The sequence below is a fragment of the SAR324 cluster bacterium genome (genome assembly GCA_015232315.1).
Taxonomy (GTDB): Bacteria; SAR324; SAR324; order SAR324; family NAC60-12; genus JADFZZ01.
This window is the reverse complement of sequence record JADFZZ010000015.1, coordinates 57,672-101,964: the sequence shown is the minus strand read 5'-3', so window position 1 is coordinate 101,964 and position 44,293 is coordinate 57,672. Positions and strand designations below refer to the sequence as shown.

The 44,293-nt window shown below is 44.5% G+C and carries 34 protein-coding genes and 1 other RNA gene; 9 read left to right on the top strand and 26 right to left on the bottom strand.

The window, feature by feature from the left end:
* The first annotated feature begins 330 nt into the window (after positions 1-330).
* Together HQM11_11835 and HQM11_11830 are read left to right on the top strand one after the other, a co-directional pair.
* Positions 331-756 carry a hypothetical protein gene (locus tag HQM11_11835; GenBank protein ID MBF0351715.1) on the top strand — a complete coding sequence of 142 codons (426 nt, stop codon included), beginning with the start codon at positions 331-333 and terminating at the stop codon, positions 754-756.
* Positions 757-983: 227 nt separating this feature from the next.
* Entirely contained in the window at positions 984-1,346 is a 363-nt protein-coding gene (locus HQM11_11830) for a hypothetical protein (GenBank protein MBF0351714.1), read from the top strand.
* On the opposite strand, the gene HQM11_11825 is transcribed toward HQM11_11830, so the two are convergent.
* Positions 1,306-1,482: a hypothetical protein gene (locus tag HQM11_11825; GenBank protein ID MBF0351713.1), complete on the bottom strand. Its 177-nt coding sequence runs from the start codon at positions 1,480-1,482 to the stop codon at positions 1,306-1,308. The two genes, HQM11_11830 and HQM11_11825, sit on opposite strands and share 41 nt — an antisense overlap.
* 202 nt (positions 1,483-1,684) lie before the next feature.
* Between HQM11_11825 and HQM11_11820 the strand changes: the two genes are divergently transcribed.
* The gene (locus tag HQM11_11820) at positions 1,685-2,995 is read left to right on the top strand and encodes an NHL repeat-containing protein (GenBank protein MBF0351712.1); all 1,311 of its coding nucleotides are present in this window, start codon (positions 1,685-1,687) and stop codon (positions 2,993-2,995) included.
* Between the two features lie 58 nt (positions 2,996-3,053).
* On the opposite strand, the gene HQM11_11815 is transcribed toward HQM11_11820, so the two are convergent.
* Genes HQM11_11815 through coaD form a run of 3 tightly spaced genes read right to left on the bottom strand, consistent with a single transcriptional unit; the run spans position 3,054 to position 5,109 of the window.
* On the bottom strand, positions 3,054-3,809 hold the full coding sequence (locus tag HQM11_11815; protein ID MBF0351711.1) for a fused MFS/spermidine synthase: 756 nt from the start codon (positions 3,807-3,809) through the stop codon (positions 3,054-3,056).
* Entirely contained in the window at positions 3,806-4,582 is a 777-nt protein-coding gene (locus HQM11_11810; protein MBF0351710.1) for a DNA translocase FtsK 4TM domain-containing protein, read from the bottom strand. Before HQM11_11810 ends, HQM11_11815 begins: the two co-directional genes overlap by 4 nt.
* A 14-nt stretch (positions 4,583-4,596) precedes the next feature.
* Positions 4,597-5,109, bottom strand: coding sequence for a pantetheine-phosphate adenylyltransferase (gene coaD, locus HQM11_11805; protein ID MBF0351709.1), 513 nt, complete (start codon positions 5,107-5,109; stop codon positions 4,597-4,599).
* 8 nt (positions 5,110-5,117) lie between these two features.
* Between coaD and HQM11_11800 the strand changes: the two genes are divergently transcribed.
* Positions 5,118-5,279: a hypothetical protein gene (locus tag HQM11_11800; protein MBF0351708.1), complete on the top strand. Its 162-nt coding sequence runs from the start codon at positions 5,118-5,120 to the stop codon at positions 5,277-5,279.
* A gap of 751 nt (positions 5,280-6,030) precedes the next feature.
* Here the strand turns inward: HQM11_11800 and HQM11_11795 are convergent.
* The 9 genes from HQM11_11795 to HQM11_11755 form a co-directional block, all read right to left on the bottom strand.
* Positions 6,031-8,931 (bottom strand): DEAD/DEAH box helicase family protein, encoded by a 2,901-nt coding sequence (locus HQM11_11795; protein ID MBF0351707.1) that lies wholly within the window; start codon positions 8,929-8,931, stop codon positions 6,031-6,033.
* A gap of 3 nt (positions 8,932-8,934) precedes the next feature.
* Positions 8,935-9,336, bottom strand: coding sequence for a type II toxin-antitoxin system VapC family toxin (locus HQM11_11790; protein MBF0351706.1), 402 nt, complete (start codon positions 9,334-9,336; stop codon positions 8,935-8,937).
* The gene (locus HQM11_11785) at positions 9,333-9,620 is read right to left on the bottom strand and encodes a hypothetical protein (GenBank protein MBF0351705.1); all 288 of its coding nucleotides are present in this window, start codon (positions 9,618-9,620) and stop codon (positions 9,333-9,335) included. The genes HQM11_11790 and HQM11_11785 overlap by 4 nt, the downstream gene beginning before the upstream one ends.
* A 12-nt stretch (positions 9,621-9,632) precedes the next feature.
* The gene (locus HQM11_11780; protein MBF0351704.1) at positions 9,633-11,600 is read right to left on the bottom strand and encodes a site-specific DNA-methyltransferase; all 1,968 of its coding nucleotides are present in this window, start codon (positions 11,598-11,600) and stop codon (positions 9,633-9,635) included.
* Between the two features lie 60 nt (positions 11,601-11,660).
* Positions 11,661-12,704 (bottom strand): DUF1016 family protein, encoded by a 1,044-nt coding sequence (locus tag HQM11_11775; protein ID MBF0351703.1) that lies wholly within the window; start codon positions 12,702-12,704, stop codon positions 11,661-11,663.
* A 20-nt stretch (positions 12,705-12,724) separates the two neighbouring features.
* On the bottom strand, positions 12,725-15,664 hold the full coding sequence (locus tag HQM11_11770; protein MBF0351702.1) for a DEAD/DEAH box helicase: 2,940 nt from the start codon (positions 15,662-15,664) through the stop codon (positions 12,725-12,727).
* Positions 15,665-15,929: 265 nt separating this feature from the next.
* Positions 15,930-16,299, bottom strand: a transfer-messenger RNA (tmRNA) gene (ssrA, locus tag HQM11_11765).
* 171 nt (positions 16,300-16,470) lie between these two features.
* Positions 16,471-17,958 (bottom strand): hypothetical protein, encoded by a 1,488-nt coding sequence (locus tag HQM11_11760; GenBank protein ID MBF0351701.1) that lies wholly within the window; start codon positions 17,956-17,958, stop codon positions 16,471-16,473.
* The gene (locus HQM11_11755) at positions 17,936-18,994 is read right to left on the bottom strand and encodes a LytR C-terminal domain-containing protein (GenBank protein MBF0351700.1); all 1,059 of its coding nucleotides are present in this window, start codon (positions 18,992-18,994) and stop codon (positions 17,936-17,938) included. Before HQM11_11755 ends, HQM11_11760 begins: the two co-directional genes overlap by 23 nt.
* A gap of 223 nt (positions 18,995-19,217) precedes the next feature.
* Here HQM11_11755 and HQM11_11750 point away from each other — a divergent pair, with 223 nt between their 5' ends.
* On the top strand, positions 19,218-19,874 hold the full coding sequence (locus tag HQM11_11750) for a dTMP kinase (protein MBF0351699.1): 657 nt from the start codon (positions 19,218-19,220) through the stop codon (positions 19,872-19,874).
* A 7-nt stretch (positions 19,875-19,881) separates the two neighbouring features.
* Complete coding sequence (locus tag HQM11_11745; GenBank protein MBF0351698.1) at positions 19,882-23,019, top strand: hypothetical protein; 3,138 nt, start codon at positions 19,882-19,884, stop codon at positions 23,017-23,019.
* Positions 23,020-23,108: 89 nt separating this feature from the next.
* Here HQM11_11745 and HQM11_11740 read toward each other — a convergent pair whose 3' ends face one another.
* The 10 genes from HQM11_11740 to HQM11_11695 all read right to left on the bottom strand — a co-directional run bounded on the left by HQM11_11740 (position 23,109) and on the right by HQM11_11695 (position 39,053).
* A complete protein-coding gene (locus tag HQM11_11740) occupies positions 23,109-23,474 on the bottom strand; it encodes a response regulator (protein MBF0351697.1) in 366 nt (121 codons plus the stop codon).
* 436 nt (positions 23,475-23,910) lie between these two features.
* Positions 23,911-25,350 (bottom strand): serine/threonine-protein phosphatase, encoded by a 1,440-nt coding sequence (locus HQM11_11735; protein ID MBF0351696.1) that lies wholly within the window; start codon positions 25,348-25,350, stop codon positions 23,911-23,913.
* 16 nt (positions 25,351-25,366) lie between these two features.
* Positions 25,367-28,171 carry an Hpt domain-containing protein gene (locus HQM11_11730; protein ID MBF0351695.1) on the bottom strand — a complete coding sequence of 935 codons (2,805 nt, stop codon included), beginning with the start codon at positions 28,169-28,171 and terminating at the stop codon, positions 25,367-25,369.
* 174 nt (positions 28,172-28,345) lie between these two features.
* Positions 28,346-29,854, bottom strand: coding sequence for a hypothetical protein (locus HQM11_11725; GenBank protein ID MBF0351694.1), 1,509 nt, complete (start codon positions 29,852-29,854; stop codon positions 28,346-28,348).
* Positions 29,847-32,594 (bottom strand): hypothetical protein, encoded by a 2,748-nt coding sequence (locus tag HQM11_11720; protein MBF0351693.1) that lies wholly within the window; start codon positions 32,592-32,594, stop codon positions 29,847-29,849. The genes HQM11_11725 and HQM11_11720 overlap by 8 nt, the downstream gene beginning before the upstream one ends.
* Positions 32,578-33,306 (bottom strand): FecR domain-containing protein, encoded by a 729-nt coding sequence (locus tag HQM11_11715; protein ID MBF0351692.1) that lies wholly within the window; start codon positions 33,304-33,306, stop codon positions 32,578-32,580. The genes HQM11_11720 and HQM11_11715 overlap by 17 nt, the downstream gene beginning before the upstream one ends.
* 22 nt (positions 33,307-33,328) lie before the next feature.
* Positions 33,329-34,969, bottom strand: coding sequence for a hypothetical protein (locus tag HQM11_11710; GenBank protein ID MBF0351691.1), 1,641 nt, complete (start codon positions 34,967-34,969; stop codon positions 33,329-33,331).
* Between the two features lie 255 nt (positions 34,970-35,224).
* Positions 35,225-36,949 (bottom strand): phospho-sugar mutase, encoded by a 1,725-nt coding sequence (locus HQM11_11705; protein MBF0351690.1) that lies wholly within the window; start codon positions 36,947-36,949, stop codon positions 35,225-35,227.
* A gap of 108 nt (positions 36,950-37,057) precedes the next feature.
* Positions 37,058-37,999 carry an RluA family pseudouridine synthase gene (locus HQM11_11700; protein MBF0351689.1) on the bottom strand — a complete coding sequence of 314 codons (942 nt, stop codon included), beginning with the start codon at positions 37,997-37,999 and terminating at the stop codon, positions 37,058-37,060.
* Positions 38,000-38,003: 4 nt separating this feature from the next.
* A complete protein-coding gene (locus HQM11_11695; protein MBF0351688.1) occupies positions 38,004-39,053 on the bottom strand; it encodes a DUF4340 domain-containing protein in 1,050 nt (349 codons plus the stop codon).
* Between the two features lie 169 nt (positions 39,054-39,222).
* Here HQM11_11695 and HQM11_11690 point away from each other — a divergent pair, with 169 nt between their 5' ends.
* Positions 39,223-39,669: a DUF4262 domain-containing protein gene (locus tag HQM11_11690; protein MBF0351687.1), complete on the top strand. Its 447-nt coding sequence runs from the start codon at positions 39,223-39,225 to the stop codon at positions 39,667-39,669.
* A 14-nt stretch (positions 39,670-39,683) separates the two neighbouring features.
* Here the strand turns inward: HQM11_11690 and HQM11_11685 are convergent, their stop codons facing one another.
* Positions 39,684-40,586, bottom strand: a complete 903-nt coding sequence (locus HQM11_11685) for a UTP--glucose-1-phosphate uridylyltransferase (GenBank protein ID MBF0351686.1) — start codon at positions 40,584-40,586, stop codon at positions 39,684-39,686.
* A gap of 55 nt (positions 40,587-40,641) precedes the next feature.
* Positions 40,642-41,262 carry a protein-L-isoaspartate(D-aspartate) O-methyltransferase gene (locus tag HQM11_11680; protein MBF0351685.1) on the bottom strand — a complete coding sequence of 207 codons (621 nt, stop codon included), beginning with the start codon at positions 41,260-41,262 and terminating at the stop codon, positions 40,642-40,644.
* A 150-nt stretch (positions 41,263-41,412) separates the two neighbouring features.
* Between HQM11_11680 and HQM11_11675 the strand changes: the two genes are divergently transcribed.
* Both HQM11_11675 and HQM11_11670 read left to right on the top strand, forming a co-directional pair.
* Positions 41,413-41,754, top strand: coding sequence for a DUF971 domain-containing protein (locus HQM11_11675; protein MBF0351684.1), 342 nt, complete (start codon positions 41,413-41,415; stop codon positions 41,752-41,754).
* Between the two features lie 12 nt (positions 41,755-41,766).
* Complete coding sequence (locus HQM11_11670) at positions 41,767-43,107, top strand: HD domain-containing protein (protein ID MBF0351683.1); 1,341 nt, start codon at positions 41,767-41,769, stop codon at positions 43,105-43,107.
* On the opposite strand, the gene HQM11_11665 is transcribed toward HQM11_11670, so the two are convergent.
* Positions 43,108-44,118: a DUF4460 domain-containing protein gene (locus tag HQM11_11665; GenBank protein MBF0351682.1), complete on the bottom strand. Its 1,011-nt coding sequence runs from the start codon at positions 44,116-44,118 to the stop codon at positions 43,108-43,110.
* Positions 44,119-44,293 lie beyond the last annotated feature (175 nt).

The window sequence follows — 44,293 nt, the reverse complement described above, 5'->3', positions numbered from 1 at the left end:
TCTAAGGCAGGGAGTGTGGCCTTGGCTTCGGTGACGGCCTTAAAAAAGAATCAGGAATATCCAACCTGGTTTAAGCATCATGTCCTTGAGTTTAAACTGGTTGCGTAAAATACACCTGCACAGGTGGGAAAATTTCGGTGAAAATCATTGGTTTTTTATCTATTTTCCAAGGACAGAAACTTGTTCTTTTGCTAAAAAAGCAGTCTCGTATAACGCATGTTGCCAACCACCATTTGTGCAGTGTAGCGTATTAACAATATTGAAATTTTTGAAAAAAGAATATTTATTTATTATCAGCTAATAAACCAAAAACTAAATCAGGGAGTCAACATGGGAAAAGTTATTGTCAGGAATGTGATTTTAAAAAATCATAAAGATGAACACAAAGCAGAAGATGGCATAATCTCTCAGGATCAGGTTCGCCAGATTACCCTGGATATGATCGCTGATACAGGTGCTCTGGCAGTAGGCTTGCCTAAATCCATGATTGAAAAATTAGGTCTGCCCTTTTTAAAAAAAGCATCTTCCAAATTGGCGGATGGCACATCAAGAGAAGTGGAAGTTTTTGAAGATTTAAGAGTTGTAATTGACGATCGTGTAGCCATCACCCAATGCATAGCAAAACCAGAAGATGCACCGTATTTATTAGGTCAACTGGTTTTTGAACAAATGGATTATGTGGTTGATTGCCGAAATCAAAAACTAATTCCGAATCCAGATGCCCCTGACGGCATGATGCTGTATGAAGATTTCTGAATAGTTGCTCACCATGAGCCAGTTCGGGACAGTCCATTTAGAGTTTTGTGAAACCCATGCATAACATTCAAAAACCGCCAATTAAACGTTCAGTAAAAGATTCTCTCGGAATGAGAGAATAAATTCTTGTTGTTTTATGGAGTTCAATTAGGATTTATTCATAAGATGAAAGGATGGAATGATGGGTAACACAATGAAATTAAAAGTAATCTCTGAGGGGAGAGGATATGAACAGACATAGTTCAATGCGCATCAGTTTTTTGATTATTTCCATATCCGCTCTGTTTCTTGCTGGATGTTCTGACAATACCGAGGCTGATGCTGTGCTGGTTGTGAAACCAGACACACAGATCCTGCAAGGTGAAGAAATTACCCTTGATGCGTCTGACTCCGTTTATGATGAAATCACATGGAGTGTGGATGGCAAACCAATAACCGATTGTAAGGGGAAAGACATCTGTAATGGGGTGCTAACTGATCCCGGAAAATTCACCGTTAAAATTGAGGTCAAGATCAATGCGTCTGGTGAAACATGGTTGGGAGGAACTCCTAATCAAAAGATAATGCGTCTAAAGAAATTACTGTCATAGCAAGCACAAGCAGTGCAGGAACCAGCTCAGAAAGCACTGCCACCAGTGGTTCCACTACCACCAGTTCAGAAAGCAGCACCGCCACCAGCAGTTCCAGCAGTAGCACCACCAGTAGTTCCACCACCACCGATACCACGGCACCAACAATAGCAGAAGTTACTGCCGTCTCAACACCCACATCTACCAAAACACCCAGCTATACGTTCAGCAGTACTGAAGCAGGGACCATTTCTTATGGTGGCAGTTGCAGTAGCTCTACAAAAACAGCCGTTAGCGGCAACAACGCCATTTCTTTTTCAACTTTAAGTGATGGAACTTACAGCAACTGTACCATTAAAGTGACGGACAGCTCGTCCAATGTCAGTAATACGTTAACGGTCACTTCCTTTACCATTGACAGTACGGCACCTACGGTCAGTTCGGTTGCCGCTGTTTCCAGTAATGGATCCTACATCACATCAGGAATTACTATTTCCATCAATGTTGTATTTTCAGAAACATTAACAGTTTCTACCATAGGGGGCACACCCACTTTGACGCTGAATATGGGAGCCACAAATAAAAATGCCAGTTATGTTTCAGGCAGTGGCTCAACGACGCTGGTGTTCTCCTATACCCTCCAACAGGGAGATACTTCTTCTGATCTGGACTATACAACGACCTCCGCGTTAGCAACGAATGGGGGGACTATTTCTGATTCTGCCGGCAACTCGGCCACATTAACACTGGCATCTCCTGGAGCCACCGGGTCTCTTGGATCAAACAGTGCTCTTGTCATCGCTTTGCCTTATATCTATATCGTTGATACCAGTAATCACCGTCTGGTCAGAATAGACGATATGAGCGGAACAGGATGGACCAGTTTGGGCAGTTTTGGAAGCGGTACACATCAATTCAATCAACCCACAATGATGTTTGTGGATACATCCAGAAATATTTACATCGGTGATAAATTGAATCATCGCCTTGTGAAAATGAATGATATGGCCGGAACTGGCTGGACAACATTCGGTTCTTCAGGAAGCGGCACAAATCAATTCAATCAACCCTGGGGTATATTTGTAAGAAGTAACGGTCAAATTTTTGTAGGAGATTTGAACAACAATCGAATCGTTCGAATGGATGATATATCAGGAACCAACTGGACCTCCTATGGAACCCTTGGAACCGGTACAGGACAATTCGATCTGCCTATTGGAGTGCATATCAACGCATCCGGATATTTTTATGTAACACAATATAATACTGGTCGTATTTCCTTTTCCCAGGATTTCAGCAGCACAGGATGGACCACTTTGGGAACTGCCGGTGCGGGCACCAATCAGTTTACACAAACCTATGGCATCACACAGGACTCTTCAGGCAGGATCTACATTGTTGACAGCGGCAACCATCGTATTGTTCGAATTGACGATATGTCAGGTACAAACTGGACCACATATGGTACTGGGCCGGGAACGGGAACAGGGCAATTTAATCATCCCAATGGTATTAGCATTGATACTGCCGGCAGGATATATGTGTCTGAATATGATAATCACCGCATTGTCCGATTTGATGACATGAGTGGAACGAATTGGATCACTTATGGATCATCAGGAAGTGGAACCGGTCAATTTACTAATGCACAGGATATTTTTGTGCGTTGAATTTCCGGAATAAAAGTTCACTTGTCTCTATGAAGACAGGAAATGTATGTTTATAAAATTATGAGGTCTGCTTCACAATCACCATGGATTCCAGCAAGTGTTTCAGATCGAGAGGCATGCGGTTCTGCAGAATGAGCGCATGCCGGCTCAATCGTTGAAGATTGAGGACCGCTGGTTTGCGAGCGCCAAATAGAATGACATTCCCGATGGGGGTTTGTGGTGCTTGCAGAACATGGTCGAACATCCTGTTCCATAATGCGGCCTGTTCCTCAAACATGCCATCACCAGACCACACATTGGACACCAGCCAGCCATTTTCTTTCACATGAAGACTGAGATTTTCCAGAAAATCCTGTTGCCGCAGATGATCCGGAGCGCCATCTTCCACATACGCATCCAGAAAAACCAGATCATATTGGCCTGATGTATTCTTGATCCATTCAGAACCTTCCGCAATGTACACACGCATTCGGGTATCCTGTGGTAATCCAAAAAAACGGCGTGAAATATCGGCCACCTCCGCATTGCATTCCACCACATCCTGAGTAGTCTGGGGAAAATGGCGGTGTATGAATTTGGGCAAGGTACCGGCGCCCAAGCCTATATGCAGGATACGGCGGGCATCCGGACGCAGGAGCATGCCGAGCATCATGTTGCAAATGTATCTGATGATCAATCGGGAAGGGTTGGTGATGGAAATAGCGCTCTGGATGATACTGTTGCCAAAACGCAATTTGCGGCGGCCATTCCGTTCAACCACCTGAATGGTCAAGCCATCCGCTGTGGTCTGATACAGAAGGGTTTCTCCCATCATGAAAGTCGTGCTCCATGGTGGACAGATTCATACGTCATGGTAGTAGAGGATGCCTCATAAGCAGGGGGGGCCTCCAGGTCTTCTTCACAGGGAATTGAAAGGGAATCGAGTGAATCCGCGTAAGTATCAGATTTCCGACGGAAAGGCAGATGGTATGTGTTCAACTTGATTCGGGTCAGTTTTAGCTGTTTTAAAATTAACAGAAAAATCATCACTGACAACATGTAGCCACGCTGGATCAAGATTCCCGTCGCAATGAAGGGCATGGCCTGATAGATCTTGAGGCTGGAAAACAGCAGGGCCAGCAGGGCCATAACAGAGCCTTCCATCAGACCTGTGGTTTGGGTAAGCCAGGATGCCGCCATCATTCCCAGATATCCGGAATGGAACAGAAACATGGTGGCATCGCGGGTAGAGAACAATGGCCAAAACAGGGATTCGAGAGTTGCCTGAATCACGGAAAGCATGAACACCACCACAAAGGCATGGTAAAGTCTGGTTCCCATAGACGCTTTGAGGGCCGCAAACGGCAGTTGGGAAATGAACCATGGAATCAGCAGGGCAGAGATTCCAAGCAGTTCAACCAGGGAACCTCCGATCAAGGCTCCTCCAATCCCCAGCCAGTTCTGTATGCCGCCTGAAGGATAAACCTGATTGAATACGGTGGGGTCATAAAAATCAACAGTAACCATCGACAACACCAGCAAAATACCAATAACTTGCGCAATGGTGTAGCTGATCACAGGAAAAGGTCGGGGTTGAGCATGTACCATGTCCGGAACCTCGGTTACGTTTTTGAATGATGAATGATTTCAGACACTCGTTGTGCGACTGCCGGATGAACATAGGGCGTGATGTCTTCCCCCAGAAATGCCAGTTCACGGACCAGTGAAGAACTGACCACTGTCAGGCCGGGTGCTCCAAACAAACAAAAAGTTTCCATTTTTTCGTCAATGCCCTTATTCCCTACGGCCTGCTGGAATTCCTGCTGAAAATCGCTGTAATTGCGCAATCCCTTGATGAGCACATGCACCTGTTTCTGTTGAGCATACCGCACGGTGGAACCTGTGTAGGAATCCGGTATCACATTGGTCAGTTGGAAATGATCAATATAAACCTGCATCATGGACATCCGTTCTTCCACTGAAAATAGATATTTTTTATCAGGATTGAAGGCGACAGACCAGTAAACCTTATCAAAAATTTTTGCGGCCCGGGATACAATATCCGCATGACCCCATGTCGGCGGGTTGGCACTCAGCGGATAAATGGCCGCATATGGACTGGTTTCAGGGACCATGTTTTGTTATGGCAATTAAAGATAAAATCAAGAACGCGGTGAAAATGTGCTTATTAAATATGGAAATCAGCATAGCATCCGCAAGCTGGAAATTTTTTAATGAAAGCTATCGTTATGAAACACGCGAAATGGCAATAGTTTCCGGCTGGTTGAACATCAATTCAGGATGAGAAAAAATCATAGTTTCACCCGTTCAAAGTATACCAACAAATGACGCATAATGATGTATAGCAAATGGAAACTATCTTGGTAACAGGGAAAATGTCAATCATTCCTGTCAATCGAGATAGGTCTCACCATGATGGGTCAATTCGGTGTTGGCTAACTTGGTGTTCGACCAATACCGTGGTGTTGTCTGTAATCAAAGAGTGAACACAAAGAGGTTTTACAGGTCTGGAGTAGGGAAAAATAAAGTGTGGTAACGTGTGCAAATGGTGGAGGTGGCGGGAGTCGAACCCGCTACCCCACCTTTTTTCATGAGTTACCGAGAGCTAATTATTGTTACTAATATTTTGATATTGTTGGTATAAATTAAAAATTGGTATTTACCGTAATTTCATCGAATATACCCCAGATTGTACCCATTTTGCTTACCAAAATGCTTACCAAGTTTCGCACTAATTTTCTATCATAATCTATTTTATCCCGAGGAAAAATCGTAAAGAAGTCTATGCAAACTGGTGGAGTTAGATCAAATTAGGTACTTTTATCTCTCGCAGGCCATTGATTTTCCTGGAACTTGAGTTCAAAACTTGGCTTTATAAGCTACTGATATTATTATTCACAAACCAGCTTACAGAGACCACCGTCCTGCCAGTAATGACCAGACTGAATGTTTGTTTTTTGATATAAATGCCAATAATTGCCCTGCATATCATTTGTCCATTCAGAATAATTTTCGTGAATTTGTATAACAACAAATTACAGACCCCCCGCACTCACCACCACCTGAAAATCAACCGCCAAACTTTCAAAGTGTTTTTTGCCACAGCGGATTTTATCGGCTTCCAAGTTGCGGAGTTTTTCAAAATCCTTGGTGCCTTTGGTTTCACGGACAAGATAAACGGTTTCGTCAAAATGCTTCACTATGGCCCAATCGGGATTGTATTCCCCAATCGGTGTTTCTATCTTGAACCAGGCAGGGAGTTTTACAAATAGCTTAATGTCTGTCCGTCTGTCCATTTCTTCGGCAAACTTGCGTTCTACTTCGCTATCATAGACGACTGCGTCATAAACGGATTTATGAACATCCAGACGGTTGTTCAGATAACTCAGGATCTCCCGGTCTTTAAAAAGTTGCATACTCCATTCGATCATCCCATCCGTGAGTTTTTCATATTTGATTCCGTCAATCATCAGTTTATGCAGTTCACGTTTGATGATATTTCCGACCGCATCCATGAATTTTTGGGGATTCACCGCAAATTCAGCCAAGCGACCGCTGTCCGTCAAAATGGAAACCAAAGTACGTCTGGTCAATTCGGTTTCTTTTTGGAGATAGGCCAGAATATCCGGCAATCCTCCGGTATATTCAATTTTGATGTCGTGGCCCTTAATATTGACAGTGGTAACACCTTTATTTTCTATATTCAGCAAATCTTCCCGATAAGAAACTTTCACAGATTCAATGTGTTCCATCCGCTTAATAGCTTTCACCGTATTGGTGATCAATTCCTGGGTGGAATATTCCACCGCATAGGTCGTGCGGTGTTTAATGCGATCCCACAGTTTTTCAAATTCCGGATCAAGAAATACCTGTTTATTGATTTGTAATTTTTGGGGTTCTTCATCCTTCTTGATATGACGTTCCAACTGAAAGGATTGCAGAACAGTCACAATTTCCGCTTCCAGTGGTTGAAACTCCGCCGATAATCCCAGACTGAAATCAGGCTTTTTAGGATTGAATGAAGATTGGATTTTCCCTTTTTCATCCATGAATCCTTTGGCAACTAATTCCGTCCATATTTTTTCTGAATTCTTCTGTCCCAGTGGAATTTCCTGATCATCTACAATTTTAGTCAGTTTGGAAAAACCGATTTTCGGTACTTTGCCAAAGGTAACTCCGCAATCTTCCTCGTATTCGGTTTGGAGCTTTGCGGCAAACTCATCATAACTTTCGTTTGCCACAACCGTGAGCTTATTGATGTTTTCATCAAACACCCGTTCTCCTTCCTGATTCACCGGTAATCGTAATCCTCGTCCAATTTCCTGACGCTTTTTCATGACAGAGCGGGTTTCATTCAAGGTGCAGATTTGAAACACGTTCGGATTGTCCCAACCTTCACGCAAAGCCGAATGGGAAAAAATGAATTTCAATGGTTCATCCAGTGAAAGCAATTGTTCCTTGTTCCGCATGATTTTCGCGTAGGTGTCATCATCCGCCTGGGTTGATCCTGTCGTATCCTTGAGAATTCCCTTTTTATCTTGAGAAAAATAACCGTCATGAATTTTTTCAACGGGGTATCCTTTCAAACCATTGTATTTCGGAAGTTTAATAAGTGCCTCGTAGTGCTGTTCAAAAATTTTGGCGAATTTTCCTTTTTGGGGGTTCCCGTCACTGTCATATTCACGATAATTCACGACTCGGTCTATGAAGAACAGGCTCAGAACCTTGATCCCTTTTTCCTTGAGTTGAAGTTCTTTCTCCAAATGTTTGTTGATGGTGTTATGAATTTGAATTTCGGTTAAATCTTCCTGAATACCTCCGCGTTCCTGTCCCAAATTCAGTCTTCCCCATGTAAACTCAATGTATTCATTTCCCGGTTCCGCACTGATTTCCAGTATTTCAAAACCGTTCCGATAAGCTTCTCGTTCATTGGATCGGATAAACAGGTCATCATTCTGTTTGACCCAGATCGTATCTTCCTTGATCCCGTTTTTTGTTTTTGAATGAATCCGAATTCTTGCCTTAATTCCTTTTTTGTTATCAACCTCAAGCAATTTGATATAGGCGTCATTTTGACCGTTGTCGCCCCTTGCCGAGGCTACAATAACCTGCTTTACCAAACGGTATTTATAAGCCTTGATCGGATCGAGCTTGTAGACAAGATTGTAAAGATTCCTGTGAGTGGCTGAATAACGGAAAATGGCAAGAGGGTTCAGCGTTTTAATGGCGTCCTGAGCTTTGGGTGTGTTGTCCACACTTTGCGGTTCGTCAACGATTACAAAGGGATGGGTTGCCTGTACAAATTCAATCGGTTGATGACCGGAAAGTTTATCGCTTTCCTTATGAATCACGGAAATGTCCTTCTTGTTGAAAGAATCTATGTTGATCACCATGATTTGTAACTGGTTGCTGGTAGCGAAATGCCGCAACCGATTTGCTTTTTTGCTGTCATAGACAAACGATTCAAACTCGATGTTGTTGTAAAGCGCCTTGAAATGTTCTTTGGTGATTTCAATATTTTTGAGAGTGCCTTCCCGAATGGCGACACTCGGAACCACGATAATGAATTTCTTGAAGCCGTACTTTTGACTCAGTTCAAAGATGGTGCGGAGGTACACATAGGTTTTTCCAGTTCCTGTTTCCATCTCCACGGAGAAATTCATGCCGTATTCTTCCAGTTTCTCTTGAGGGGTGACATCCAGTTCATTGCTTTCCTGAATTTTATGGAGATTTTTCCAGAGAGCTTCTTCGGAAAGTAAAAGCTGGTTGCCGTAACCTAACTCTTCCTGAATAGTTCCGCCATGATACTGCTGATCTTTGGTATCAATTGAAATGGTATATCCATCTGGGTTGAGAGGCTGTCCATCAAATAAATCAACGAGACTTTGCACTGCTGCCAGTTGGTGGGGCTGTGTTGAATCAAATTTGAGTTTCATGATTTACCGAATAAATTGAATGGAACATAAATTCAGAGGAACAATGGGGTCAAATTCGTGGTGGTCTGATGTCAGGAGGGTCGAGCCTGTTTTCTGAGCCAATACGACAGCGAAGCAATCAGCCAGAGAAATCCTCTTGATTTCGGCTTTCAATCTGCCAACTTGTTGCCAAAAGGTGATATCCATGTCATCTTGGAGAAAAATACCCAATAAAGCTAATCGTTCTACTATCGTTGTCGCTACACTCTCCCCTGATTTTTTCCAGATATCGTAATAAACTTCACACGCATTGATGGCATGCAGATAACACTTTCCTGTTTCTAAACAGGTATCCACAACATCCGCTCCCGGTTCATCATCCAAAAAAGCAATCAGTGCGCAGGCATCTAAAACATAAGGCATCATCCCTCCAAATCGATTTCTTCTTGTTTGCGACGCGCGAATTCATCACTGCTGGAGATCAAACCTCTATATTTCCCTCGAACAGATTGAATCCGTTGTTGTTTTTCCTCTTCACTCAAGGAAGCAAACGGACGATCATCCGAAGTGGTGGTGGACTCTGTTTTCGCTAAAATGTTTTCCTGAGTCAACACAATCACTCGAAAGGTTGCGGGGATTTGGGTTTTATACTCTTCAGGGATTTCAATCATTCCGTTTTTAATATGGGATTCAAACTCAATGGCATACATAGACACCTCCTGTTATACGGTTCTGAAGTTAAGAACACCTTTGCTTTTCATGATTTGAACAGCGTTGGTTTTGAGTTGGTCATTGTGTTGGAAACCTTCATCCAGACACACCACTCGTGAGGGTTTTCGTTCCGCAATGGCTCGGATCACTTCCAGGGTGAGTTGCTTTTCCAGACAAATCAACAGTTCTCCTTCCGCAATGGAGAACACTGTTTTGCTCTCAATATTCAGTTTTTCAATGGCAGTGGTCAGTTCAAAACCGGATTTGAGCAAAATTTCGTAAAGAATGGCTTCTTGAGAGGATTTTTGATCAATGTGATCAATATGAAGTTCCAATTGTTGCTGAATCGACTCAGGAGCTTTTTCAACATTGGCGTTCCAGATATTGAAATTGGATTTGGATAGTTTGAAAACCTTGAAACCTAAATCTTGAAAGGGCTGATCTTGTTCCAGCAAATCACCTTGTGGGGAATTCTGCTCTTCCTTGATTTTTTTGATCACTCGGCGAATCCGTTCTTTGCCTATGTCCGCTATGGTTTTATATCCTGCTTTGTAGGCTTCTGAGTTTTCATCACACAGTTCTGGTAACTGAACCATGATGAATTTACGATTACCTCCATCACTTTTGTTGAGGTCGAGAACAGCATGGGCGGTGGTGCAGGAGCCGGAGAAGAAATCGAGGATGATTCCACAATTATCTTTAAGAACTGCTTTTATAATTAAACCTAACAAGTTAGCATCCTTTGGATTAGTAAAATAATTTCCCCCTAAGAGTTTAATTAATAATTTAGAAGCCACCCTCCCGTCTTTGTATTTAATGCTTGATAAACTTTGGGATTCAGTATTTTTTAAATAAGTTTTGTTATTAGGAATCGTAGATTCATCTTTCCCAAAATGCACTAGATTATCTGCAATTCTTTGTTTCATAGTTTCTTCAGGAAATCGCCAACCACTTGAGGGTTCTTTGCAAACCTTTCCAGCAACAGGGTGTATCACATCATATCTATACTGACCAAAGTTTGGACCTGAAATGTTATCGGGGAAATATACCCCGTTTTCATCCATCCAAGAATAATGTTTACTTGAAAAAATAGGATTTGATTCTGGGAATTGTTTATACCACGCAACAGCTTCTTCATGAATTTTATCCCATTTATTACCATGTTTTTTCCTAAATCCATCAAATGCCTTATAAATTTCATTAAGTCCTTCTTTTTTTTCACTCCATTCTCCATTATTTTCACTCTTGTTTCTAACATAACAAAGAATATATTCATGTTGAATTGATATGTATGCTTGATCGTTTTTACTGCTATTTTTCCAAACGATCTCGCCAGAAAAATTCTCTTCCCCAAAAATTTCATCCATCACTGCTCGTAAGTTTTTCGCTTCATTTTCATCAATACTCACAAAAATAACCCCATCTTCCCGCAACAAATTCTTTGCCAAAAACAGACGGGGATACATCATGTTCATCCACTTGCTGTGAAAGCGTCCATCGGTATCGGTATTGGTGCTGAATTTCCGTCCTGCTTCATCCACCTGTCCTGTATAGGAGAGATAAGTTTCCAGTGATTCCGAGTAGTTATCAGGATAAATGAAGTCGTTGCCGGTGTTGTATGGGGGATCAATGTAGATCATCTTCACTTTGCCCAGATAGCTTTTTTGCAGGAGTTTCAAAACTTCGAGGTTGTCCCCTTCAATGAACAGGTTTTGGGTGGTGTCAAAATCCACACTTTCTTCCGGGCAGGGAACCAGTGTGCCGATACTGGGTTGTTGGATCGTCTTGAAACAGTCCGCCTTTCCCGGCCAGTTCATCCCGTAGCGTTCCTTGCCCACGTCAATTTGTTCTCCCAATGTCAACCGGAGTTTATTCCAGTCGATTTTATTGCCTTCCGTAAACACTTCAGGAAAAAGCTCTTTCAATTTATTTTGTTGTTCCTCTGGAATATTCATGGAGGTCAACGGGAGTTTGTCAATATCAGCCATAATATTTGTTCTGTCAAAGGTTAAGGAACGCTCAAACAGAGAGCCTTCGGATCAAGTTTTTAAAAAATTCATTTCTTGTTCAATGTCTTCCACACTGGGAAGCAGTTGACTCCATTCCTGGGGGAGTTCTCGAGTCAGGCGATATTCGGCGACGCCCATGGGTTGATTGACCTGCCCCAAGGCGTATTCCACAGTTGTTCGTTTTTTTTCCTTGCAAAGAATAATGCCAATACTGGGATTTTCGTCTTCCAGACGAACCGTGTCATTGAGCAGATTGAGATAAAAATTCATTTTACCCGCATATTCCGGACGAAATTTGCCGGTTTTCAGTTCCACTGCAACCAAACAGCGCAATTTCCGGTGATACAGCAGAATATCCACAAAATATTCTTCCCCCTCCAGTTCCAGCCTATATTGCCTTCCCACAAAAGCGAAGACATTGCCGAAGGTCATCAGTGTTTTTTCGATATGGGCGATCAGGGCGGTCTCGATTTCCTGTTCTTTGTGTTCCTCACTGAGTCCTAAAAAGGAAAAGTTGTATTCGTCCCGCACCAGCAATTGCGCGTCTTTTTGCAGTTTGGAAGGGAGTTTTTTTTCAAAATTGGTTTGTTTGAGGAGAAATTTCTCGAAGGTTTGACTTTCCAGATGATTTTTCAGGGTTCGGGAACTCCATCGCTGTTCGATGGTTTGTTTCGTATAAAATTCCCGACGCAGGGCGTTGCGACGTTCATCCTCGTCCTGACAACGTTCGAGAATAGCCAGATTGTGCGTCCAACTTATTTCTGCAATCAGTGATTGCAATTTTGGAAGATCCCGGTAAGTGAGATAAAACGCTCTGATATTATACAAATTTCTGAGAGAAAACCCTCTCATGCCAGCAAATTCTTTTTGCAGATCTTTCGCCAGTGTTTCCACCACCGAGTCTCCCCAAGTGTGTTGTTCCTGAGTCTCCACGATCATCTTTCCCATATCCCAATACAAGGACACCAGTTCTTTATTGACCGCCCGCAAAGCTTCCAGTTGTGCGTTTCTGACCCGTTCCTTGATCTGATGGAAAAAATCCCTGTATTCGGTGTCATTAATGATATTCAGCATAATGGGTTTGAGATGAAAGGTTAAATAATGCGCCACTTGATACAAAAAATTGTTTGGTCAGTCAGTTCCTGTTTGAGACGTTGCTCAATTCTGTCAATCAACTCGTCCTTGCTTTTTTCAATCTCTTTCGCGGCATTGTCATATTCCCGCCATGCCTGATCCCGTTCAGATTCCAGTTTTTTGCGTTCTTTTTCCACTTTCAGTTTTTCAGGCAGATTGGGGGCGAGACGGGATTCTTTTTTAAGAAGCTTGAGTCGATCATCCATGTCTTTCAGAACCAATTTCAAGGAATTTCGACGGTCTTCTCCCCATTTATCCAGTTTATCGAGTTCCTGTTCAAAAAAACCGTTATTCCTGTTACCGATGGTATCCAGAATTTCATTTTGTCTGCGTGTCAGACGGTCAAGGAGGGATTCATGCAGTTGGAATGGAATCGTTTGATTGCTGGGTTGTTCCTGAGCTTTAAGCGCAAACATTCTTCTGCATTGATCTGGATCAAGCATTTCCCCATGATCCGTGATGCCGGCAAAATAGACATAATCTTCCGATTCAAAGGCTGAAACAGTCAGGTTTTTCACCATCATCCACCCTGCTTTGCCAACGAGTTGAGCCAAAATGGAGATAATCACACCATGCTGGGTGTAATCAAATACCAGTTCAGCCTGAGAAAGTTCTTTTGATTTAACCGCACTGAGAATTTTTTGTGCCAGTGGATGACTGGGGCGATAAATATGAGCATCCTCAATATTTTTCCCGATTTTGTAGGGTCCAAGAACGGTAGGGTCCGCAAAAGGGTTTTTCTTCAGGTGGAACAAGTATTCATTCTCAGAAAAATCAGCATGATTTCCTAAAAAATGTTGAGTGATGTCCCAAAGCCAACGTTCATAGGTATCAAGATATTGCTGGCTTTCTCGCAGATTTGTTTTCAGTTTTTCATGCACTTCAGCGTCAAAATTTTCGAGAAGTTTTTGTTTGGCTTCACCTAAATTTTCCTGAATGGTCTCGTCCATTTCACGCTGGAGTTCATCAAAAGCCGAGTTGATTTCATCTTCTGAACGGCATTTCTGATAAATGGCCGCAATACGTTTTTCAAAATCAACCCCTGATTCGATACTTCCCAACACCTCATCACTTGCGCCAAACACGCCTTTGAATAAACTGAATTTTTCATCAAGGAGATCATAAACCCGTTGATCAGCGGCATTTTTTCTGTTTATAAAATTAATCACCACCACATCGTATTTTTGACCGTAACGATGGCAACGCCCTATTCGCTGCTCAATCCGTTGAGGATTCCAGGGAAGATCATAGTTGATCATCAGCGAGCAGAATTGCAGATTGATTCCTTCAGCGCCTGCTTCCGTGGCAATCATGATTTCCGCTTCATTCTTAAAATATTCCACCAGGGACGCTCTCAAATCCGCTGTTTTGGAACCTGACACTTTATCCGTGTCCTTGTTTTTTTTCAGCCACTCCGCATAAATTTGTTTTGATTTCGGATCATTGTTGGAGCCATTGAAAAAAATCACCTTGTCCCTGTATCCATTCATGGACAAGAGATTCATCAAATAATCCTGAGTGATACGGGATTCGGTGAAAATGATCGCTTTTTTTCTGGCGCCCAGTTTCTCTGTCATTTGAAACCCTTTTTCCAGAGCAACCAGCAACGCTTCTCCTTTGGAATTCTTCCATATTTTTTTCGCGAGATCACGAAACCGTTCAAGGTCCGTTTTTTCCTGTTTTATGGCGTTGATATCTTCAGCAGAAAAATATGATTCCGCAACAGAATCTTCGTCAAACTCTTCTTCGTCATCGACCCATTCATCGGATAATTCCTCGTATCCTTCGTAATCCTCGGTGACGTCCTGTATTGCGGTAATATCCTGATTTCGCTGATGTCTGGCTGTTTCCAGTAATTTTTCGAGTTTATAGGCCAGCCGATTGAGCGTGTTGGCGATGGCAAAAGAGGAAGATGCCAGCAGTTTCCTCAACACCAGCGTCATGAGTTGTCGTTGACTGGAGGGGAGCGCATAGAGCTTATCCCGCTGAAGATATTCTGTCATGGCGTCATACAGGGTGATTTCATCGTCACTCGGAATATAATCCTGTGTCAGCGGGATGCGCTTGGTGTATTTGATATATTCAAGCACCTGTCTTCTGAGCGTTCGTGTACACACCGGCTTGAGACGATTTCTCAGATCTTCAAACATTTCCTGTCTGGGTTCCACTCCGCCAGACCGGTTTTTAGTGATTTTTTGTTCAGCGTTGACCCGTGCGTAATTGGTTTTAAAGCTGTTCAGATCCCCAAACACATGATCATCAATGATGCTGACCAACCCATAAAGCTCCAACAAGGAATTTTGAAGGGGAGTCGCTGTCAGTAGAATCTTGGGGACATCATTCAAGGCATGTTTGATCTCACGGGCGATTTTATTGTTGGTCTTATAAACATTTCTTAGCCGGTGAGCCTCGTCAATCACGACCAGTTCCCATGATATTTTCTTGATATAAGGCGATTTGTTGCGGGCAAAATGGTAGGAACAAATAATGATGACATCCTCCTGATCAAACGGATTCAGGTTGCCTTCCCTAATAATCTGATTGAATGACCTGGTTTCAAGAATGGTTGAGGAAAGAAAAAATTTCTCCTGAAGTTCGGAACTCCATTGCTTGCGAAGGTTGGAAGGAACAATGAGGAGAATCTTTCTTTTTCGTTCCGCCCATTTTTGAGCCAGGACCAAACCGGCTTCAATGGTTTTCCCTAACCCCACCTCATCCGCTAAAATAGCCCCTTTGGACAATGGCGAGCGGAAGGCAAAAAGTGCGGCTTCAATTTGATGGGGGTTGAGGTCCACCTGCGCATTAGACAAGGTTCCTGACAGTTTTTCCAGATTATCCGAAGAACATCTCTTGGTGAGTTCATAAGCAAAATACTTTGCATGATAACGGGTAATTTCCATTTTAATGATTACTCAAGGGGAGACGTTTTTTGAATACCAACAAATGACGCATAATGATGTATAGCAAATGGAAACTATCTTGGTAACAGGGAAAATGTCAATCATTCCTGTCAATCGAGATAGGTCTCACCATGATGGGTCAATTCGGTGTTGGCTAACTTGGTGTTCGACCAATACCGTGGTGTTGTCTGTAATCAAAGAGTGAACACAAAGAGGTTTTACAGGTCTGGAGTAGGGAAAAATAAAGTGTGGTAACGTGTGCAAATGGTGGAGGTGGCGGGAGTCGAACCCGCGTCCTGATTAGTTTCCATTTCGGTTTCTACAAGCTTAGTTTCCACTTTTCGTTTTCGCCTGAGGTGTCAGCAGGAAACCGCTTCACACAAGAACACTTCCTGAATCTCGTAATGCTGTCGGAAGAACCGCATCACCAGCCTGAGTTATATGACACTAACAAGTCAGCCTAAGGCGTACTGATTTGAAAGCGCTCCTAACTAAGCAGCTAGAGCTGCTGTAGCTGGAGAATATTCTGCGTTGTTTGCAGTTAAGATTTTTAATACTCCTTTTAACGTGGCCAAGAGTATTACCCACGGCTTGCTTCCTGGATTTCCACTCCCAGTCGAATCCGGAACACCCCCATTTGGAAGGTAAACCGACTCTAATCTATCTTTTCTGTTAATGCAATCGGGAAATTTGAATGAAGGCCAATAAGTGAGGAAGTTCAGAAATTGTTTACATTCCTGTAATGGGGCAATCCTTGTGATCACCCCTACAATTCATTCAAAATGGGGAAGTTCCTACTGAAACTATTATTTGAGGATATTTTTCAAAGACAGGACCTGTCTCAATATTTCGCGGTTTTCTGTGATATTTTCCGCCTGCTCCAGATGCTGAAGCAATTCATCCTTGTTGATTTCAGATTTTGGATTTCTCAACTTGCTCTGCGTGTTTTCAATGATCATTTGCGGTAGAACTTCATACAGCACATCCCGCTGTGACAGTGCCTGTGAGAGTTGATCATCCTTGGTGGCATTCAACGATGCCTGCTGAAGTTCAGCCAAGGCCTTGAGATAGGTCTGGATTTTCAGATGCAGATCGTGATGTCCCTGGATGAAACGAATCAGTTCCACAGCCTTGAGATAATGTTCATCAAATTTTGTTCCCCGTGTAGCCGGAACCATTGCAGGATGCATGGTGATTTCCGCTTTGCCGGGTTCTACAAATTCTGAGCGTTGGGCTACGCTCTGATCGGTCACAATGAAGAAATGAACAATCACAGCGTTTTTGCTGGTCACTTCAATATATGGCGGCAGTTCAAACACATCCGGATTGATCTGTGCTCTCAAAAATATCCGTTTCTGATTCTCAACATCGGTCACAATGCTGACATGCTGTAAATATTCCAGTGTCCTGATGATGGGAATATCTTTAATTTTTTCAGCGTTGGGGAACATGACCTGGATGTAAAACCGGTTCAGACGATCACCTGTCTGAGGATCCCGGAAATTCTCTTCAATGACCTGAAAGGGAAACAGTTCCGGTGATAGCGGAATGGGCTGATTGAACATGACTTCGACACCAAACCGCCAGATATTACGCAGTTCATCTTCCAGTTGCTTGGGCTTGACATCAATCCCCTGAACCTGAAATGCCCGGCTCAAAATGATGTCATCTTTCAGTGGTTCCTGGATAAAGGCCCCCTGAGTCATTAATTTATAAGCATCCAGATACGTGAAGACTTCCCTTGAACCATTTTTAAGTTCCAGCACATAACGATAGCGGTTGCCTCGTGCATCGGTTTTATAACGGGCTTCTTCTTCAGGTAAAATCAGTCGAAAACGCCGGATCTCATACTTCAGATTTTTCCCGGACAACAGATCATGTTCCTCATAAGTTTTTACAAAGGCTTCTGAGGTCAGTACCAGACGATAAAACTGATTCTTATCCAATACAAAGAACTCAGTGCTTTCATCCGAGGGAAACACAATGACCTGGTTATTGATCGGAAGCAACTGGTCTGTCAGAACCCATTCATAAATACGGTCCATATACCAGTCCTGGCTGGAGCCGTCGTCAAGAATGACCTGAAGGTAGAATTCTTCGGATGTCCGGTTTTTGACAAAAACGGAAGCCACACGGTGTGCCATGAACTGTGCTTTATCAATCACTTTGGCCAGTTCAATGGCATTCTCGCGACCGGTGAACTGGGGGAACGCATAGACCCAGCTTGCCGTTGTCAACAAATACAGACAGATGAGCAGGTATTTCATCGGTTTATTCAAAATTTTCGCCAACATATATTTCCACGTCAATTCCCAGTTTTCCTCTGCGATCCAGAGGCATACTCTCAATAATCTGTTCTCCCGGAATCACTTCAGACATCTTCAATGCGGAATCCAGATAATTGGGCCTGTAATAAATTTTTGTTTTGGGCAGAATAAATTTTTCTCGCACCGATGAAATATTGGTGACTTCGAGTTTCATCCCGATTTTATCTTCCAGCATCCGACGTTGATGACGTTCCATAAATACCGCCAACCGCTGTGCCGCATTGACTTGATGTGACGCGTTCAGAATGGAAACCTGCAACCGGGATGGACGCTGATACACCATCATCGCAGAAACAGGATGGAGCAGGATTTTGTCCGGTTCCCCTGTGGGATTCATGGGACGCATCTCTTTGCCGGTGGACGATGCCGGCGTCATGGGCTTAGGCACATCCGCTGTAACAGGGATGGCTTCTTTTTCAGGTTTTTTAAATTCCTGCTTTTCCAGGGTCCTGCTGGAGGTGGCTGTCACCGTGGGTACAGGTGGCGGTCCCGACGGCTCCTTTGGAGCTGGCACAGAGGCTGACTCTGCGGGCGCTTGTTCTGTGACTCTTTTCTGGGAACGTATCACAAATACCATTTTCTGATTATTGGATCTACCACGATCAAACAGCACATCCATCATATCCCAGCCTTTCAATGCCAGGGTGACTTCAAAGGCGATGCTCCCATTGTCACGACGGTTCACATCTTCCTGAATGCTGACGGTTTCCAGAATATCTTTTTCCTTGTATTTGATCAGTTTGGGAAGTTTGAGATTATTGATAAAACTGTTGGGAATTTTAATATCCACCGAGGGCGTATTTTTTTTTGAGATAACCTCAACATTAGAAAACTGCTCCGGTGTAAAAGTTCCTTGTAAAATCAGCAGGGATTCAGGCATTGCCGTCTGAAGCTGAATCTCATCCAGCATATGTCCTGCCGAAACCGGTTTTTGTGCCCATCCTGTAGGGGACGAGGCCAGGAACATGAACATCAGGCATGAAAAAGAGATCAGATGTCGCATGGAATTCTTGTTCCAATGAAGAAGGTTGAAAAAAATGGGGATCCATAAATCGTGATTGTTCTATATGCGTAAGTTGTGCCAAAATGACAGATTAAATCTTGAGATGATAGATCTGCCTAAAAGTTAAATTGAAACTTTTCTGTTTTCATCTTTCTTCTATTGAACGGGTCTTTTATAAGCCAAACAGGTCAATCGTTTTTACAATCACAAAATCGGGAAAAACATGGATAGCGGAAAATTTATTACGTTTGAAGGCATCGACGGTTGTGGCAAAACAACCCAGATCAAACTCATCTCGGAATGGATTTCTTCCAGGGGGATTGATACCGTGACAACAAGAGAACCCGGTGGTTCGGCCATCGGACAACAGATTCGCACCATCCTGCTCAATCCCGCGAATCATGAATTGTCTGAAGCCAGTGAACTGCTCCTTTATCTGGCGGATCGCATCCAGCATCTGAAACAGGTCATTCTACCGGCCATGAACCAGGGCAAGCTGGTGTTGTGCGACCGTTTTCATGATTCCACCATTGCCTACCAGGGATATGGCCGGCAACTGGACCTGACAGGGATTTCGTCCATCGTTGAACAATGGGTGGCACCTCACATGCCGGATTTGAGTATTTTGATCCGGATTTCTCCGGAAACCGCTCTGGAACGTATTTCGCAAAGACAACAGGTGAAACCGGATCTTTCACAGGAAAGTCGGTTTGATCAGGAAACACTGGCCTTTTTTCAACGGGTTGCTCACGGTTTTGATGAATTGAGTCGACAATCACCCGACCGGATCGCCGTGGTTGATGGCAACCAATCTGTTGATGCTGTTTTTACAGAAATTAAGCACTTACTTGAGACCAGACTCTCGAAAACTCCAACATAGCATGCACATGTCCCAAAACCATCCCCATGAAAACGATTCCGGTTTGATGTGGGCGTATTTCAAGCAACGCCTGCTGAATAAACAACCCTTGATGGATTACGGGTTTCGTTCCATTGAATTGCAGCGATGTCAGATCCGTGGAAAAAATGTTTCCTTATGGTTAAGCACACTCCTGATCCTGCTAGAAATTGTATGGATCGGCCAACGGATTTATACCGAATTCACCACACCGACCCGACAGTTTGAGGCCATGCGTTATCTTCTGGAATACGCGACCAGTGAATCCATTGAAGATAAACAGGAAAAATACAACCAGGCTGTGTCACGCCGAATTTATATCTGGCCCAAAGAAGGGATCACTCTGGATGAACATGCTTCCGATTTTATTGATCAGATCCGGGGCGTTCTGATTCGTGATTATGAAAAGGAGTATCGGACACTGCCCAACGAGGAACGTGACAGTTTGATTTTCAGGGTTTTCCCTGACATTCAACGAGATATTGCGGAACGAATCAAATTTGGTGTGTCGTTGGTCGCGCCCAATGAAATTTATGAGACCGCCAACATGAATCTCAGGCTCAGTCTGCTGAATAAATCCGTTGGCTTCAGTCGCTATAGCTGGCATGGCGTGGACAAATCACTTTACTATTTTCTCAGACGTCAGATCAGCACTCCGGAAACATCCCATCAAAAAATATATAGCCTTTATCTTGCGTCACTGTCTGACATTGCAGACAAAGTGGCTTTTACGGATGCGCTGATGTTTCCCCTGCTGCTGTTGCTGTCAACTTCTCTGTTTATGTTATTTCTCAACATTCTGGGCAATCAGAAAGAAACAAAAATGTTACGAATCCAAAGTCGGATTCGCAATGCGTCACATTTTGAAGGACTGGTGGAATATCTCCATCAGGCCTTTGGCGAAATCAGGGGGCTCAAATGCCATTCCTGTTCGATTCAACTCATCCATGGCAACAGTTTTTCACTCGTATCCAGCGGACACAGAACTCCCCGTGATTTCCCCAGCATCATCCAGATCCATCAAGACTCTGTCACGGCCAAACGCATGGCAAAAATGAAGGAAAGCTCGTTTGAACTGTTTGAACTCCGAACCAGTTATGCCTCAACCAAAGGTGTTTATTCCCTGTCTTTCCCCTTGATCAGGGCCAACCAGCTTGAAGGCTTTGTCAACCTCAACTTTTATAAAGCACCCTTAGGGCGAAATATCTGCTTCATCACCAATTATTTCGTTTTTCCGGTGACAGAAGTGTTCAATACGATTTATACCAGCATCCTGGAACGTCTGGAATTTGAACTCAACCAATACCGGCAATGGATGTATGAACAGCGCGAACTTGCGCAGTCGGCGTTGTTTGGCGCGTTGACCGGCAAATTGAACCGTGACTCCGCCACCATGAAAGATATTTTGTCACCCATCCGGGAATCTTATGCGGTGGGAATCCGGTTTGAAAAGGCCTATCCACTCTTCCCGGATGCTCTTGACTACTTTCCCGCGGAGCCACAGATTATTGCCTCGCTCTTGTCACATATTCAGCCGAATCGAACCATTCACACCTGGCTTGATCGTAAAAAACTGCATGTTCTCATTCCGCTGGAAATTCCGTTTGATCTGTTGTGCCAGGACAATTATGCCCTGTTGATTTTTGAGGATTATCAGCACGTGACCCAGGTGATGGTTAATTTTTTCCATAGAGCGTTTCAGGAATATGTGCGCAATCTGCTCCAGTATTCAGAACGCACCAGCCACGAACTGGCTTACACGGAAGCCGTGAGAGTGGCCACCGGACTTCAGGAAGAAGTTCAGGAAATGCTCATACACAAAGTCGATAGTTTCATGCTGGTTCCCGGAAACTCCATTTTACCCAAAGAAGACATCGCAGACAGGATTCATGCGTTGATTCATGAAGAAATCGCCTTCACCATCCAGGGATTTGGAATTTTGATTGAAGTCGATCTGAGCAAATCCACAGAAATCAAAAAGCGAATGAAGGTTTCCCGGGAACCATTGTATGAAGCCGCAATCCAGAAAATGAATGACCAGGTGTTGAAACAATTTCAGCTCATGGGGCGTAAATTCATCACCCCGAATCCCAGCGGAGGCGATGGCGATGGTCTGCGTTTTTTTGTAACAGCCATGAATGAACGCCACTTGAACAATCAGCATTATCCTCAGGGACAGGGAATCACTCCCGAAGAAAAAGAAGCGTGGAAAGAATTTTTTGCAGACCAGCTTCTGGCGTTGCTGTGGTGGACCCATGCTCAGGGAATTCCCTGCAAACTTGGAGGATTGATCCTCGATTCCACAAGTCCGATGCAGTTATCCATCGAACGAGGTTCCCTGAAAATCCACTCGTTTCTGGAAGGCTATCTGGAGCAGTCCCGGTTTGTAAAAGGACACAGGATGCAAACCCTCAATGAAGAACAAACCGGACCGGGCATTGATTATCAGGACAATCTCAATTGTCTCGGCGAAATTCCTGAACGGATCTATCAACCATGGAAAATCGTTTTACCTGTTTCTTTCCAGAACATGCTTGAAACAAAATGTCAGAATTCCCCATTCCTGCTCAGAAAGTTTCATACCCGGAATTATTTTCAGCATGAAACTTCGCTCAAGGAATATCTGGAAGTTTCACTGAAATCCGCTTATCCGCTCATGGCCCTGTTTCCAGCGCTGAATCGTTTGCCCGCGGGATGGTCTGTGGTCCAGGCCGCACAGGCCTTGACGCAGTTTGCCAGATTCATGGAACAGCACCCGGTGCCTTCATGGAATTCCACCAGCGACTTGTTTGACGCCTGGCTCCTTGAAGCGCCTCAATATTCGCGACAGGAGGCAGAACACTATTTTCTGAGGGTTCGAGAAAAAGTAGAAGGTCCGGGATTGTATATGATTCTCGACAGTGAACCACTGTCTCAGGTGCCGCTGAAATCACTTGCGGAACATCTGAATGCGCTTCAGCGGGAATTGGTCACGATTGAGATAACCGCGGATTATGCAGAACAGCTCAAAACAGTTCTTGACAGGTCGCACAGTGTTGTATCACCCGAGGACAAGGACCGGATCATGAGGGATGCCAATCATCTGTTTGAAGATTATTGTGGAAAAATGGGTATCTTCCCAACGTAATGGAACGGGAACGTAACGTTCGTCACCAGAAAGTTTTCCCTGTTATTTTTTGAGCGTTCCTTAGTTTCAACGACTGAAGATGATGCCTTTCATTGAAGCAGTTTTTGAATGACTGGCAGGGCATTCGGTCCATCAAACGGTTTGACAATCCAGGCTTTGACTTTCAGCGGTTTGCATTTCAGTTTAAACTCCGGACTGTTTTCATTGGTAAGGATGAGGACTTTGACCTCCTGATTTCCTACTTCATTTCTGATTTTATCCAGCATTTCCAGACCTGTCATTTCCGGCATCATAATGTCTGTAATGATCAGTTTGATGCCCGGATTGGCTTTCAATTGTTCAATCCCCTCAAAGCCATTGGATGCTGTGATGCACTCAATTCCGTGTTCGTTGAGAAATTGAACGATGCTGTTTCTCACCGCACTCGAATCATCGACAATCAACAGGGATGCCATAACGTTTCTCTCCATTAAAATTAACAATTACAGTATTCAGAAATAAATCTCAGGGGTTTGTTATGTTTTCGGCCAAAAACGTAGGGGCGAACCTGTGTGTTCGCCCAGCTTCCCAATGTCATTAACTTAAGCATTCAGAATGGTACTGTGAATCCATTCCCCCTTGGTTTAAGGGGGTTAGGGGGATGTAATTCTGAGGGTTAAATCCCCCAACCCCCTTTGAAAAGGGGGATTTTATCGCAGGTAAGTCTTTAATTTGACGACATTGGCCAGCTCATGGGCAGACACACAGGTCTGCCCCTACAGAATAATACAAAAACCATAGGACAAATCAAAGGCCCATTTTAAGGGCCCTCTATTTTGTCATGTTTTACGGAATCAACTCCTCTGTGTCCTTGTGTTTCTGTGGCAAAAACAAAAGATTAACAACGTGGCACTAAACAATCTGTTCCGGCCAGGGTTGAAGCTGGCGAATACAAATGATACTCAAATCATCCTCAATCTGTATGGAGGCCTCCCCATCAACCCTGGTGATGATTTCATGGACCAGTTGGGTGCTGGTGATATTATTTTGATGATCAGCGTAATATTGCTTGAGAAAACGATGTAATTTATTGGCCGTCAACACATAGCCTTTTTTATTTTCGTTTTCGATCAGGCCGTCTGTATATAAAATCAGAATTTCGTTCTGATGTAAAACACCGGAATGCAGTTCAAATTGAACATTCTCATGATACCCCAACGGAGGGTTGTTGGCATAGAGGTGCTTGACTTCCGGTTTTATGGCCTGAATGTAGACAGGAAAAGGATGTCCCGCATTGGAAAACTCCATGAGACCTGTTCGCAGGTTCAGTCTTCCCGCGAAAAAAGTCATCAAAAATTCACCCTGTCCAGATGCGCAAACCACATTATTCAAATAATTCAGAACTTCATGTGGAAGAACCAGCTCACCATTTTGAAGTTTCTCCCGCAACACCTGATAGGCTCCATAAACGGTGGCCGTGATGATTGCGGCAGGCGCGCCATGACCGGTGACATCCCCGATAAACAGATAAAGATAATCCTCCAGTTGAATGAACCCATGCCAGTCTCCCCCTGTTTCCGCGGCGGATTTATGGAACGTGACAATATCAAGATTGGGAATACGGGGAAGCTCTTTGGGAAACAGTTTCTTTTGTACCAGTCCCGCGATTTTCAATTCGGATTCCAGTCTGATTTCTTCCTTGATGAGGGTGATGTTGCGAATGCGCAGTTTGGCCTGCTTCATGATCGCTTTGCAAAACTCTTCATCCGCATGGTTAAATCCCTGACTGCCGGGACTTTGATAAAAACACAGGATCTTTCCTGTTCCATGGATGCGTAGAAACAGGATATTGGCGCGTTCTACATCTTCATCGACCTGAGAGAAATATTTGTGAAGGTAACTGCCTTCCTCAATGCGATTAAAACAGCGGACGTCATCGCCTTCTGAAAAAATGTATTCGGTCACATCGCTGTTGAGCTTCAAATTGAGCGCGTCCACAAACGCTTCTTTTTCAGGCACATAATACCCATCCTCCATGAGATAACATGCCGAATCGCTGAAATGGATGTATTTTCCCAGCAATTGAAACGTCGTGTTCAGAATCTGGTCAACATCTTTCAGTTGCTCAAGCTGTTCAAAAAGTTCTGACAACCGTTGAAGTTTTTCTTCCTTCTTTTTAGCCTGGATGGTCGCGTCATGGATGGTATCTGACAAATGATTGATTTCCGCGTAAATTGTCGGCGGAATCGGATTCAGTTTGATCTGGTCCTCAGAATAAGAATCGAGTTTTTTAACCCACCGGGCCAAGGTATCAATCGCTTGTAAAACGTTTTCTATTTCAGATGATGACATAATTTTTGCTCAATGTTCAGGAAAGTTGAATACCGTATTCTCCCGGCAAGGTGATATGAAACTCGATCGGACGAAATTCCGCGGAATCCGATTCCTGATTCTGGAACACGATTTCAATATCTCCCTGTTGACGTTGCAGGAAGCGTTTGACGGCATCCATGCCAACACCCCGGCCTGAAATGGTGGTCACCTGCTCTGCCGTGGACATGCCTGACGCAAAAATAAGCTGGGCGACATCCTGGTCTGTAGGTGGTGTGTCCGTTGTGAATATTCCTTGTTCCAGGGCTTTTTTGCGCAGTTTGACAAGGCCCAGTCCGCGGCCGTCATCAAACAGGCGGAGTTGCAGTTTTCCATTAACAATAGCGGCTTCCAGTGTGATTTGCCCTTTATCGGATTTTCCAGACCGGACTCGTTCTTCCCGCGATTCAATGCCATGATCTATGGCATTGCGAAACAGGTGCATGAAAACATCCTTGAGCATTGGTACTATTTCGCTGCGCACTCTGACATTCTGGTCTTTCACAAGCACAGTCGGAGTTGGCTTGCCGATTTCTTTGGCAATCGAAGGCAGACTCTGGATCACTTCACTCACGGTTTTATCCAGCGACTCTGTATCAAATGCCATGATAATGGTTTTCATCTGTGAAATGGAATGGCGGATTGTGTCCAGTTTATCAGTCGCACTGTCCTGCAGGGCATGTTTCAGTTTTTCCATCAACGTTTCTTCCACAAACGTTCCCTGCTGTTTTCCTGAGAACACAGAAAGTTTTTCCTCATAGAGTTGATTGTATAGTTCCAGTGAATAGCTGACCTCATTCAGCTCACGCAATAACAGTTCCTGATTCCATTCAATCTGTTTTTTTCGCAAGGCGTCATAGCTCTGTTCCGCATGGTGCGCCGTGTCTGTCATGTTATGCAGTCCATAAACCCGTGCGTTGCCTTTGATGGTATGCATATTCCTGAATAACGTCTGCAACACGTCATCAGAGGCCTGGGTGGTGTTTTCAATAAGTTTTCTGTTTTCCAGCAGGAACTGGTTTGAATTTTTGATGTATGAAACAAAATTCTTGTTGGTAATCGCCAGGATTTCTCCAATCATTTCCAACTCTTTCTTTTGCTGACCCGCTTCTTTCTCCAATTGCTTCAATTGTGTCACATCCCGAACGCAAACCAGAATTTTTTCGATGATTTCATCGTCATTACAAATCGGAGACCAGATGAGCGACAGGGTTTTGACCTGACCATCATGCAGGGTCTTTTCATATTCGAGGGGAAGCACTCCACGATTGAGATCAAAATTCATTTCATCTTCGCCAATACAGCTTTCAAGCGTACTGTTGATCTGCCCCTGGGCGTCAACACCCAGATTACTGCTCTCAAACAGGAAACTCATGATCTCCTGTCCCGCAATCTGTTTGGTTTCAAAAATGGTTTCCAGATAGATGGAATATTCCGGATGGATTTTATTTTCCTCCGCAATGGTCAGAATGCCCTGAGGCAGATTTTGTAGCATGCTCTGGATGTCATTGTTCTTCTGACGCAACTGTTCTGTGCGTTGCTCCACCATTTCTTCCAGATGTTCATTGATCGTTTTCAAATCCTTGACCAGCCGTTTGTTTTCCACAAAAGTGTCCGCGAAAATATTACTGGCCACCCACAGCATGGCGACTACAACAAACAGTGTCCCTGAAAAGATCATAGCGACTGAATTGATTTTTCCCAGTGCGATCAGAATGTCATGAACACAGGAGAAAAAGAAAAAGATTTCGGCAACCAGCAACAGGGGAAGTCCTTTGGTTTTGTTGGATGATTTCCCAAAAACTGTTCTGGAAAGCATGTAAATGACAACACCGATCAGGGAAACTTCATACAGAAACAGAATCACCCGCACTTTCTGAAATAGTTCGAGATGAAAATCAATCGAGAGGTAGCTGAAAATCACAAGAAGCAACAAATTAAGCACACCATGCACAATGTTGTTTTTGGGAAATTCCTTGTAAAAATACTGGGCGAAATAATAGGGGAATATTCCCAGCGATATGATCCCGATGTAATGCAGAACCAGCAATGTTTGTGAGTCAAACCATTTCATGTAGAAATTTCCGGGGAAGGCATAAAACGGATAAACCATGATACTGCTGAGTGCCGCCAGTAAATACATGGGGTACCGGGTTTTATAAAATACCAGCAGAAAGAACAGTCCAAATCCCAGAGCCAGGTGTGCGGCCAGAAAGCGGAATTCGCCACCCCAGAAATGGAAGAATCCGATAAACGCGTCACCGGGATTGTAGGCTCGAAGTTCAAAAGGAAGCTGGTAGATCCCGACCATGAGGATCGTGTCCACCCGAAAAGCCAGCGTATGGGTCGTTTCGGTAATTTTGAAACGTACCGGAACCGGCTGAATGCCATAATACGGTTCATATTTATTGATGTCTCCCCGATGATAGATTTTTTGTCCATCCAGAAACACATCCAGTCTTGCCACGTAGGTATCAATCAGAAACACCACTTCCTGTCCAAGCAGGGACGGATCAAAATGGAGCGTTCCACGATACCAGCCAACCCTGAATGATTTTCCATCGTCATACACTTTTTTCCAGGGGCCGGGAGCCTTGACGATTTTCCAGTCTTTGGTGTCGGCCTCAAGGTCTTTATTCTGAGGATTATCATCGCGAGTGAACAGCCAGGTTCCAACCAGTGAAAACGGTTTATCCAGTGACTGAATCAGAAAATCACAGGAGGAGCAGGGATTCTGTACAGGCTCGGCATTGACCGAAAAACCACAGAGGAGCAGAATCATAAACAGGGTAATACGTTTCATGATTTTCCTTATTTAACCAAACAACAGGTGAACAACGATGGCAGCGCCAATCATTCTGAGGACTACATTAACACCCAACATGCTTCAAATATGGATGTATAATAGCTTTGACATAAAGTTTTGATGAGACGCAAGAGGGGAAACGCAGAAACTTAATTTTTAATACCTTCTGTATCAGGATCGTGCTCGGGGGCGGTTGATGTATTCTGAGAGGGTGAACAGAGGAAATTGCCCAAGCGGAATCATTTGGGCAATATAAACATTTCTCTCATGGGGCTGTTGCAGGGCTTTTTCAATCAACGACACTCTTGCGGAAAAAATCCGGGCCATGACGCTATCCGCCGGTATTTTGCCGCTGGCGAGCAATTCTTTCATATGTTTGATGAGAAACTGACTCATGCTCAACAGATTATCCCATTCAATTTCGAAATTGATTTTCAGAAGATTCTTCAGTGCTTCTATCACACCATAAGGTTTTTTACCGGGAAATGCCTGATTTTTAGAGGCTGATTCCTGGTGCATCAAGTCAATCTTCATCACGGTTTCCCTGATACGTTTCACATAGCGGCCAGCATGGAGCAGTTCCTTATCACCGATCATTTTCTCCGCACATTGAAGAATCTGTTGATAGAACCGGGTGAGGCGTTCATTGGTTAGAAACTCACTGTGTGTTGCCGGTAAACTCATGAGATTGATATATTCCTGAACAGAAGCCATCAACATGTCGGTCAGTTCCGACAAGTGATATTCAACTTTCTGGAATCCTGAAAAATTGTGCTGTTCTGTCAATTCATACAGTCCCAGTTCCAGATAATGAAGGGCTCTTGCCGGCACCACAGCATCGCCAATTTCCATCAAAAATGAAAAAAAATCTTCCAGTTCATCGACATCATGAATCAGCGTCTTGAAATACCACTGAACCAGACCTTTGCTGAGAAAACCATCGCTGGCCCACTCTGCCAGTGTGTGTGAACGTTTGAGCAGAGGCACTCCGTAATTCAGGCCCATGTCGACAAACGGTTGAAGATCTTCGCTCAGGTAGTTGTCTTTCAACAAATTCTCAATTTCATAAAACAGGCGATATTTGGGAATGAGAATTTCATGCAGGACATGCTGGTTTTGAAGTTGGTTTCTCAATAGAAATTCCCGATCCTTGACACAAAGTTCCTGCTGATAAAGATCTTTGACCTCTGTTTCCATGGATTGCAGCAGGGTTTGCCTTTCCGCGTCTGACATCCGGGCACGGAGGGTATAAATCTCCTGCTCAAACAGCCCCGAACGCAGGTACTGCCTGAAGTTTTCCGGTGTGACATGCTGGTCTCGAGCCTGATTGACCAGCGAAATGAAGGCTTTATAGCGATGAGAAACCGTGATGAGCAAACCATGCAACCGGTCAAACAGTGCTTCATCCAGAAATCCCTGTTGCAGATAATTGACCAGTCTGACCAGGCGATTCAACGGAACCCTGACTTTTCCGACCGGCGCTTCCCGCAACCGTGTCAGCGATTTTTCCACGGAGGAAAGTTTTACGGATTCAAGGACAAACCGTGAAATTTCATATTTTGGCTGAATGTCCTGAATAAATGTCTCTCTGCGCGAAATTTCCAGCTTCATGAACAGTTCATGGTCATAATTGCTTAAAGGCAGTCCATATTTTTGGGAGAACAGATTCAGATCAGCCATAGAGATTTATTTTTGTTGAGGCATGCTGTTGGATAAAAGCCTCACGGAATGAACGAGAGATCAGTTTTTCACGTTTACGCATTTCAGAAAATTGCGGCTGATTGATGCTCATGGGATTGTACCAGAAATCAAGACGTAACCCCGGATCTCCGGGTTTGATCCGGTTTTGCTTTAAAAAAGCTTTTATGGTCGTATTCAGCTCGGGATGGTTCATTAATTTCGCGGGATTGTCATACAGTTCCCGGGCCGCAAGTTGCAACGACGGATGCGCATAATCCTCAATCCACCAGTTTCTCAGATTATCCCGGCACAGCACAGACAACGTTCCGAAATGAAACAGGTTCATGAAAAAAAACGCTTCGGTGATCTGACAAACACTCTGGATGCATTCGAGATAGGAATGTTTTTGATAGGGAAACAACGCGACAATCCGGTCTGCGATGATTGAGATCAACTCAGAATCCACCATGCTCCAATGGTCTTCAAGATGTCTGATATTCAGGGTGCTGACATCCAGTTCAAACCGGGTTTTTTTCGGTCCGTCCCTGCTTTCGGTCAACCCGTAGTACCCATTCAGAATACAGGACGCGATCCCTTTCAAAAAGGATGTTTCCACCAGCAGTTCCACGTCTGTTGCCGGTGACTCCGACTCGGGATTATGTTCATGAGCGCTCTGCAGAAAAATCCAGTGTCCACGAATTCTGCTGGTTTTGTACATGATCCGAATCAGTTCCCGTGGTGTTTTGAGATGGGTGAGAATATTGCGCCGGATCATTTTTGAATCAACAATGAAATGCTGTTGATAGTAATGGAACCAGATATCAAACTCCTGACGGTTACTGAGATCCGGCATGTTGTGCGCAACCAGACTGGCATGGATCCGGTCAAGGCAATTGGCAAACAAATCCCGCAAATCCGCCTCAAAATGATCCACAGAGCGCACTTCTCCACGAAACAGACTTTCCATATATTCACGGCCCCAACTTTTTTCAGGAAACACGAAAGTGAGAAATTCCTTAAGAAATTTTTCACGATAGCCATCCGTTTTAGGTTCGCCAAAGGCATCGGACAATTTGATATGCAACGCAAAGCAAAGATCAATGTTTCGTGAAATTTTTCGGCGCTCTGAGGGGTCGATCGACGTTACCGGATCTTGATAAAACACCTTGAGAATCTTGTATTTGAGCCACCAGGGGTCCATTTTCAGAACAGGAATACTCTGTTCCAGACGCACCAGTTCCCGGATCTGGAGCCCATCTCCTTTTTTGATACGCTGATTCACGGTGGGCTGTTCATGATTGAGGATGGCGTTGACTCGCTCGTTGATCAGTGAGGGATACTTGATCAGTTCAATAATGGTATAAAGGTATTCAGGGTGATACATGGTCTCAATCCGGAGCAGATTGAGCAGTGACTTGGGCAAATTGCCGGAGGTTGCTTTGAAAGCTTCCCAATAGGCCGCTCCCATGTGGGTCTGCATGTAGGACAGGCCGAGATGGCTCACCGGTCCCTGATCCATCAACAACGGAGAAATTTCTTCATACAGCGGCAGACAGTGGAAACGGATGTATTGCAGGACACGCTCATAATACCCACGGGAAACATTGAATTTCTGGGGAAGCAGGTAGTGCATCGGCACAACCGGTAAAAACTGGATACCCGGCATCAATACTTCATAATTTAGAATCAACTCATACGCGGAACCGGAAGCCTCCTTGGATTCCAGGGTAGTGCCATGCTGTCCCAGACGAAACGCCTCACAGGAACAAACAAATAAATGCAGTTCGACGGTCGGGAATTTGGCCTGAACATATTGCTCAATCGCCTGAATGCGTTGCTTGAGCAAAGATTCCGCTTTTCTGAAACTCGATTCGTGGGTGATCTGATAATTTTGCTGAATCAGGTTGCTGATCTCATGGATCAGGTTTTGACGCAGAACACCCTGTCCCGCAATTTCAGAAAGGGTTGTCCGGGTTTCATGCTCCCCCAGGAGAGGATACAGGTTGGGATAATGCCGGGCAACCTGTTCAGTCGCTTCACGACGCAGGGTTTCATACTGGAGCGGATAACGTTGCAGAAGCAATTCGGGAACAAGCTGTTGCTGGGCACAAAATCTGAGAAACCAGTAATGGCTTTCTGTCTGCATGGCCAGTTGCAGACGTTGATTGTTCCATTCATTCAGATCAAACCGGAAGGGCGTCAATTCATAAAGAATCTGAAGATCCAGATCAGAAGCATAAGGTTTGTGTCCAATGGTTCCAATAGACCCCAGTGAACTCACACTGACGATCGGTCCTTCATATTTGTCTTCAAAAGAGCTTTGACCAAATTCCTGCTGGATATAATCAAAAAAAGAATGTTCAAGGATTTTGGGCATGTGGGTAAAACCCTTGAGTCCGGATGGCGCATCAGGGAAATAGAGGCAGGCATGTCCCTGGTAGACGCTTTCGCGGACAATGCCACTGATATGCTGAATTTTAGTGCCACGGAAGGAGACATCCGTGAATTCAGGTTTGTTTTCATGCAGGAAATAAAGCACTTCATACAAGGCTTTTCGCATGTCATCGCTGAAGGATTCCAGGGCAATCTGAAGACGGGCACTGTTGACATTTTCATAAAAAGCCCATCCCTGTACCAGTCGTTGACGCAGAAGTTGCTCATTTTTCGCCGGGATGTCGATGCCGTTTTTAAATAATGAAATCAGATTGCCATTCAGCATGGAATCACTTGTCTCGTTCAAGATTCCATGAGACCCAGTCGGAACTGACCTGAGCCATACTGAACTTTTCAGGTTGAGGTTGTGCGGCGGTATGTCCTACCCGTACCCGGTAAAAAGCTCCGACAATGAGTTGCCATTCGGCCAGTGTCACTTCCTGAGGCGCCTCAATTTCCTGAGGTCCGGCAATTTCGCCATCTGCCAAGGGTGGTGGATTTGCCCGTTGGCTCTGATTACTGACCTTGACCTTGCCTGAAAATACCAGAACATCCGTGAAGGCGTCATTGGCCTGCGCTTCATAGGATGTTCCCTGAATATCGATTTTGGCCTGAGCGGTCCGGATGATCAAACGGGCTGAACGATATACATTTTTTCGAAGATGAGCCCACGCTTTTCCCAGATAAAGCTGAAAATCAAAGTTTTGATCTGTCATGCTGGTTTCAGGATTGAGTCGGAAATGTGAATTTTCGGCAATTCGAACTTCACTGCCATCGCCCAGCGTCACAACCAGTCTGGTTCCTTGCAGGGTCTGTACTTCATCGCCCGGATAAATGGGATCTCCCGGTTTGAGTGGCACCCATTCCGTACTGCCGACAGCCAGATAAAGCGCCTTATTTTCCAGAATACTCACATGGATCGAACCATCCACTTCGGCCCCCCGGGCAGTATGAGTAAACAGGACTCCCCAAAAAAGCAACGTGATCGCAATGAAACTGATGTTGGTGTTTGTGGGCATACACACTCCGTTAGATCTGCTTTTATTCAACCATGCGGATTTCCAGAAGGTATCGAAAAAACTGAAAACTTCCGATCAAACCATCAATGAATCCTTCTGCATCCGCGACTTTCAAATACACTCTGGACTGGTTTTCTCCCAAGGGAAACTCAATTTCATAGTGATCTTTTGCGGAAACCATGAATTTCTGGAGCAAAACCCGTTCTTCATCATAAAAAGAAATCGACGGACGCAGATTCGTTTTTCCCAGTCGGCGCCATAAGATTTTCAGACGGGTGCCTGCGGGTGCCTGAAGCAAAAACAGAGTGCTGTCTCCTTTACTTTTGATATGGTCATAGGTTTTTTGATTCAGGGGCAATTGGTAAATGGACTTTGCCGAAGCATTGGGCACCTGCAATGTGGGGCCAGCAAGATCCATGGCGTCTGAAGGTTCAGGCGGAACCAGGGGTTTAACAGGTGGCGTTTCAGGCGTTGTGATTTCGGGTGGCGCAGACTTCAACAGATTTTCCACCAGAGGATCCGGTGCATATGGAATCAGAATCCTGAGGGCTTCGATCCAATTGATATATAAATTCCAGTAGGGATCATCCCAGGAAACACGCTCCACACGAAAATTTTCTTTTTGGAGAGATTTGAAAAAACTTTCCAGATGTTCGGGTTTCCCACGGTAATACCCACGATAATCTGTATAGACGGATGACACGGTGTCCAGTTGCACCTGCTGCCAGTCTGGTTGGGCATAAAAAACCTGTCGAACAAAACTCACTTCTTCCTGTGGTCCGGGTAATCCGTAAAAACGCAACAACACCAGTTCGCCATTGTCCTGTTTCAGCTCCATAATCTGTCCAATCAAACTGGTCCAGTTCAAGGTGATCTGTTCCATCAGGGCCGACAGCACATCCTCTGGAGACTGCGTCCATTCCATGGTTTTGGCCGTTGAAATTTTACCCACATATTTGCCTTTGTCCGGAGTGAACACTTTGAGTGTGCCTTTGAACGATGTTGTTTTGTTGTTTTTGGGGAATTCCTCCGGTGACATGTCCCACATCACATAGCCGTCAATTGTTGTTGCCTCAGGACCATCCGTCAGTTTCAAGTCGCCTGACGGTGTGATATTTTCCGAAGTGATGGGGAGGGTCATGCTGACCAGAATTTTATATGTAGCAAATGCCCGCCGCAGGTTTTGAAGCAAGGTTGGCATGACCGCTTCCTGCCCCCAGTCCGTTTGTGGATTGTAGAGAAAAACCAGCCGTCTGGTAGTCACGGGATAATTTTTAATCGGCAAATACAGACTTTTGAGATTATTGATTATCTGCGTCCGGAAGATTCTGGCCTCAATCGTGATTGAAAATTCCTTTCCATCCGTAGAAATTTTTTCCTGAATGGTACGCATGGACTCAATATACGTATCCGGTTTTTTCAGCAGACTCTCCTGAATCAGAGCAGATGCCTGAGTCAGTGTGGATTCGTCAAGAAAATTGGAGAGAATTTGGAACACAGCGTTTTTTTTCACCTTGTACAACGCCTCTTCCCGGGCCTGGGACAACCGCTCGCGAAAGACTGGAACAGTGATTTGTCCCTGACTGACCAATATATTCTGGGCATTTGCGGATGACACCTCCAGCAGCACCCATACAATCGTCAACAAACAAGAATATTTCATTCAATCATCCAGAAAAATGGTAAGGAATGGCAAAAGAATAAATTGTAAAAGTTTGCTCGTACCCTACGTCCCGTGCACGTCTGTTAAGTTAAGCCCTGTGAAGTCACTGGCACCAATTCCCCCTTGGTTCAAGGGGGTTAGGGGGATGTAATTCCGAGCGTTAAATCCCCCATGCCCCCTTTGAAAAGGGGGACTTCCCGGCGACGAATTCCTTAAGTTGACGACATTGCGGGAGTGCCCCTCACAATGCAACAATTATATCATTGCGAATAATTCAGTCTTTATGGCCGTCAAATGTGTTTCCAGCGCCTGCCGATCAGTCCCTTTCAAATTAAAATAAAATTTGATTTTCGGCTCTGTGCCAGAAGGTCGCACAATCACCCTTGTCTGATCTTCCAGTTCAAAAACAAGTACATTTGATTTTGGCAGTCCGGGTCCGTTCTGAATTTGTGTTTCAGCCATCTTCCGGAAGGAATCATTCAACAAATCTGTCACTGCTATGACCTGTTTGCCGGCAATAGTCAAAGGGGGTTGTTCGCGGAATGTTCGCATCACATTCTGTATCCGTGCGGCGCCATCTTGTCCGGGAAGCGTTTGAGTTTCCAGAGCATCCAGATGGTATCCGTACTGCTGATACAATTGTTCGAGGGCATCCATCACGGTTTTTCCCTGTGCTTTGAGAGAGGCTGTCATCTCCGCAAAGGCCATTGCGGCCCAGACACCATCTTTGTCTCCGGTATAGGTTCCAGCCAGATAACCATGACTTTCCTCCATGCCAAATACCAAGGTTGCCTGTCCTGACTGCTTCAACCGATAAGCTTCGCCCCAGATCCACTTGAATCCTGTCAGTGTTTCCACAACTTTCAGACCATAATTCCTGGCAATACTGGATCCCAACGGAGATGTCACAAGGCTCACGATAAAACAGCCATCGTGCGGCATCCGGTTGAGTGCTTTCAGTGAGGAGAGCTGATAATCCAGCAACAGGGCTCCGATCTGGTTTCCATTCAACCGGAACCATTGCTGATTGTTGTCCCGGATCATCACGCCAAGACGATCGGCGTCAGGATCATTCGCCAGAATCAGTTCATCGTCAGGCTTTGAGAAGGCGATGGCGAGTTCCATTGCGCTTTCCTCCTCAGGATTCGGCGATGTGACAGTGGAAAAATTTCCATCAGGCACAGCCTGTTCCGGCACAATCCTGAGATGCTCGAATCCACGCCGTTTCAACAGTGGAACAACACCCCGGCCTCCAGTGCCATGGAGCGGGGTGTAAATCACATGTGTTTTTTGATTCAAGGCGGGGTTTCCGAGAGCAAGTTGCTGTACCTGTTCAAAATAGTATTCATCCGCATCCTGTTCCACCCATTGAATGAGGCCTTCGGAAATTCCTGTTTCAAAAGGTAGAATTTGAATTTTTTCCAGAGCTTCCACACTCCGGACTTCTTCAATGATTCGACTGTCATCCGGAGGAATGATCTGCCCCCCATTGTTCCAGTAAACCTTGTAACCATTATAGGCCGGAGGATTGTGACTGGCTGTGATGATGATGCCGGCCATTGCTTTTCTGTGGAGCAATTCACAGGAAACCATCGGCGTGGGAATGATGTCGGAAAAAATAAAGACAGGAATCTTGTGAAAGGCCAGCACTTCAGCCGCGTTTTTGGCAAACAACTGTGAATTGTGACGGGAGTCATAGCCCAGAACGACCCCCTGATACGGTGAAGGTCCCTGCTGTTTGATATAGCGGGCCAAACCTTCGGTGGCCTGACGAACTGTATAGGTGTTCATCCGGTTTGTGCCGGCGCCCATGAGCCCCCGGAGTCCGCCGGTACCAAATTCCAGAATTCCACGGAAACGATCTTCCAGTTCCTTGTCATTGTTTTGAGCAAATAATTTTTGAATTTCTTTACGGGTATGCTCATCAAAACCAGTGTTTTGACTCCAGAATTTTGCTGTTTCGTGCCAGTTGTTCGGCATGGTGTGTCCTGTCAAATGATGCGGAGATCTTGAAAAAAACGCCCGCTTGTTACTTTGGGAGGATCCCCCTGTTGCCTTCCTCGTTCTGAGCGTTGAACGTTGGAGTAATCAACCAAGATGCCTGGTCAATATGGCATCATCCGCTTTTATCAGCAGAGGTCGCCCGGTCACTGGGTGACAAAACCGCAACTCTGAGGCATGGAGCAATTGACGATGCGTTGGAAAATTTTGGGACACCAGAAATGATTCACCTTCATCTTTCCATTGCAGGAAACCATCATTTTTCAGAGCATACAATTTATCGCCAACGATAGGCGATCCCAGATATGCTGCATGAACCCTGATCTGGTGTGTGCGTCCCGTCAACGGGCGAACTTCAACACGTGTGTAGTTGCCGATTGATTCCTGAAAAATGAAACGGGTCTGGCTGGTTTTTCCCTCTGGAATAACCCACTGCTTGATTCGGACCGGACTGTCTATGGCAGGACCAATCGGAACAGATAAAAACACATCCGGAGCCGGTAATGGCCGCTCGAGTATCGCAATATATCGTTTTTCAATCTTCCGTTCCCGAAACATGGTCGCCATCATCTGGGCCACTTCCTGTCGTTTGGCAAAAACAATGACACCGCTGGTTTCACGATCCAGTCGATGAAGGGTGTATATTTTTTCCCAGCCCAGCTTTTCCTTGACTTGATGCACCAGGGTGTTTTTGTAGTATTTCCCGGAGGGCGAAGTCGGCAGGTCTCCTGATTTATTGACAGCGATCAGGTCCTCATCTTCGTAAATGATATCAAATTCCGCATCGACAGGTGGTTCCAGATGATCAGACCTGATATAAATGATTTTCTGATTGTTTTTTAGAATCTGAAAGGGATCACCCTCACGGTGATCCACCAGAAGATGTTGGGCCAGAATGGCTTCCATCCATTCCTGTTCATTGAGATAGCGGAATTTTCTCAGCAGAAACTCCAGCAGGGTTTCTTCCCTGCCGTTGATCCGCATATAATAAAAACTCATTTCGGTATGATCCGCTTCTGTTTTCAGCATGGAATCATTCACTCGCGCCGGATGTTTTTACCAGATCAGAACGGTGTTTCAGAAAAGCGATGCCCTTGTAGTTACTCAAGCCATAAAGCCAGTTCTGAGTTCTTGCATTGAAGGTGTCAACTTCCTGTTTCAAGGCGTCATCCGTCACGCCCTCTCTCAATTTCATCGACACATGCATGTAATGATAGTCTTCACTTGAAACTTTGTCTTCGCCCACAACCAGCAACAGAATACGGCCATCAAAATTTTCAAATTCAAGGGTGGTAACACGTTCCCGCCCTGTTTCTGTGGCAGGGGTGGACACAGGCATTAATTTCAGGAACTGCAAATCTTTCAACTGATCGAGCAAGGTGCCGATATCTTCCTGTTTGAGTGATTCCTGTCCGGTCAGGGTGGTCTGCCACTCTGCGTCTTCCTTGTCACGGATCAGCACGTAAGGATCGTTGTCAGAAGGGGTGACGCTGATGTTTTTTACCAGTTTTTTAGCATCCAGATCAATAATCAGTTTATCCAGCCATTCTTCTGAATCTGTAGGCACAATCAGGTTCTGAAGAATCAGAAAAACCGAATCGTCACCCGCATATCGGAAATATTGTCCACCGCCCTGAACACGGTCCTTGCCGAGAATCACCTCCAGCACAGGACTGCCATCCTGTTTCAACAGGCGTACCAAGGTTCCTGTTTTCTGAGCATCCCACTGGCCATTATTCTGATCGATATGAAGCACCCTGAATTTTTCATGGTGCTGTGGATTGTCCGTGACTTTATGTCCAATTTTGGTCTCCATGAATTTGACCAGTAATTTTTGCAACTCTTCAGAGGAAGCCAGATAGTGCTCACTCTTGACAAGCCATTGCTGGTTTTCATTTTTTTCCAGTTCCACCGGTGTGTTGTTCCCCTGGATAAGGATACGTGACAATTCATTGATATCCACAGTCTTCATGATCGACTGTCCCTCTCTGGGGTCAGTTTCATTTTTTTTCTGGGAAACCATGAGCGCGACTCCGCTTAGAATCACCAGAAGGAGGGTTACAAGAATCATTTTTTTCAGCATTGGTTCTCCTGCGCGTTAATTAGGTTCACATTAGTTCACTGGTCATCGTTGACCCTCATCGTACTTAAAATTCATTCGACTTTTACAAACATGATCTATATCAAACACCAGACAATTAATTTTTTTATTTATCCCGGACAGATCCTTGTCACTTCCGCATGGAGCAACCATGACCCCTCAAAACCCGAATGATCCTACCTCTGAAGAGGTGCATGAAAAAATCCGCCAGGATCTTGAGCGTTATGGTTGGACAATATTGTCTACCATTTACGATGAGATCCTCTGCAGCCAGACATTTGGACTTCAAAAAAATTTCAAGCATCCTGAAATTGAGGTGGTTGGACTGAACGATGAAATGTCCTGTCTGTTCCTGAATACTCTGGCACAACGGATCAAAATGGGGCAGCAATTCACGCATGGCTCATTGATTGATGAAATTATTGAAGGCTATGAACTGATGCTGGTGCATAATCCTCTGGATCCTCAAGGAATGCCTTTGCTGGAAGGACGCCTGCGTTTGATCTGGCCTGACAGTCAGCACCGCTATCCCTGGCATCAGGATTGTGATTCCGGATGTCAGGTGCAGGCACAGTTGTTTTCAGAGCAAATGAACTGACTGTATTCAACATTTCAGGATTTTCGCGTTTTTTTACCGTTGCCCTCATCTTTGAGCATTTGTTCCATGAATTCTTTCATCGGTTGCCGGAATTGTGGACGTTGCATAGCCATCTGCAGAATGGTCTGAACATATCCCAGTGGTTCACCCACATCATAGCGATTTCCGCTGATTTGTAATCCCACAACATTTCCTCTGGCCGCAAGCATGTTGATTGCTTCTGTTTGTGTGAATTCACCATAACCATCATGACTGTGGGCGCTGGCCTTCAAGGCCGGGAAAATATCAGGGGTGTAAAGATATCGACCATAAGAGACAAAACAGCTTGGTTCGGTGCCCCTGAACGGCTTCTCCACCATTTGCCGCATGTTGACTGTTCGGCCTGACTCAATCGGTTCGTCAGAATTTTCCGGCACAATCACACCATAGCGTGAAACATCCTGTCCTGGCAGTCCTTCCACGGCCAACACCGTTTTTCCAGTCGTTGCATGAGCATCCATCAACTGACGTGACAAGGGCGTTGGTCCAAAAAACAAATCGTCAGGATAAGCCACAATAAAGGGTTCATCCTGCACAAAGGGTTCAACAAGGAGCAACGCGTTTCCTGTTCCCATCATTTTTTGCTGGCGTAACATGAAAATATTGGCGTCAATCGGTCGAATCCGTTCCAGTTTTTCAATTTCGTTGGTTTGGGCAAACACGGTGGTCAGCTCAATTTCCCTATCAAAATAATCCTCCATGGCTTTTTTACGACGGGAAGATACCAGTAAAATGTCATGAATTCCTGACAAAACCATTTCCTGAACAATATAATCAATCACAGGACGATCAATCAGGGGAAACATTTCCTTGGGAATGGTTTTGGATGCGGGAAGAAAGCGTGTGGCATAACCTGCCGCAAGAATGATACCTTTCATGAATGTTCTCCTTCAAGGGAATTACTCATCTCAAAAATCAATCATTTATGAGACATTAAACCAGAGGTACAAATGAAAACAGACCATGACTGGAGCGGTCACTTTGTGTTTCACTGATTTTCCGGATTTTGACCATTTCACATTGAAATGCAGGCCCTGCAGGCCCCACCAACACGCCACCTGGCTTGAGCTGGGATAATAAATTTTCCGGAATCCGCGGTGCTACGGCCGTGAGGATAATCCGATCAAACGGAGATTCCATGGAACAACCGATTTTGCCATCGCCATATTCCACCCTGACATTGGATATACCTGACTTTTTCAGATTCTTCCGGGCCAGTTCGACCAACTCAGGAATGCGTTCAATTGTCACCACTTCTTTGACGATCCGCGAGATGATCGCAGCGTTGTAACCGCTTCCTGCGCCAATTTCAAGTACCTTTTGGCCAGACTCCAGTTCCAGCAAATCCAGCATAAGCATGACCGTTGTGGGTTGGGAAATAGTCTGCCCATGCCCAATCGGCAGCGGATGATCCGCATAGGCATCACGTACCTGATCGGAGGAAACAAAATTTTCTCTGCTAACTTCCATGAAGCCGTTCAGCACATTAGAAGATCGAATGATCCGTCGTTTCACCCAATAATCGTGTAACACCTGTTTGTCCGAAAATCCCATTTTTATGTACTTTCCAATTCGTGTGTTGAATTAACTCAAAAATTATTGTACTAAAGACTCATTCTTGTTTTCTAACGAACACTGACACTGTCGGCTAAAAACTTATAACTCTTGAGTTATTATACTGGACACTAAAAAATTATGACAGTAATGACATCCCTCAAACAAAAAAAGCCTGAAAAAATCCTGATTGCTGATGATTTGTATATCCTGTGGAAAGACGGCCACGAAAGCCGTTATATTTTTTTCCAATTACGGAATGATTGTCCCTGTGCGGTTTGTATTGATGAATTGACAGGTAAAAAAGTATTGAAACCGGAAACCATTCCTGTGGATATTCATATCCGACACAGTGAATATGTAGGAAATTACGCTTTCCGGATTCACTGGAGTGATGGTCACAATTCAGGATTGTACACCTTCAAATCCTTAAGAGACAAGTGCGCATGTTCCATATGCAAGGCTTCACCCTTATCCTCAACGCCAGTTTAGAAGGTATAACCCATGTCAGCATCAACTAAAATTGTTCCTATCAAACAACTGAAAGATAATATGAAAATCCTGGCCTTCACAGGATTTTCCACGCAATATCTACAGTTGGGAGAACATTCCTGTAAATTCATTCAGCTTAATTTTAAAGGTGCTACTTTTAAAATCGCGAGGAATGGAAAAAAGATGGATTGCAAGGAAAATGACCTGCAACCGAATGATCGCTTGCTTAAAATTACAGATTTCCCGGACACTCTCAGAAAATTCACCACGGTTACCCCGCGCTTGATTGAAGAGTTGCAAAAACGGGGTTTTCTGGAATTTGAAGTGATGGAACTTCCCAAACAGAAAACCCAACAGGAAAAACACAAGGAATCTGTCGAAGAAGCCAACGTATTTGTGCAACAGGTGAAAGAAAGCGTGGAAATGCGCGAACAAGCAACGGATGCGGTAAAAGACATGATGGATGGCGCAAGACTTGGTAAGATGAAAACCGAGGGGGTCAAGGTCTATATTGAAAATATGATGAAATCGTCAAGTGCGGAAGCCATGCAGACCCTTGCCAGCCTTAAACAAAGTGACCAGACCTATGCGCATTGCGTGGATGCTGCCGCCATTTTTCAGAATGCCTATTATGAAATGAAACGTCTCACAGGAGAAAAACCCGTGTTTGCGGATGTCCAAATGACCCTGTTTGCCGGTTTCATGCATGATTGCGGCAAATCAAAAGTTCCCAAGGATATTCTGGAAAGCACTGCCCGGTTTGAGCGGGAAAGCCGCGAAATGCATCTTTTGCAGTCACACACAGTGTTTGGCGCAAAGATTCTCGAAGAAATGGGGATGCCGTCCCAGATAGTCAATATCGCCCATTATCACCATGTGAAAATGGACACATCTCTCAATTCGAGTTATCCCCAGAATGTCAAGTATGATGATGTGCTGATGGAAACCCGGTTGGCCTCGATTGTGGATGTCTATCAGGCCTTGATTGGACGGCGAAGTTATAAAAAATCATGGCCACCTGCCGCCGCTATGCGTTATATTGACGCCTTGACCGGTGTGGAATTTGATCCCAACGTCTGGGACTTGTTCATGAAGGTTCTGGGGAAATATCCGAAAGGCTCACTGGTACAGTTGAATGATAATTCCATGGCCTTTGTGATCAGCGTTCCCACAATAGATCTGAATCGTCCCAAGGTCGTTGTGGTCAGGGACGCCCAGGGAAATGATGTATCAAAATACGCACTGATTGATCTGGAAGTGGAAAAAAATATGAATATTGTCAAGGATCTGGATCATTATGATATTTTTGGTGACCAGGCTCTGGACATTTTCCTTCAAATTCAGGCTATGTGATCAGGCCGCGAATTCAAAAGAAAGCTGAATGGGCATTTCATCAAAATTCTTTTTGCGACGTTGCTGATGTTCTGCCAGAAACTGGGACAAATGAGCCTGGAGGGATTCAATATCAAAGTTCCATGGTAGATAAAACATTTGTCCTGAATTGAAATAATCCACACTGATCATCAAAAAAGTTTCTTTCAAATCAAATACCTTGAGTTGTCTTGTATAAAGATTCAACCGCCCCATCCCAAGATAGAGCTGGGTGATGGAACAGATCTGCGTTCCATTCACGCCCAGACAGCCCAGCTTTTCCTTTAGAAATACTGTCAAATGTCGATTTCTTGACTGAATCTCCCGGATCGCCTCAGGAAAATTTTCTTCAATGTATCTCAGGCATTCGCCCAGTTCAAAATCATAAGGAATATTGCATACGTTGGAGGACAGCATGTGATAGGATTGAGCGATGATCAACTGGATATTTTCCAGATTCAGATGTTGCATGATATCAGCGGCATTCATCAGTTGCCCCAAGGCCTTTTCCTGTTGTTCTGTGGTCAGTTCATGATCAAACTGGATGCCCTTGCCCAGTTTTTGTCTCATCTGCTGTAACAGAATATCCACACCAAAGGATTCAGGGAATTCCTGACGGGGATGTTCGATGTCCAGAATTTCATATTCTTCGAGTCCTTCCGGCACAGAAGGCCCTGCGTCTCTGCCTCCGCAAAGAAATAACAGAAACTGGATGGCATAATCCACATACGCGGATCTTAGTTCTGAGTCTTGCAAAAGACGGTTTCGCAATTCAAGCGTCACTTCCACTTTTTCAAACAGATCATCCTGATTGTAATAATAAAACCGGATTGTCGCTAAAAAAGATTTGATAGCATGACTGGAATCCTTTCCGGTATTCCAGAAGGATAAAATCTGTTGCACCGCGGTTTCATTGATCTGCTGAATCGAGGGATAGCTGTGAAACCGGTCAGGATGGATACGGGTGATTATTTTTTTCAGTTGATTGTCCATAAAACACCCTCTTTCATTGAAAAAATATTTCTGACTGTCATCATTTTTTACGGCTTGCTGTAACAACTCCTGAAATTACAGGAATAATTGTTACAACCGCTTCAGATCGTATACAAACAGATTTGAAAGATGAACGCAAACAATTTTTCCACATTACATACGTCAATGCAATTTC

Bases quoted from the DNA above. Each gene is read 5' to 3' on its own strand.
- HQM11_11835 (MBF0351715.1), top strand. From the start codon at position 331: ATGGGAAAAGTTATTGTCAGGAATGTGATTTTAAAAAATCATAAAGAT.
- HQM11_11830 (MBF0351714.1), top strand. From the start codon at position 984: ATGAACAGACATAGTTCAATGCGCATCAGTTTTTTGATTATTTCCATA.
- HQM11_11815 (MBF0351711.1), bottom strand. From the start codon at position 3,809: ATGATGGGAGAAACCCTTCTGTATCAGACCACAGCGGATGGCTTGACC.
- HQM11_11810 (MBF0351710.1), bottom strand. From the start codon at position 4,582: ATGGTACATGCTCAACCCCGACCTTTTCCTGTGATCAGCTACACCATT.
- coaD (MBF0351709.1), bottom strand. From the start codon at position 5,109: ATGGTCCCTGAAACCAGTCCATATGCGGCCATTTATCCGCTGAGTGCC.
- HQM11_11800 (MBF0351708.1), top strand. From the start codon at position 5,118: ATGGCAATTAAAGATAAAATCAAGAACGCGGTGAAAATGTGCTTATTA.
- HQM11_11795 (MBF0351707.1), bottom strand. From the start codon at position 8,931: ATGAAACTCAAATTTGATTCAACACAGCCCCACCAACTGGCAGCAGTG.
- HQM11_11790 (MBF0351706.1), bottom strand. From the start codon at position 9,336: ATGATGCCTTATGTTTTAGATGCCTGCGCACTGATTGCTTTTTTGGAT.
- HQM11_11785 (MBF0351705.1), bottom strand. From the start codon at position 9,620: ATGTATGCCATTGAGTTTGAATCCCATATTAAAAACGGAATGATTGAA.
- HQM11_11775 (MBF0351703.1), bottom strand. From the start codon at position 12,704: ATGCTGAATATCATTAATGACACCGAATACAGGGATTTTTTCCATCAG.
- HQM11_11770 (MBF0351702.1), bottom strand. From the start codon at position 15,664: ATGGAAATTACCCGTTATCATGCAAAGTATTTTGCTTATGAACTCACC.
- HQM11_11760 (MBF0351701.1), bottom strand. From the start codon at position 17,958: ATGTTGGCGAAAATTTTGAATAAACCGATGAAATACCTGCTCATCTGT.
- HQM11_11755 (MBF0351700.1), bottom strand. From the start codon at position 18,994: ATGCGACATCTGATCTCTTTTTCATGCCTGATGTTCATGTTCCTGGCC.
- HQM11_11750 (MBF0351699.1), top strand. From the start codon at position 19,218: ATGGATAGCGGAAAATTTATTACGTTTGAAGGCATCGACGGTTGTGGC.
- HQM11_11745 (MBF0351698.1), top strand. From the start codon at position 19,882: ATGTCCCAAAACCATCCCCATGAAAACGATTCCGGTTTGATGTGGGCG.
- HQM11_11740 (MBF0351697.1), bottom strand. From the start codon at position 23,474: ATGGCATCCCTGTTGATTGTCGATGATTCGAGTGCGGTGAGAAACAGC.
- HQM11_11735 (MBF0351696.1), bottom strand. From the start codon at position 25,350: ATGTCATCATCTGAAATAGAAAACGTTTTACAAGCGATTGATACCTTG.
- HQM11_11730 (MBF0351695.1), bottom strand. From the start codon at position 28,171: ATGAAACGTATTACCCTGTTTATGATTCTGCTCCTCTGTGGTTTTTCG.
- HQM11_11725 (MBF0351694.1), bottom strand. From the start codon at position 29,854: ATGGCTGATCTGAATCTGTTCTCCCAAAAATATGGACTGCCTTTAAGC.
- HQM11_11715 (MBF0351692.1), bottom strand. From the start codon at position 33,306: ATGCCCACAAACACCAACATCAGTTTCATTGCGATCACGTTGCTTTTT.
- HQM11_11710 (MBF0351691.1), bottom strand. From the start codon at position 34,969: ATGAAATATTCTTGTTTGTTGACGATTGTATGGGTGCTGCTGGAGGTG.
- HQM11_11705 (MBF0351690.1), bottom strand. From the start codon at position 36,949: ATGCCGAACAACTGGCACGAAACAGCAAAATTCTGGAGTCAAAACACT.
- HQM11_11700 (MBF0351689.1), bottom strand. From the start codon at position 37,999: ATGCTGAAAACAGAAGCGGATCATACCGAAATGAGTTTTTATTATATG.
- HQM11_11695 (MBF0351688.1), bottom strand. From the start codon at position 39,053: ATGCTGAAAAAAATGATTCTTGTAACCCTCCTTCTGGTGATTCTAAGC.
- HQM11_11690 (MBF0351687.1), top strand. From the start codon at position 39,223: ATGACCCCTCAAAACCCGAATGATCCTACCTCTGAAGAGGTGCATGAA.
- HQM11_11685 (MBF0351686.1), bottom strand. From the start codon at position 40,586: ATGAAAGGTATCATTCTTGCGGCAGGTTATGCCACACGCTTTCTTCCC.
- HQM11_11680 (MBF0351685.1), bottom strand. From the start codon at position 41,262: ATGGGATTTTCGGACAAACAGGTGTTACACGATTATTGGGTGAAACGA.
- HQM11_11675 (MBF0351684.1), top strand. From the start codon at position 41,413: ATGACATCCCTCAAACAAAAAAAGCCTGAAAAAATCCTGATTGCTGAT.
- HQM11_11670 (MBF0351683.1), top strand. From the start codon at position 41,767: ATGTCAGCATCAACTAAAATTGTTCCTATCAAACAACTGAAAGATAAT.
- HQM11_11665 (MBF0351682.1), bottom strand. From the start codon at position 44,118: ATGGACAATCAACTGAAAAAAATAATCACCCGTATCCATCCTGACCGG.